We start from the raw sequence: 57,671 nt of genomic DNA on the forward strand, positions 1-57,671 counted from the left end.
GGGGCGGCTCGGCTCTGGCTGCCCGGACCGTCGGCGTGTATGCGTACGTATGGGGATACGTATCTTCCTCCTTGTCCCAGGCAGGGGCCGACGGGTGCACTACCTGTAACAGCGGAGATCGAAGGTGGGTCCCATGCATGTACACAGGCCACTGAGCCCGTGCCGTGATGCGTCTGACGGTCTGGCCTCCCTCCCTCCACGGCCACGAGGAGGGCCGGCTCCGGAACTGTGGCGCGCGGACTTCACCGGTGGACCGTTCCTGGTTCTCTGCCGCAGCGGGCGCTGCTCCGGATGCAGACACTCATGAATTCCACCAGGCGCGCAGAGCATGAGGCCATCGTCTCGCTGGCACACCTGCTGAGCAGGCGGGCGGCTGCCGCTCGCGCCGAATTGACCAAACGCCTGAACGGGCTCTTGAGCGAGACACCCGGTGACGGGGGCTCCTGGCCGCTCGACCGTGACGTGCGTGCCCCGTCCCGGGCCAGGCGGCTGGTCCGCGAGCAGTTGGCACGATGGGAGCTGAACGAGCTCGCAGACACCACCGAACTCCTGGTCAGCGAACTGGTCACTAACGCCCTCGCGCACGGTTGCGGTCCAATCCGACTGTGCATGTCCCTGTCTTGTCAGAATCGGACGCTGCGCTGCACGATCGTCGACGCCTGTCCCGCCCTTCCACGTCTGTCCCTTACCCAGCAGGACGAGGAGCACGGACGCGGTCTGTTTCTGCTTGATCGACTTGCCGCGCGCTGGGGCTCACGACGGACAGCCGTCGGCAAGACGGTTTGGTTCGAAGTGCGCACAAGCATCAGTACCTCACCGCCCGCACACGCCGGTGGCAAACGCGAAGCCGACCGGGGGCAGCGCACGAGTTTGGACCGACTGTCGCGCATCATGGAGCGGATCGTCGCCTCTTGTATGTCAAGAAGTAGCACATGAGAGGTGTTGATGGCATGGCTCGTCTCGCCCGAAGTCCACTTGGCCGCGAAACTCAGACAGCGGCATTGGAGACGCTGTTGGCGTCCGCGATGGTGGGAGAGGGGCGAGCGGCTTTTGTTGTCGGTGAGGCCGGCCTGGGCAAAACGACAATGCTTGAGCATGCATCGGTGATGGCACGGGGCCTGGGCATGCGAACGCTGCACGGGGCGGCGCAAGAGCTTGAACGGCAACGCCCGTTCGCTGCGATCTCGGCCTGCCTGGGGGTCGGTGAGGCCCTGGCCGATATCTTCGGCGCTCGGGCTGCCGGGATCCTGCGTGGCGACGCTCAGCACACGGCGCCGGGTGTGAACCTCGGGTTGGGCGGGGTGGATTTCGCCGCTGTCGAGATGATGCTCGGTTTGATCGACGACCTTTGTGCGCAGGGGCCGTTGGCGGTGATAATCGATGATATTCAGTGGGCCGACGATGCGAGTCTGCAGGTGTTGAACGGCTTGGTGTCGGCGTGGAGTTCGCCGAGAGCTGACGGTTTGGTGGAGCTGGTCGAGGTGCGTCTCGCATCCCTCGCACTGGGGCAGGTGCTCGCCGGACCGACATTCGGCCTCGGGTTCGAGGGTGCCGTCCAGGAAGGCTGACCAGCTCGACGAACTCGTCGCAAGCCATCACGTAACGTCGCTCTCCGCCTTGGCGAGATATTCCTTCAGCCTGTCACGGACGAACGTCCGGCCCCGGTACAGCAGGACCCGCTGGTTTCCGTGGGAGATCTCCAGCAGTGAGCAGACCTCCTGCACTTCGTATCCTTCAACGTCCCGCAGCATGACCACGGCCCGTTGCCGGGTCGGCAACTCCTCCAAGGCCGCAGCGATGACTGCACGGACTTCGGCCGCCAGCGCCGCGCCTTCCGGCATCAGCCAAGACACCGACCCCGCGCCGGTGCACCAGTGTCCGGGGTAGGCATCGTCCGGCCTCTGGGAACGGGTGGGCTCGGCAGTGGGGCCGGAGCCCTCGGGTGCGAGGCTGGTCCAGGGCAGGGTGCGGCTCTCCTTGCGGCCTCGGTCCTTGGCCGTGTTGATCAGAATTCGGTAGACCCAGGACCGAAGCGAAGCACGTCCCTGGAAGCCGTCCAAGCCTCGGATCACGGCAAGCCAGGTGTCCTGGAGGACCTCCTCGGCGGTGGCGTTGGTCGACACGAACGACCGGGCGAGCCGCAGCATGCTCCGTGACCAGGCATCGAGCATGAGCCGGAACGCCGTCTCGTCGCCCGCGCGCAGTTGCTCGACCAATACCTCGTCCGGTGGGAGACTGCTCTTGCCTCCTGGGCGGTCCACTTGAGTCGGCTCGACCGCCCGGCCCCACCGGCCGTAGCGGGCAGGACGCTCCCAAGCCGGGCTTCCCGTCGCGACCGTCATCGGCCCGTCCCCGACATTCGGAGGCCTCGAAGTCGGGGCGGCATCCGGCGTCCCACTGCGAGCGCTGGTTGCCGTTGGCGGGGATGCCGCCGTCCTCTAGCAACTCGGCCAGGTGCAGCGGGTTCCAGGTCATGAGGTTTGTTGCAGTTGGTGAAGTCATGCTCCCGGCCGCCGGAGGCAGGGGCGAGGCAGGAGGGGGCGGCGCCGACCTCGCCGAACCGCCCGGTGTCGGCTTGCGGGATCGTGCAGCCGAGGTGTTGCAGGCTGTGGAGGAGGATGTTCATGGCACAGTGCTTGGCGCCGGTCTCCATGCCGGTGATCAGGCAGCCGCCGCCCCGATCACAGCGGGCGTACTGGCCAAGGTCGTTGAGGAACGACGAGTTGCCGTACAGCCGCTCGATGGCCTGCTTCGTCACCGAGCCGTTGTCGCCCAGACAGATGGGCCTGGCCCGCCGCGGGACGTCGGCGCCCATCGCGCGCTTCTGGAGCTGGAGCCACTCGCTGGCCCAGCACTGCTCGGTCATGTCGGGCCAGACGCCGGTGGCGATGTCGTAGTCGACCGGGTGCGTGTGATCCACCTGGACGCCCTGCTTCTCGATGATGCGGGCGCTCACGTCAATGATCCCTTGGGTGTTGGTGGGCTCGCTATCTTCCTGTGTGCCGTGGCGATCTCCGGTGCGATGCACCTCCAGGAACGGTGGGAAGAATGACGCGATCGCGGCAGGGCATGGACCTGGGAGGGCACCCACCGGCTTTTCGCGCGCGAAGTCGGCACAGTCACCTTGATCCGGCAGATGCGCCTGCGGCCCGCCGCCCGGCGGGCGGAGCTGACCGGCGAACGCGCGCTCTGTACCCCGCTGACTTGCAAGCCGAGTGAGCAGAGCCATTGCTGCCGGCCAGTGGGCAAGACTCATGGCGCGGCTCTGTCGTACCGGCTGTGCCATCAGTGGATGGGTGGTGGTGTCGTGGGTCGGCGAGACCGTGGGGCGGCGAGACCGTCCCGGCCGGGAGGGTGTGGCTGCGGATAGCTGGGCGGCGTTCTGTTCGTGCTGTGGACCGCCAGCCGAGCGCGGCGCATTGCGCGCTCGGCCGCTGGTAGCGGCGTCTGGGTGACCCCCCTGGTGCTCACGCGGCCCAGGGCGCCGGTTCGTCATGGCTCGCCCGACCAAGGAACCGAGCGCCTGCCGGAGGCTGACTGTCAGGACGACGCGTGAAGCGTGTCGAGCGAATTCCATTGCTGATGTGCGCCCTCTGAGCAGCTTTCGGTGCGGACCACGCTGTCAATACGTGTCAAGCACCTGTCCGTACCGACGTTGCGGACCTTTTGGCTCTGGCCGGTGGGATCCGGCTCGAACTTCCACTTCTGCGTGGCGTCAGGAGTAATCCCGAAATCATCGAAACCGCAGCTCGATTCCCTCAGAGATCCCTCGGGCGTCCCGTCCTGGAGGCACGACAAGCTGGGGTACGTTCCGCGGGCGAGACTATAAGTCCCGACATGGTTGTCTCTGTGCTGGAATCCCTGTGTAGCCAAATCGCCCGTCAGAGGCCCCCCCACCCTCCGCGTCGCCGGTCAGAGGCCGGAGGGAGAACACGGTGCTCCCCGCGGGCCCCTCAGCGGTGAGTGCCAGGGAAGGGCCGGTCACAGGCCTTACCGCAAGAAGGTCCGGATCTTCGGGGCCGCCAATCGCAGCATGGGCGGCTGATGGTGTCGTTACAACCGCGAGTGCCGCAACGGGCATCGCGAACCGTGCAATGACCCGGAGGGGGCGCGAGATGGGATGGACAGGAGCTTTGTGGGTGATGGCCACTGGTGCTTTCCCCTTCAGCAACGGGTATGTTGGCTCGGATCCGGCGTGCCGCTCTTCGTGCGCAGGCAGGCATAGGGGGCTCACCCGTAGGTCACGGGGTCCCTTTCGCCTTTCACTACGTTGCTCTGGACTCACCGGGGGATGGCTCAAATCCAAGCTTGCGTCAGGGGCCATTACATCCGTCACCTGACGTAGATTTTCAAAGGACCTGGCGGACTTCGGTGCTGGAGTGGAGCCCGGTCATGCTGGCGGATGCGGGGGTGTCGCCGGCGGCTGTGGCATCAGGCCCCACTCTGGATGCGGATTCCGCCACGGCTCCGCAACACGCCAATGAGCAGGCGCACCGACTGCAATGCTCAGCCTCGCCAGCTTAAGCGCTCACTCGCCAGGTGAAGCGCTCCTTACCTTGTTGGCGGGTTGATTCCGGTCCTTCGTACGATCGGCAGACCCAGGGGCTTGGATGTGGCTGAAAGCGCTCATGCCGTACGCGTGGCTTTGACTGATAGGCCGCTCAGTGCCCCGCGACGACACGGCCACTCATTGGGATGAGCGAACAGAGATCGCTTCGTAAGGACACGTCGGCGTGGTCGTCTGCAGGGACCAGTCAACCGACCGGCGAGGGAGGCTCGGGTGCCCGAGCTCTGGGCGGGGACGGATGCCGGCAAGGCCGCGCACCACTGCACGGTGATCGACACGGACGGAACGAAGGTGCTCTCGCGCCGAGTACCGAACAACGAGGCTGAGCTGCTGGAGCTGATAGGCGACGTCCTTGCACTGGCCGAGGACGACCCGGTGACCTGGGCAGTCGACCTGAACGCGGGCGGAGCCGCCCTGCTGATCGCTCTGCTCACCAGTCACGGTCAACGGCTTCTGAGGGTCATGGAGTGTCCCGTCTCGTCGCGTCGGTTCTGGCGCTGTTGCCGGCGGTGTAGTTCAACCCTCGGGACCCGCCCAGGCCACCCCCGTCGGCCACGTCGACCACCCGCGGCTCGTGTCCGACCTGGGCGTCGCGCTGTGGGCCCGGTTCGAGCGCACCGGAGACCAGGCCGACCTGGACCAGGCCGTGGACCTATATCAGGCCGCCATGCGGGCCACCGCCGCCGATCACCCCAACCGCGCCCGGCACGTGTCCAACCTGGGGATCGCGTTGCAGCGCCGGTACGACTGCACCGGGGATCAGGCCGACCTGGATGCGGCCATCGATAGGGGACGGGACGCAGTGCAGGCCACCCCCGCCGACCACCCCGACCGCGCGAAGTACCTGTCCGGCCTGGGGGGCGCGCTGCAGCGCTGGTTCGAGCGCACCGGCGATCAGGCGGATCTGGATGCGGCGGTGTCCGCCTATACCGGGGCGTGGGAGATGGACTCGGGGGCACCTTCGTTCCGTATTCGGGCAGCCATGGCAGTGGCCGAGCTGGTCGCGGAGTCCGCACCCGGGCGGGCGGCAGATATGGCGGAGGCCGCGGTGCGGCTGCTGCCCGAGGTGCCCCCCGGCCAGCTGGGGCGTGGCGATCAGCAGCGCGCGCTCGGCAACTTCGCCGGCCTGGCCGGGGACGCCGCCGCCCTGGCCCTGGCGGTGGCCAGCCGGAGCGCGCGACCCGGGCGCTGCGACTGCTGGAAGCCGGCCGGGCGGTGCTGCTCAGTCAGGCACTGGATGCCCGCAGCGACCTCACCGACCTGAACCGGCAGCACCCTGATCTGGCTGCCCGGTTCGTCCAACTGCGCGACCAGCTCGACCAGCCCGCCGGCACCTTCGACTCCGCCGACGGAAGCGAGGACATTGACGCCCTCGCGGCGCGGCAGGATCGCGCCGTACGCGACCGGCACCGGCTGGCCCGCGATTTCGCCCAGATCCTGGCCGACATCCGCGCCCTGGCAGGGTTCGACTCCTTCGCCCTCCCACCTACCCCTGGGGAACTCCTCGCCGAGGCCGACCAGGGCCCGATCGTGGTGTTCAACGTCAGCCGATACCGCAGCGATGCCCTACTGCTCACCCAAAGCGGCATCACGCACGTGGAGCTCCCCCAGCTCACTGTCGCGGCCCTGACCGAGCAGGTTGACGCCTTCCACCGGGCGCTGCGCACTGCCACCTCCGGCCCGGACAAAACCGAGCGGCGCCAAGCGCAGGCGGTCATGGCCCAGGTCCTGCAATGGCTGTGGGACGCCGCCGGGCCTGTCCTGGACGCGCTGGGCCACCACCGTCAGTCGTCGGCCGACGCCGACTGGCCGCGGGTGTGGTGGGCGCCGGGCGGACTGCTGGGCCTGCTCCCCTTGCATGCCGCCGGCTACCACACCGACCCCGTCGACGACCCAGGCCGGCGCACCGTCATGGACCGCGTCATCTCCTCCTACACCCCCACCGTCCGCGCTCTGCGCCACGCCCGCCAGCACGCCTCGGTCCCGGACAAGCCCGCCCAGGGGCTGGTCGTCGCAATGCCCACCACCCCCGGCCTGCCTGATCAGGGCTGCCTGCCGCACGTCAGCTCGGAAGTGTCCAAGCTGCACCAGCACCTTCCCAAGCTCACCCTGCTCTTAGAACCCGACTCGTCCGACGACGGTGCCCTCGTGTCCTCGGCTCACACACCGACGAAGGACAACGTTCTGGACCACCTGCCCAGCTGTTCGATCGCGCACTTCGCCTGCCACGGCGCCAGCCACCCCACCGATCCGTCGAAGAGCTGGCTGCTGCTCCACGACCACGCCAGCGACCCGCTCACCGTCGCCAGCCTGGCCCAGGTCCGCCTCGACCAGGCCGAACTGGCCTACCTGTCGGCCTGCCGCACCGCGGCCATCGACACAGCGGACCTCATTGACGAGGCCATCCACCTGACATCCGCATTCCAGCTCGCAGGATTCCCCCACGTCGTGGGCACCTTGTGGGAGATCGACGACCAGATCGCCGTCACCATCGCCGACGCCTTCTACACCCACCTGTGCACCCCCACCGGAGCCCTCGACACCAGCCGGGCGGCCTGGGCCCTGCACCAGGCCGTGCGCGAGGTACGTGACGGCCACGACCTGCCCGGCCGACTCGACCGGACTCACATCCCCTTCCTGTGGGCCGCCTACCTCCACGCCGGCGCCTGACATGGCTCCGGCGACATGTCACAGCGACAGCTACTGGATAAGACCAGCGGTCTCGCACCACAGCTCCGCCTCGACCCCACGCCCCACGAAAGCCTGGTCAAGGCCGTACTGACATGGACCGGCGCCCCGGGCCTGCGGCCGGCGGACTACGAGCAGATCGCACTGCAGCTGATCAGCGCCGCTCGCTCGGTGGCCAACGACGTCCGCCGCGCCGCCCACCAAGTCGGCGACAGCGACCGCGGAGCAGGCGTCCTTTCTGATTTGGCGTACCAGAACATCTGGCTCGGCCAGGCGGGCACCGCCATCGACGTCCTCGACCACGCGCTGTCCCGCACCCAGGACCCCACCGCCCGCTCCCTGCTCCACCTGCGCAAGGCCCGAGCCTTGGCCATGAACGGCGACGCCCGCGCCTGCCGCCGCGACCTCGACGCCGCAGAACACGCCCTCCACTCCGCCACCACCGCACCACCCGCATGGTGCTCCTGGATGAGCCCAGCAGACCTCGCCGTCGACTCCGGCCGCTGCCTCATCGACCTCGGAGAAACCGGCACCGCCCTGCACCAGATCTCTCAGGGAGTAGCCCTCGTGCCCACCGCCCGGGACAAAACCCGCGCAGTCTCCTCACCGAGGAGCCGAAAGCCTGCTGCGTCAGGGCGAGGATCGACCACAGCGCCGCCCTCGCCGGCGAAGCCCTCGTCCTCGCCCAGCGGATCGGCGCCTCCCGCTGCGTCCGCCAGATCAGCGACCTCGCACGCGGCTACGAACCCCACCTGAAGGTGCAGGGTGTTGAGCAGTTCCTCAGCGTCGTCCGGGCAGCGGCATGACACCACCAGGAGGCTCCTCATGAACGACGATCTGGGGCTCGCCCCCACGTCCGGACCACTGACCGCCGGGCTGCCCACGGCCCGAGCGGCGACGCCCGCAGATGCGGCAGGCATCATCCGGCTACGCTCCGAGTACGTTCTGTCCGAGCCGATGGGCGAGGAGTGGATCCTGCGGTGCACCGCCGAGCTGGCTCCACGGCTAGCGCCGGGGGGGGTGACGCACGGGCCTTCGTCATCGACGCCCCGGGCGGCTCGATGGCCGCGTGCACGTGGTCGCCACACGCCCGGATGCCCGGCGCCGCGGCTACGCCAGAGCCGTTGTCCGCGTACTACTCGACGAGCTCCGCACCGAGCACGTCACCCTGTTCGAACTCCACGCCAGCCAGGAAGCGGCGCCTCTGTACCGCGAGTTCGGCTTCGCCGACAGTCCAGCCCTGATGAGGATGACGCACCTGGAGGAGCCGGACGGTCGACTCCGCTGGCCGACGGACATAAGGGTGGCTCCGCAGACGGGGGATGCCGCGGAGCCACCCTCTCAGCGTACTGTCCGTCTGCTCCTTCCACAGAGCCTTGCGCCGGACGACTATCCCCTAAGCAGGGCTTCGGCGTAGTCGGCGGGCGTCCGTTTCGTGACCACTTGCAGTGAAGGGAGTGCGAGCGGACGGTTCCTGTCTCAGAGGGATTCGATCACGAGATGCCGTTTCGTAACTGGTTGATCATGTCCACCGATGCCGCCTGAGAGAGCGCTTCGGCCTGTAGCTGATGGTAGGCCGTCAGTATGGGCAGCACCGAGGTACTTTCTCGCTCAAGATGACCCCGGTGTGCGGACTCGGCGTAAGACATGAGCTGGCGATCCGACAGCGTGAGCAGGTGCAGCGGTTGATCGAACGGCCGACGCTCCCCCATGTCGAACGGTGCGACCTGGAGCACGGTGTTCGGCAGCTCGGCGAAGTCAACCAATCGCGCCAACTGGGCATCCATGACGGCGGGTCCGCCGATGGGCCGGCGGAGGCAGCTCTCATCCAGCACCATGAAGACCAGCGGCGGGGTCGTACGAACCAGTTTCGCCTGCCGTTCCGCGACGAGCGACACCCGTTCGTCCGCCTGCTCGGGGGCTGAGCGATCACATCCGTGTGAGCACTGCCCCTCCGCGGCAACATCCTCGCGTGTCCGGCCCGCCACCAATGCGGCCACCGTACCCAGCCGAAGGGCTTCCTGCGCCGACGGCGGCAACTGCCGTGCGTCCCGCCACCAATTCACGCACGCAGCATCGACGATCCAGAACACCTACCTTTCGGATCAACATACGTCAGGTGACCGATGTGTTTGCCTCCAGGCGTTCTTAGGCTCGGTGATTCCCGCGGGTGAGGGCGGCGAACGGCACCCATGTCCTGTGCACTCGCCTTCGGGAAGTCCCTCGCGCCGCAGGAGGCTGGGGGATGCTGCCGGTAGCAGGCTGCCGGATCCGGGGAAAAGTGTCCGCAAACCGAAGGAGATCCAAACAATGAGGTTCCGCAACGTGGCTGTCTCCAGCCGCTTCATACCCCGCCGTCGGGCCATCGCACTGGTCGCGGTGCCCCTTGCGGCATGCGCCGTCACGCTGTCACCGTCGGCCGCAAACGCGGATTCGACTGCCCCTGTCGTCGCCCTGGCGCCTTCGGCGTATCCGGACCTTGCAGCCGCGCATTATGACTTGCGACCCAGCGGCGACGACGGCAGTGCGCGTGAGGGGGTGTACCTCGCAAATGCGACCAGCACTGACTACCAGAAGGTCAATCACAAAGACGAGGCCACCATACGGGCAGCTCAGGAGTTCAGGCAGGTCTCCCACGGTGACGGGACCGTAAGTTTCCAGCAAGAATCAGCGGATGGAAGCGGGCCCAAATGCCTCGCACTCTACGGGGAAGGCGGCGAGGGGACGGCTGGCCCCTTTGAATCTCCGTGGCTTTACTCGGCGCCCTGTACGGGGGGAGCTAATCAGGGCTTTAAGCTTGAGCCAACGGGAGACGGCCTCGTGAAGATCTTCAATGTGGGCTTCAACCAGTGCCTGAGAGTCGAGGCCAATCCCGATCCGACCGCGTCCCGTTTCGGCGGGATCTATAGCGGCACCTGCCGTGACGAAGCAGGCTTCAAGTGGGATTTGAAGCAGACCGGAGCTTGACCGGTAGGGAACGGCATTTCAACGAGATGGTCCCCGAGTTCCGCGTTCGTCCCCAGCCCCTGGTGCGACTGAGAGGACGCTGTTGGTTAATTCGGGGCCTCGCGTGACGTCGGCCTTCAAGACCCGGTTGTGGTCTTGAAGGCCGACGTTGTCGTTTGGGGTGGGTGCGGGTGTCGATGCAGCCGAGCGGGCCGAGTTAGGTCCCGGCGGAGACGGTGCGGGTGGCGCGGGCCGCGTTCCCCAAGGGCAGCTTGGCGATCCGGGTCAGGGACGTGTTGGGGCCGTTGTTTCGCGACGAGGAGTTCGCGGACCTGTTCCCGGTGCGGGGGAAGCCTGCCTGGTCACCGGGGCGGTTGGCGCTTGTGCTGGTGTTGCAGTTCGTGGAGGGGCTGACCGACCGGCAGGCGGCGGAGGCGGTGCGGGCGAGGATCGACTTCAAGTACGCGCTTGGGCTGGAGTTGAGTGATCCGGGGTTCGATTTCTCGGTGCTGTCGGAGTTCCGGGACCGGCTGGCGGAGGCGGATGCGGGGCGGCGGGTGCTGGACGGCATCCTGACGGTGGCCGGGGAGAAGGGGCTGCTCAAGACGACGGGCCGGGCGAGGACCGACTCCACCCACGTGCTGACGGCGGCCCGGGATGTTGTCTGGCTTGAGCGGGTCGCAGAGACATTACGGTCGGCGTTGAACGCGCTGGCTCAGGCTGCCCCCGACTGGCTGGTCGAGGTCGCCGAGCCGGACTGGTTCAAGCACTACGCCACCAGGGCCGAGGACTCCCGGTTCCCCAGGGCCCGCACCACGCGGGACGAGATGGGGCTGCGGATCGGCCGGGACGGGACACGGCTGCTTCAGGCCGTCTGGTCCCGGCAGGCGCCGCAAGAGCTGCGGGCGCTTGGGCAGGTGGAGCACCTGCGCCAGATGTGGGTGCAGAACTTCCACCAGGTTGAGGGCGAGGTGAGGCGGCGGGACCCCAAAGACCGACCGCCGGGCGCAACCTGCCTGGTCAACCCCTATGACATTGAGGCGCGCAACAGCGTCAAGCGGGACACCGCCTGGGCCGGATACAAGGTCCACCTCACCGAGTCCTGCGAGCCGGACGCCCCGAACCTGATCACGAACGTGGCCACCACTGACGCGACGGTGCCCGACGTGTCGATGACCGAGCCCGTGCATGCCCGGCTCGCCGAGGCGGGCCGTCTGCCCGGCGAGCACATGGTCGACGCCGGATACGTCGACGCGCATGTGCTCGTTCACGCCCGCCGCGAGTACGGCCTCACGCTCACCGGCCCGGCCGCCCCGGCCATCAGCCCCCAGACCGCCGCGGGCGGCGGATTCACCGGTGACGATTTCACCATCGACTGGGAAAGCGAGCGGGTCACCTGCCCCGGAGGCAGGACCACGACACGCTGGAATCCCGACCACTCACCCGAGGGCACCCCCGTGATCCGGGTCCGCTTCAACAAGAGCGGCTGCCGGCCCTGCCCGGTCCGCGAGCAGTGCACCACCTCCAGCGTCGGCCGGCGGCTGACCCTGCGGCCCCGCGAAGAACACGAAGCGCTCCGCCAGGCCCGCGCCGGCCAGGACACCGATACATGGAAGGAGCGCTACAAAACCCGCGCCGGCGTCGAGGGCACCATCTCCCAGGCCCTCCAGCGTTGCGGCTGCGGTGGAGGAGCTGGCGACTGCTCACGACCGCAGCGAGTCCGAGCGGTCCGACGTCACCAGCTCGCAGAACAGTGCGGGCGATGACGGCGACAACCGCGACCTGAACCTCCCGAAGGAGTAAGGGGAACCCATGGAGCACCGGCTCGTCACTCACATCGAGAAGGCTCTCGGCTGGGACGGGCCACGCGGCCGTCTCACGGACCCGGAGCTACCCGCACGGCCGTTGACCCCACACAAGCTGCTGAACCTGATCAAGCGCCGCCATTTAGCCAATCCGCAGCTGCGCTGCTACGCCCAGGGCGACGAAATACACCCGTCCACGTTCCTGTCCACCAACGTCAACCGGCGCAGGCAGGCCGTGAGCCAGGCCGACATGGCGGCCCTCGGACGGATCCTCAACGAGGGCGGCACCGTTGTCCTGGACCATGTGGACTTCTTCGACCCGACACTGGAAGTCGCCTGCCGAGCCCTGGGCTGGTGGTCGGGCGAACTGACCTCCGCGAACGCATACCTCGCGGTCGGCGAAACCGACGGTTTCCATCTGCACTGGGATGATCACGAGGTCATCGCTGTACAGATCTCGGGCGAAAAGTCATGGGAGGTGCGCGGCCCGTCTAGGCCGGCGCCGATGTACCGCGACGCGGAACGCAACCGCACGCCCTCAGAGGAAGTGCTGTGGAAGGGCACCATGCAGGCCGGAGACCTCATGCACATCCCCCGCGGCTTCTGGCACACCGCCACCCGCCTCGGCTCCGGCAGCAGTGGTCACTCGCTGCACGTAACGTTCGGGTTCACCAGACGAACCGGCGTCACGTGGGCGAACTTCCTCGCCGACGCAGCCCGCGCCGATGAGGCATTCCGCCAAAATCTGGAGAGTGCGGAAGGAGCCGCGCACAACGTGCTGGCGGACAAGCTCAGCGCCCTGGCCGCCGGTTACAGTCCCGAGCGCTACCTGGACGAACTGAGGTCCAGTACCCCGCCCGCACGCCACCTGCCGCACGTGGCCGCCCTCGGCCGGCCGGATGGAGTCGCGGCCGTCACCGAGTTCGCACCCTCCATCGTCCGATCCGGTGACAGGGTCCAAGTCTGCGGCGGCGCCAAGCGACTGACCTTCCACGAGCGCGCAGAACCGAGCCTCCGAACGCTCCTGTCGTGCCACCCGGTCTACCTCGACGGCGCAACCGACGACATCACCACTCTGGCCGACCTGCTGATCACGGAGGGGCTGTGCGAACCGCTGACGGAAGAATCGTCCTCGGGCTACACCGATCTGGTCACGCCCGTGACCTACTCGAAGCAGCCGCCGACCTCGGCATAGGACGCATCGACACCGCATCCAACTATCTTCGCCATCGCTCCCACGAGGTCCTGAAGACAACGGCTGGTGACCTGCTGGCGAACTTCTCGGTGTCCACCAAGGTTGGATTCTTCCCCGAGGGCCACAGCCTCGATCCCGCCCGGCTACAGATCGCCGTCGAGCAGGTAGCCAAGGACCTCGGGCGCGAGCCTGATCTGGTGTTCCTCCACAACCCGGAGCACTCGGCATCCGACACCGGGAGGCTCGGGCCGGCGTGCGCAGCCCTTGCCCACACTGCGCGAGCGGGGCTCTGCGGTTCCTGGGGCGTCTCGACCTGGGATCCGGCAGTTGCCTGGGCCGGCATTGCCGGGTGTCTGATCGCACGTGAAGGCCGGCAAGAGCTCCGGGTATTGCGGGTCCGAGGTCACAGTTACGGCCGCGGCCGACGGCCGGTCCGTGATGCGGCAGTTGATGCTTCGATCATGACCCAGATGTCGCCACACGTGGTGCCGGCTCCCTGGCGTCAGCTTTGTCGCGACAGGCATCGGCTACGGAAACACCAGGGCCCTGGACGTCTGCCTAGCCACCGCCACGCTCCAGCCGGCCATCACCGGCAAAACGGTACCCACCCTTGCGTATTCATCGGACAATCTGCCGCATGGTCTTGTCATCTCCCGTACGCCTGTGGCTCCTCCCCAACGCCGCTCTCCTGACCGCACTCTCCGTCTGGGGCATCGTCCGCTATCCGCATCTGCCGAGCCGGATACCGCAGCACATCGGCACCGATGGGGTGGACGCCTGGACGAACCGGTCTATCGGTAGCGCCTTCGTCCTCGTATTCGTGCACATCGGCGTAACTGTTCTGCTGACCGCCTGCGCGGAGCTGACACTGCGGGTTACTCCCAGCGCCGAACTCCCGGACAGCGTTGCGCCCTTCGGCAACGGGCTCGTGAGGTCGTCGCTCAACCGGCCTCGCACACGCGCCTCTGCCCTCTGGACCGCCCGGGCGTTGTTGACACTCAACGCCTGCGTGGGCATGTCGTTCCTGATCGGCTGCGCAGTCTTGTGGCGTTCGGCGCCGGAGCCAGAGGTATCCGGCTGGCTGTTCACCGCGATGATCGCGCCGATCCTCGCCGGGACTGCTCTGACGGTGGCATCCACCGTTCGCGACCGCCGAGCACCTGCACACTGAGCTTCAAATGGTTTCCGCCCTGACCATCCAATGCGAAAGTTCACTCCCCTCACCTCAGTCCGTCCCGGGACAACAGCCTGTCGGCGCAGTGACCCCTCATGCACGCAGGCCCAAAGACCAGTTGACGTTGAACGGCACAGTGCTCCCGTAGGTCATGCGGCACCAACGTGTATTGGCCAAGTGCGTGCGATGAGACGGGTGTTACCAACAGTGCCAACGATCCGCAGCTGGCGGCAAGGCACCCGGATGCGTCCCGCTGTGCAACGTGCGTGTGATCGCTGCAGCGATCACACGCACCGAAAGGGATGGTCGGGGGCTGAGAGAGACACGGCATGAGCTGCATCCCTCACGCTCGGTACAGCTTCCGACATCGAATGCATTCGATCACGCATGCGAACCGCTATGGCTTTAGCGAATTTTTGATACTTGAGTGGCAAAAGTGGCTGATATCGACTCAAGAGTTCCACCTTGTCGAGGAATTCGAGATTCCGTTCGATCTCCCGCTGTACGGTCATTTCTGTCCGTGACCGCTGATCACGGTGAGCAATAAAACGGAATCATCGAATCAGCTACAAGGGAGTTACACATGCTCAGACGCACAAGTGTCGCCATCGCTGCTGTGACCGCACTCGCCGTGAGCGGTGTCGCCGTCCAGGGAGCCATGGCCACACCCACCGCGCCGCGCACACATTCCGCGGAGGCATTAGCCGGCGTCGGTACTGCGAAGGATGGTCGCGCCCTGTTCGAAGGCCTTGCCTTCGCACAGGGGCGGGTGGCAGAAGAACTGGGCAAGAGCGGCAAGTTCGTAGACATCGCCACCCTCCGCACGAAGAACAGCACCCCAGAGCAGCGGAAGGCCGCCGCGTCGCTTCTCGACACCATTCAGAAGCAGCACCCGCAGTTCTTCAGCAGCTTCTCCACCAAGCTCCGCTCCGGAGACCCGCGGAAGGTGGAGAGCGCCGCCACCGAGGCCGCTGGCATTCTGAAGTCCCTCGCGACGAAGAGTTCCGCCGCCGTCGCTGAGGCCGGCACAGGTGCCGGAATGTGCGCCACTGTGGTGCTCGCAATCAACGTGCTCATCGCGATCAACCTGGGCGGTGTGGGCAACGTGTCGGTCGCCTTGAATGTGCAGGCGTGGAAGGCCGCGGTGACCACGGTCCACTTCTGGACCGCGCCTCCGAACGGTTCCAGCTCCCTGTCCAGAGACCAGGAAATCGCCCTGTTGACGAAGACTCTGGCTGCCTGAGCCAGTCCCGCCAAGGGGTCCTCCCTGCTCGTCAGGGAGGACCCCGGCTCGCTCCGGATTTCGCCCTGCCACCGTTCTTCGCGTCACAACGCCCTGAAGTTGGGACCCCGAGACTCCCATGCGCATCACAAAGAGAATTCACATCACAACGGCCGGCGAAGCGCCTCATTCGGCCGCAGTGCCACGGTCATGGGTATCGACTATTGCCGCCCTATGGGTAGTCGTGTCCTTGTACGTGGCACAGAGCTTCGTTCCCCACAATGTACTTTCCCTGCCCGCGCAGGACACTGCCCGCACTGTGGCGACAGTGGCAGCCCCTCAAGGATGGGCTTTCTTCACCAAGTCCGCCAAGGACCCCGTGTATGAGCCCTATCACTCATTCGGAGATTCCTGGAAGTCGGTCTCTCTGACTCCGCATGCCAAGGCGTCGAATGCTTTTGGCTTTGATCGCGCCTCGCGCTCCCAGGGCATTGAAGTCGCTCTGATGCTGCACCAGAAAAATGTCAAATGGACCTCTTGCGAGAATTCAAGCACCATTCACGACTGTCTTGAACTCGGAGCAAAGAAGGCAATGAAGGCCACCAACCCTTCACCTTCGCCCACCCTGTGCGGCAACGCGGCTGTGGTGGAGGAACGCCCGGTCCCTTGGGCCTGGCGTGACCTGTCCCCTGAGCGCCACACGCCCGAACGAGTTGCTGTCTGGAGTGTGAAGTGCCCATGAGCAAGGAGTACCGAGTCGCGCTGCCGTGGACCAACGTCTATGGGCTTGCTCGAACGCTCGTCGCGCTGGGAACAGCAGGAACTCTGGCAGCCTCGAGCTCCGAAACGCTGTTCCGGCCCGTGGCCACAGTCGGTGAATACCCACTCTGTAACTCCACAATGGCTGCGAGCGTCTTCTGCCTCTCGCCGCACAACGCCACCCACCTGTCCTGGATCAAGTGGGCATGCGTCATCATCCTGCTCATCACTGCTTCAGGATTCCTCCCCCGATACACCGCCCTGCCGCACGCCTACATCAACTACAGCGTGTTCTCCGGGATAGCCATCTCCGACGGCGGCGACCAAATCGCCTTGATCCTGTCCATGCTGTTCGTACTCCCAGCCTTGGGGGATACTCGCCGGTGGCACTGGCAGCCGCCACCCAGGAAACCTCCCATCACGCGCACCACGAGAGTACTTGCACTTGTTGGCATCAGCGGCCTGATGATGCTGCGACTGCAGATGGTCGTCGTCTACCTGCAGGCCGTCATAGCCAAGCTTCCCCACACGGAATGGCAGGACGGCACTGCCATGTGGTACTGGGGAAGCAATCTGGACTTCGGGCCGGCCCCATGGCTCGATTGGCTGGTCGCCCCCATCATTGCCACCCCCATCGGCGTGGCGCTGATGACCTGGGTTCCCTTGTGTATCGAGGGATTCCTGGCAGTCTCACTTCTGCTGCCGCAGCGGCTCCGATGGTGGGCGATGGGCGCAGGAATAGCATTTCACCTGTCTATCGCTCTCATGATGGGACTGTGGAGCTTCGCCCTGGCAATGACAGGCGGCATCCTCGTTCTCTGCCTCCCTCTGGGGGCAACAATGCGAGTCCGTACCCACACTCGCCCGGAGAGCGAAGAGCCCCAACTCCCGGCAGCCGCTAAGGAACCCGTGCCGCCGCTGCAGCACCGCTGACGCGAATTGCCACAAGCGAAGCCCCGCGGCGGTACCAGCTCATGCCCGTTCCCCAGTCGGCTGGCTGAGGAGGCCCGGAGACGATTGGTCTGTGAGCAATCTTCGAGACGTCAAGAAGCCCGAGAGCCTCGGCCTTGCGTCGGTCCGGCATGAAACCAGTCGCCAGGGATAAGCATGGCCCGGCCGCCGAAGCGGACCGGGCCATGCTTGCGCCCCGTTCGATGGGGCTCATGATCCTTCATGCACGAGATTGGTAGCTGTCCGAGACCAGGGCCAGCAGGTCGTGCTCCTCGAGCCCAATGCCCTGAGCAAGCCCGACGAGCTGACGGCATGTCTCCACCACAAGGGCACGATCACCGGGCGATCGGCCGCTGACGACTGCGCCCCGGCCGCGGCGCAGTTCGATGAGGTTCTCCTGCTGGAGCAGCTGGTAGCCGCGCAGAACGGTGTGCATGTTGACGTTCAGGGTGCCGGCCAGCGCTCGGGCGGCCGGCAGCCGTTCTCCTTTGTGGAGCTTGCCTTCAGCCAGCGCCCGGCGTACCGAGGCGGCGATCTGCTCTGCCAGAGGAACTGACGAGCCGTGATCGATGGTCACCAGCATGTCATTGGCTTCCTGATTTCTGCGGCAGGTAGGAGTTGAGCAGCGCAGCGGCCGATTCGGCGTCGTCGATGGTGATGACGAACTGCGTGCCGTTGGCGAGTGAGAGCCACAGGGCATCCCCGCCACGAAGGGAGATTGCGCTGAGGCCCGGGTTCCACCGGTAGCCCCAGCCGCCCACTTCAGTGGCGCGCGTCCACTGTGCTGTCGCTTGCTTGATCCGGTGCAGGGGGAACCGGCGCCGCAGGACGGGCAGTAGTGCCGACGCCACCATGACGCCCCGCTGGTCGACGGTGACCCTGATCGCTCCCGTCACCAGGAAGGCAGCGGCTACGGTCAGCAGCCATAGGCAGAGGGTGCGGTATTCCGGATTGATGAGGGCGATGGTCAGGAGGCCGATAGCCAGCACGGTGCCGGTGGCCAGCATCCATCCGCAGAAGAGGGACCGGCACCAGACGACTACTCGCCCGGTATCGCTGCGGTCTACCGGTTGGTCCTTCACGAACGCCTCCGGCTGAGCACCCAGCCTATGGCGGCGGCAACCCCACCAACTCCGACTGCGATGGCGAACTGGTACGGGGGGAGCGATGTTGCCTGGCTTCCGGAAGACCGCGTGTTCGCCTGCATGTCTGCGATGAACCCGTACGCGGTGGCAGCGGCCAGAGCCCAGCAGAGGACAACGAGGGACCGTTGCCCGCCTGTCCTGTTCTTGATGGAGAAGGCAGCTACGAGCAGACCGACGAGCTCGACTACGAAGATCAGGCAGTACTTTGCGAGCGCTGAGCCAGGTGAGCTGAAGCCGTTCGCGGTGCCGTCGGCGGTGAAGTGGGTGGCTATCTTGCTGGGCAGCGCGTCATGAAGCACTGCGAACGCTAAGGCGACTGCGGCTGCCCCCGCCACGAAGGGGGCAGCCACTAAGAGGGTTCGCCTGGCGGCTCCCACCTCGGTTTCGCGCTGTACGGGCATGGCGTACGTCTCCATTCGTCGTATTGTGCGCATCAGTCTAGAACAATGCGCCACTTCCTTCAATACTCTCCACCGGAGAAGTCTGCTCGTCACGCCCCTGCGGAACCGGTCACTCCCGCGGCTGATCAAGCCACCCCCTTCCCCATTGCTCGATTGCCCGCGTAGGGAGTTGTAGCGTCAATCCGCCCTCCCAGAACCGCCGTTGGTCAGCCAACGCGGAGGGAAATGCGCCCAACGGAATGATGTCTAAATCGCACCCTGACATCGCTCTTTCGGCACTGATGAGGCAGCCATGCCCTGCTCGTCAACGCAATACGAGCCAGACCACTGGAAGGCCAAATGAAAATTAAGCGTGTCGCAGTCGCCATCGCCACCTGCACCGCTCTCGGAATAGCCGGAACAACGACTGCAAGCGCCTTTGCCGTCGCCTCAACTCCTTCGTTAAGCAGCCAGAGGAACGCGTTAGTGGATCACACTGAAGACGGCCGCGCCATTTTCACCGGCCTCTTCCTCAAACAGGGGAGGTACTCGGAACAGCTCGCTAGGAGTGCGGCTGCGACGACTGGGATCGACACTGGAAAGCACCAAAAGTTTGATTCGAAGCAGGTCGACAGACTGCTCAACAGCATCGCAAGGAATAACCCAAACTTCTTCACCGACTTCTCCCGAAAGGCTCACTCCGGGAATCCGCGCCTGGTGAGGCAAGCGATCGGGGAGGCACACGACCAACTGGGCACCGTTCGCAAGCAGTCAATGGATGACACCGGGAAAGGCACCGGATCCTGCCTTGTACTGGCAGTCTATGCCGCAGTGGTGAAGTGGAAGGTTATGTACTGGGCTCCCCAGTCCAGTGCTGCTGCTGACCCACTGGAAAACGACCAAGCTGTAGCGGAATTGACGCAACGTCTCGCCGCTGCCTGACGCCTGATTTCGCTTCCTATCTCTAGGCGTTTTGTCCGAGTACAGGAAGCATTCCGACTCAGTGACAGCTGGTTCTGAGGACCTGCTTGTTCCGCCATAGCGCAACCGTCCGCGGCGCGCTGTCCGGCCGGACGGAGACTGGACAGCGCGGCCCGGCGCTTGTCGCGGCGCCTGGCGGGAAATTCTGCTAGGTGTGGCCTCCGTTGCGAGCGCACCCGGCGGGCACAGGGCCAACAGCGTCCTTAGCGGTTGGCGACGAGGGCCTCGGTGCGGATCGTCTCCTCGTACTGCCCGGCCGAATAGTGCCTCAGCAGCGCCCGCGCAGGTCTTCCTCATTGGGTGACGGGCTCCCCTTCACAGCTGACATCCCTGCGAGGACCGCGAGATTCGCCCTGGTGGGACATGCCCGATAGGGGAGGGCGGGTGAGTGAGATACCCCAGCCCCCCGTTTTGACGATGACGGCCGTCAGCACCATCGAGGTCACCGACCAGCACGACGAGGACAGCCCAGACTCGTGGGCGGTGATCGAGACCGCCGAGCAGGGGCAGCTGCTGGCCCTTCCCGGTCAGATGGCCGACGCTGACCGAGGGCACCTCGCTGCCGTCCGGACAGCCCGGCCCCGGACGCCTGGCGCTCACCGACGACGAGATCGCCACCTACCGCGCCCGCGATGCCAACCTGTCTGCCGCCAGCCGGTGACCAACGGTCAGGCAGCGCAGGTCACCAACTGGTGGCAGGTCCGCCGCCAGCAGGTCGTCCCGGCTGGTGACGCATACCTTCGCCAGCTGGCCGGAACGGGTCAGCTACGAAAGCAACACCGGGATCTGTGCGTTCTGCTGGAATAGTCCTGAACCAGGTGAGCGTGCCGAGCGAGCCGTGTGCCAGGCGTCCTCTCCGCGCAGGCGGAGGTGAACCGGCCACGCGGTAGGCCGCCGCGGTCTGCGGGTTGTCCTCTCCGCGCAGGCGGAGGTGAACCGGCGAAACCGTCATCGTCACCGCCGCCGAACTCGTCCTCTCCGCGCAGGCGGAGGTGAACCGGTGTCTCGCGCACCGTGTCGCGGGGCGCCCGGGTCCGTGCTCTCCGCGCGAGCGGAGGTGGGCCGACCCGATCGCAGGACGGCGATCACCGACTGGTGTGCTCTCCGCGCGAGCGAAGGTGGGCCGGCAGACATCCTCCGGGCAGTCACCGAGCACGAGTGCTCTCCGCGCGGGCGGAGGTGAACCGTCACGTGACGTTGCAGCCGCCCCAGTTCCGGCGTGCTCTCCGCGCAGGCGGAGGTGAACCGGCCGGGGCGTCACCATCGCCCCCCTCCGAAGTCGTCCTCTCCGCGCAGGCGGAGGTGAACCGGCCATCCGCCCCCACGCCGCCGAGCTTTTCAAGTCCTCTCCGCGCAGGCGGAGGTGCGCGGTCACGTGGGTCGGTCAGTGCCTGCGAGAGGCCGTGCGACCCCGAAGGCCGGCCCCGGCCCTCCCCGGTGCTCTCCGTACGAGCGGAGGTGGGCCGTTCACCGAGTGGATCGGGCTGTACGCCCGCGAGTGCTCTCCGCGTAGGCGGAGGTGGGACGCAGGGCCAGGACGCGTGGGCGCGGGCGTATGTGTGCTCTCCGCGCAGGCTGAGGTGGGCTGATTCATGGCGTGGCCGTCAAGTTGGAGTTGAGGGGCTCTCCACGCAAGGGGCAGATGGACGACGCCGATTGCTTCGAAGCAAAGCAACATAGCGCGGGATCGCCGGTTAGCCAAACCGGCGGTCTCGCGGATCATTAGTAGTCCACCGCCAGTACTTGACCACCCGTCGAAGGGAACCGCCGAGACGGCCATCAATGCAACTTGCTCCACGCCCTTCAGCGCTCTATACAGCCGCGTACACCGTAAGGAACAGGTAACTTGCACCTCCCGATCCCATGAGGCACATATCTGCACCCCAGGTCGATCGCGCCGAAAAAACCAGAGCGCCACATTTCCCTGGGGCAACCCGGAAAAGAGGTCGACCCGCATTGGGTTAGCCCACTCATCGACGTCGACCTCAGCGCACAACGAGAGCCGCACTCTTATGGCAGTTTTAAACCGTATTTGCTGCGCGTAAGCAATACCATTTTTTACACCGGAGAATCTGAAGTGCACGAACTTACTAACGAGACGCAAGGCGCCCGGTATAGCCCTACGAGCATCCGCGCCACGTGGGACGGAACGGGGAGTGTGAAGGACGCTTCCAGGGCATTGGGGTTCTCGCGGGCGAAGGGGTACGACCTGGTACGTCGCGGGGAGTTCCCGTGCCGTGTGCTGCGTATCGGCCGTAGCACACGTGTCGTCACCGCGTCCCTGCTCCGCGTGCTCGAAAGCGGAGAGCCGGAGTACAGCGGCGGCCACACCGGACACTGCACGTCGTAGTGACCCGCCACACATGACCTTCCGCGGGAACAAGCCGACGTGGCTTGCTTCACGAGAACGGGTTCTCGCGAGCAGAAAGCCCTACAGCACCAAGAGCGGCGCGGTCGAGAAGGCCGTGGCCGAACACATCCGGGACGCCTTCAGCAAGCCCGGGAACACCTTCCCCAAAAAGGCGCGGGCAGGAATGTCCCCAGACACGACATCCCCCTGAACCGCCTGTACCACGACGCCAAGCCCAGGTCCGACAACCGCGCGGAGGCCATCAAGGCGTGCAAGGCACATTGAGGAACCGGCTACAGCCAGGGAGGCAAGGTGGAGTGCGACGAGTACCCCTTCGCCGCCACCTATAAGTCGGCGTGTGGGCAAGGACGGCCAGGGTGCATGCGACCACTGGCGCGGGGATCCCGCAAGCGCTCATCCCGGTGCGAACGTTCGGATGGCTTAGGCCACTTCGCGGGGCCCGATGCCAGGCCGGACCAGGTTGAACACTTCTCGGGCGGCGTAGCGTTTGAGACAGCGGATGATCTCGCGCCGGGTCTTGCCCTCCGCGATGCGCCGCTCGTAGTAGTTGCGGGTGCGCGCATCGAACCGGAGCCGTGACTGCACGATCCGATAGAGGGCAGCGTTGGCCTGCCGGTCGCCACCGCGGTTGAGCCGGTGGCGACGCTGACGACCGGAGGAGTGCTCGACGGGGCTGACCCCGCAAAGCGCCGCGAACGCCGCTTCGCTCCGCAGGCGTTCTGGGTTGTCCCCCATCGTGATCAGCAAGGTGGCGGCACTATCCGGGCCGATCCCCACCGGGACAAGCAGCTGTGGAAAGTGCCGCTGCACCAGCCCAGCCAGGCGCCGCTCCAGGTCACGAATCTGCTCGGTCAGCTGATCGATCCGCTGGGCCAACAGACACAGGGCGATACGGGTGGCCTGCTCCACGGCATCCTTCTCCCCGTCGTCACCCTCACGAATTTCGAATTGCCCGCAAGTGCGGACCAAGGCCGGAGTCTTTAGACCGGCCAGTTGCTCGCGCAGATCCGGATCGGCGGTGACCAGGACCGCCTTGAGCTGATTGATTGCCTGTGTGCGGGCTTTGACAGCGGAGTCTTTGGCCAGTTTGAACAGACGGGCGCACTGCACCGGCCCGTCCCCAGTCTTAGCCTGGGAGCGAGCGCGGCCACTGAGCACCGCCCGGGCCGCCTCCTGCGCATCCACCGGATCCGACTTGCCTCGCTGTCGACGAACCGAGCGATCAGGCCGATTCACCTCGAAGACCTCGACCCGGCGAGCCCGCAAGTAGCGGGAGAGGGCAGCTCCGTAGCTGCCGGACCCTTCCACCCCGGCACTGTGGACCGTACCCAGCTGGCTGGCCCACTCCCAGAGTTCGCGATAGCCCACCACCGTCGCGGGAAAGGATGCGGAGTCCATGACCGCCCCTAGAGTGGAGAGCACGACGGCCACATGAACATCCCGGTGCGTATCCACACCAAGGACCACCTCGTTCACAACATACGGACGGTTGCTCGTACTTGGGACACTCGCCATGGCGCACCTCCTGCTGCGGGAGCCTGCCGGCTCTCGCCACCAGGCCGTAGAGGCGGTCAGCAGTGAGACAGTGCCCAGTTCACGGCACGACCCTCCCCGGGACACGCCTCAACAGCCCGGCAGCAGTACACCCCGCACTGGTGATCGACGAAGGACAGACCGGACACCAGGTCCGATTTCTCACGAGTCAGAGCCCAGCGCGCGGGTACATCAACCGGTATACCCATCCCTGTCCCCTAACGGACCTTACGGCCAGCCGAAGCCATGACCGTCCATACCGTTCGCACGTTGGACTCCCTGCCCGTCCGCTATCCGATGGCGTGTTCCTCGGCGCAAACCTTGTGGGACGGTTTCGCGTCGTCGTCGAGAAGGCTGGCGGGTTTCCCGCAGTGCCAGCAAGGCTGCGGTTCGGGCAGGAAGCGGGCGGGGTCACTCCAATCGACTATCCGTTGTCTCGGCAGCAGGTTCGACGGCGACGGCTGGGGACGCACTCGGTCCTGCGAGGTGCGCTGCTTCGGGATGGCCGGGAGGGCGTTGGTCTCGATGGTGATGCCAAGCTCGACGCTGTCGATGCCACGGCGCTGCAGGGGCGCACTGGGAGTCCAGGTCTGATCGCCGAATTGGCAGGTGCTGTTGGCATCGTTTCCGGAGAAGTGCAGGTCGTGATCCGCCGGGGTTGGTTCGGGCTCGTCGGATGTGACCCCGTCTTGGTAGTCGGACCATGTGGCGTCGTCGTCGACGGGGACCCACATGAAGCTTCCGGTCCGGTGGTCTTTGCGGCTGGGCAGGAAGATGGGCACGACGCTGCCGGTGGCGGCGCCGATGATGGTGCGGCCGACGGTGACGCCGAGCCGATCGCCTCGGTCGCCGGTGTAGCCGCTCACGATTCCGTCGGAGGCGCGTGGGGTCTCCCAGAACAGGTGGCGTTTGCCGCATCCGGTCTTCGACTTGCCGGTCGGGCACGGTCGCACGGCTGCCGCGGTGCAGAGCCAGTCGGCGAGGACGCGGAATCCTCCGATGAGGGGGAGGTCGGCGGCGTTGTCGATCTCGCGCCAGGTAACGTCGCGGATCAGCATCCACTGGGCCCGGTCGACGAGGTGGAAGGTGTCGTCGTGGGTGATCCAGTTGGATACGAGCCCTGCCTCGGACTGGGCTTTGGTACGGCGCAGGACCGTGCTGGGGCTTGCGTTGTATAACTGGGCTTCGCAGCCGAGGTTGACACCACCGTGGCCGTAGATGGTGACGTCGGGGCGGGCGGCCCGGCTCTTCGTGGCCTTCTCCACCGTCGTCCTCAGACCCGCGCTCTGGCAGGTGCGGTCGAGGAACTCCTTCATCGCCTTGTGCCGGTCGCTTTCCTCCTGCGTCATCTCGTGTGCGGTGGGCAGGTGCGCGGCTCGTAATCGCAAGACACCGTCGGGGCCGCGGTGCCGGCGAACGTACATGTGTGGGCTCTTGACGCCGGACATCTCGGCCTTGCATTTACGGTCGAGGGCCTTCTCCGCGCAGATGAGGAGGTCTCGTCTTCTGGTAGCGACCGACTGGAGCAGTTCCTCGATCAGGTCGGTCACGTTGATGGCGCTGTTCGAAAGTCCAAGGTCCGGCTTATCGAGTTCGAGGACACACTTCAGTTCGGAGTGCCACACGCCGTTCGCCACACATCCCCCTGCCTGGCTGCCAGTTGGGCTTTCACGGTAGAACGCACCACTGACAATTCCCCCTGACCTGCGCATTCATGCCAGGCCAGACGACGTCGGCTTGGAGTACCGGAGCGTCAGGAAGGCACTGATTCCAGAACGAGTTACCGACCGAGGTGATGGAGCCGGGGCCCAACTGGCCGACGATGGTCGCGCCGTACGAGGCGATGGCCCGCGCCGGCGGCGCCAGCCGGGAGGCGTACGGGTGCCATTGTGTCACTCACGTCACTCGTCATTCCGCCGCCCACCAGAGCCCCGGTACGGCAGCAGGGCCCGTCCCGCGCGTCGCGGTCCGGACCCTGCCCGTGCGGTGCCGCCCTGCGGCGGCGGTGCGTCAGCTCTGTGCGGTGTCGTCGCCCGTCTGCCCGGCGCCCTCAGCTGCGCCTGCCTTCTCGCGCATCTTGCGCACCAGCTCCGCCTTCTGGGCGGCTGCACCCTGGCGGTCGAGGTTGCGGTGCGGACCGTTGTTCTGCCGTTCGGCGCGGGACAGCCTCTTGCGCTGGCCGCCGCCCATGCCCACGGGGTTGTTGATGTTCTTGCTCACGGTCACGGGTCCTCCCGGTAATGATGTGAAGTGATCTACGGATTCATCGGTGGGGGACGGGCGGCGACGTCGAAGGACGTCAGCAGGGGCCCGTCACGCTCTCACTCGTAAATCGGCGTCTGGAAGAACATGACAAGGACGTTACCCGGTTCCGTCGGCCCCGCACACAACCTTTTCGCCGGCCCGGCGTCGGCCGGCCTTCGGCGAGCGCCCGGGGTCAGCCGTTTCCTTCCGGGAATCTCAGCACCGCCCCGCCGTCACGGGACAACCTTTAGCCCGCCGCGCTAGAAGCCCCGCCAGAGCATTCCGGCGGGGCATCTCGTCTCACAGATGCCCCTATATCGGGGGCCTTCGGTGAGGTAGACCGTGTCGCGCCACGAGGGCCGTAACAGCGCAGGTCACGCCCCGGTTGAGGGCAGCCTTCGGCACCGAGCGACGTGGAGCGCCACGCTCAGCTCGGAAGGCGTGGCAGGGCCTTCGGGGCCGGAGCCTGAGGCCCTGGCGGGGTCCTAGACCACTTCGCGGAAGGTGCTCTCGGGCCGGACCAGGTGGAAGAACTCACGGGCCACGTAGCGTTTGAGGCAACGGACGATCTCACGTCGGTTCCGGATTGTCTCCCATCGCAATCATCAAAGTCGCGGCGCTGTCCGGCCCAATGCCCACCGGTGCCAGCAACTGCGGGAAGTGGTGTTCCACGAGCCGGGACAGGCGCTGGTCGAGTACGCGGATCTGTCCGGTCAGCTGCTCGATGCGCTGGGCCAGCAGACACAGCGTGATGCGGGTGGCCTGGAGCACGTCCTGCCCCGGGCCGTCGTCCTCCTCGATGCCACCGAATCGCGCACAGGTGCGGAACAGCACGGAGTTGCTCAGCCCTGCCAACTCGTCCCGCAGCACGGGATCTGCGGTGACCACGATGGCCTTGAGCTGGTTGATCGCCTGGGTGCGGGCCTTGACCGCGGAGTCCTTGGCGAGTTTGAACATCCGGGCACTCTGCACCGGCCCGTCGCCGGTCTTGTCCTGCACGCGGGCCCGGCCGTTTAGCACCGCGCGCGCCGCCTCCTGCGCATCCAGCGGGTCCGACTTCCCGTTCCTGCGGCGGGCCGCACGGTCGGGCCGGTTCACGTCGATCACCTCGATGTGATGGGCCAGGAGGTAGCGGCACAGGCCCGCGCCGTAGCTTCCGGTCCCCTCTACCCCGGCCCGGGACACCGGGCCGAACTGGCAGGCCCATTCAAGGAGCTGGCGGTAGCCGGCCGTCGTGGCGGGAAAGGCCGCGGTGCCGAGCACCGCTCCGAGCGAGGAGAGTGCGGCGGCGACATGCAGATCCCGGTGGGTGTCCACACCGAGGACGATTTCCCCCGCCCTTGACGGGAGCGGGCGCGTTGCTGGGGCGGTGAGCGTGCTGGTCATGGGCATTGGCCTCCCGACTGAACGGCATCTCAAGGAGCCGGCACGACGCCGGGTGGGCGGTCGGAACTGTGACTGCGCTGGTGGAACGGCAGGGCCCCTATCGGGACACGCCCCACCGGCTCGGTGCCGGCACGCACCGTCCCACACCGGGATCGACACATCTGTAACAAGACACCCCGGTCCGCTCTCACGCGAGTCAGATCCCAGCCCGAGACAGCACCCACCAATCCAGCACGACAACCACCGCGGGGCGCGTTCCCAAGTCCCAGGTTTCGCAAGAAAAATGGCGTTGAGGCACACAGGTGACCGTCCGATCCGGCACGGGGGGCCAGGACCAGCGCCTGCGTTGACCGCCTGCCCGTACCGACACACGGACCTTTCGACATGTCACCACCCTCAGCTGACGTCTCGGTCGCATCGCACCCCCTCAACCCCCAGGGCGGCGCCGTTCAGGCGGTCTGTCCGGGTTCGTGGCTCATATGCTTCTTTGAACCAGCGGACAGGTTCGACCCCCTGGTGACGTTCTCCGCGTCGCTGCCCAGCGGGTTGAGCTCCGTTGGCGGCATTGCTCCAGTGGCTTCACGTAGCTGAGCGTGGACGAACGGAAGGCGGCCATTGGTCAGCACGGAGCGGCTCGCTGTCCGGGGCGTTCCAGCTCACCAGCTCCCTGCTCCTGCTCGCCGCCGCCAGCTCCTCCTTCCCGGCAGGGCCCGGCCTACTCAAGGCCTTGGCCGGAACGGCCGGTGCACCCGGGGTACTGTCGCCGGTCCTCGGCCGGACAGACGACTGTTTATGCGCGATCTGAACGTGGCGTGGCGGTGCCGTCTGGGGTCGTTTCGGTTCTGGTGTACAGGACCTCGCGGCCCTGCTCCGCGGCGCGGATGAGCCCTTCGCTGACGAAGGCGAGGAAGCGGGCGGCATTCTCGAGGCGAGTGGCGGCCGGGGTGCCGCGGCCGAGGATGCCGACGCCCTGCCGTGCGGTCTCGATGAACTGGTCGTTGGCCCGGGCGCTGCGGATCATCGACCGGTACCAGAGGTCGTCGTCGACGACGTATCGCTCGCGGCGGCGCTCGTCGCGTTCCCGCCGGGCGAGGTCCAGGCTCTCGAGGAACGTGATCGCTTTGGAGATGGACGCCGGGCTGACCTGGAGGCGCTGGGCGAGTTCGGAGGCGGTGAGGCTGCCGGTGTCGGTGGTGTAGAGGCAGCCCAGCACCCGGGCCATCATCTTGGGCAGGCCCGAGGTCATCAAGACGGTGGTGAGGGTCTCCTGGTAGTCGCGCACGGCCTCGGCGTCGCGTCCGTACGGTTGCGGGAGCGCCTGCGGCCCCAAGGGCGCGGCCTGCCTGCGCTGGTGGGTGCGCTGCTGGGTGGCGCGGTGGGCCAAGTCGGCGCGGTAGCCGGTGGGGCCGCCGTTCCGCGTCACCTCACGCGTGATCGTGGAGGTCGGACGGTCGAGACGGCGGGCGATCTCGGCGTAGGCGAGGCCGTCGGCCAGCCCCACCGCGATCTGCTGGCGCTCCTGCTGGGTGAGCCTGCCTCCCGGCATCACGACCCCTTTCATGCCCCACGGGTGCTCCATGGCGCTGCTCGGTGTTCTTTGACGCCTCCACCATAGCGTTCATCTTCAATGCATTGCAACGATCAGCCGTTCCATCGTTGCATTAAGCGAGAGGGTGTTGCAATGATTATCGCGCTCCTACCTGCATAGATGCTGTTGCTATGCAAAACCTTCGTTGCATAGATCTGGAAAGCAACGTAGCTTTTCCATCGTTCGGAAAGAGCGAGCCACAAGCACAAGGGAGAGCACGATGCAGAAGTTCGACACCCCCGCCCCGATCTCCGCCGTCCTGGACATCCCCGCGGGACGCGTCCAGTTCATCGCCGCAGACCGGGCCGACACCGCGGTCGAGGTCCTGCCTGCGAACGCCTCGAAGGGCCGCGACGTGAAGGCAGCGGAGCAGGCCACGGTCGAATACGCCGACGGAGTCCTGCGGATCGGGAATTCGGCGAAGAACCAGTACTTCAGCCCCTCCGGATCCATCGAGGTGACGGTCAAACTGCCCGCCGGTTCCCGGGTCGAGGCCAAGGCGGCCAGCGCCGAACTCCGGACCGTCGGCCGCCTCGGCGACGTCGCTTTCGAAGGCGCCTACAGTCAGATCAAGCTGGACGAGGCTGCGAGCGTGCGTCTCACTGCGGTCGACGGCGACGTCGAGGTCGGCCGGCTGGGCGGGGCCGCGGAGATCAGCACCGCAAGGGGCGACATCCGGATCACCGAGGCCACGGGCGGCAGGGTCGTGCTCCGTACCCAGTCCGGCGACATCACGGTCGGCGCCGCTGCCGGCGTGTCGGCTGCCCTGGACGCCGGCACCGGCTACGGCCGCATCAGCAACGCCCTCAAGAACGATGGCACCGCCGATCTCGACATCCGCGCCACCACCTCCCACGGCGACATCACCGCCCGCAGCCTCTGACCCGCTCCCTCCAAGAAGCACCCTCAACGCCCCCGGCCATCGGGGCGAACGCGAACTCGCGAACGCCATGGACGCCGCGCCGGGAGGTGTCCCGCACGGCGAACGCAGCACGGCCATCGCCCGGGACGCGCCCGGCGGCAGCCACACCTCATCGCGACACCCACCCACACACCCCACAAGGAGCACACAGCCATGTCTCTCAACCTCACCGGTCAGCACAGCGGCTTCTCCGAAACAGGGCTCCGCAGACTGCGCGACGTGCTGGCACGGCACGTGGAGTCCGGGAAGATTCCCGGGCTCGTCGCCCTGGTCAGCCGGGGCGGTGAGACGCATGTCGAAGCGGTCGGGACGATGCGCCATGAGGGTGGCGCGCCGATGCGCCGGGACACGATCTTCCGGATGGCGTCCACGTCCAAGCCGGTCGCGATGGCGCCGGTGATGGTCCTGCTCGACGAGTGCAGGCTGCGGCTGGACGACCCAGTGGACCAGTGGCTGCCCGAACTCGCCGACCGGCAGGTGCTGAAGCGGATCGACGGCCCGCTGGACGACACCGTGCCGGCACAGCGGCCGATCACCGTACGGGACCTACTGACGTCCACGTTCGGGCTCGGCATAGATCTGACGGCGCTGGGCTCTCCGATCATGACCGCCATTTTCGAGCGGGGCATCTACACCCAGGGAGCGGAACCGGCGCCCGAGCCGGACGAGTGGATGCGCCGCCTCGGCACGCTTCCGCTGATGCACCAGCCCGGAGAGCACTGGCAGTACCACATCAGCCACGATGTACTCGGCGTGCTCGTCGCTAGGGTCACGAGCCAGCCGTTCGAGACGTTCCTGCGCGAACGCGTCCTCGATCCGCTGGGGATGAAGGACACCGGTTTCCACGTGCCCGCCGACAAGATCGACCGGCTGCCGCCCAGCTACGCCCCCAACCCGCAGACCGGAGAGTTCACCGTGTGGGACGAGGCGGTGGGCGGACAGTACAGCGCGCCTCCGGCGTTCCAGGCGGGCGGCGGCGGTCTTGTCTCCACCGTCGACGACTACCACGCCTACTTCCGGATGCTGCTGAACCACGGGCTGCACGGCAATCAACGGATCCTTTCCCGGCCCTCCGTCGAGCTGATGACCACCAACCGCCTCACGCCCGAGCAGGAGACTGCCCGAACCGCTCTGGCCCGCAACGCCGTCCAGGTGTCGTTCGGCCAAGGGCAGCACGGCGGCTGGGGTTTCGGGATGGCGGTGCGCACCTACCGCGGCGACTACGCGCCCATCGGCCAGTTCGGCTGGGACGGCGGCACCGGCACCTCGACCTACGCCGACCCGGACAACCAGCTCACCGGAATCCTGCTCACCCAGGTCGGGCTGTCCACTCCGGATCCGGCGCGGCTCATCCACGACTTCTGGACCACGCTCTACCAGGCAATCGACGACTGACACCGAGCCCACACCCCCGTGCGCCGGCCCTTGCCCCACGACACCCGACAGTCAGGTCCCTGACGCCGAACCGTCGACGTGCCCACAAGGTTCGGCCGGGGCCCTGTTAGCCAAAGCCGGATCAGCAGGATCGCGCCCTCCGCCCGTTCCATCGCATCCCACCACCACAGATCCAAAGGAGCACAGCCATGTCCCTCACCCTCACCAGGCAGGATCGCCCGGAGCTGCAGAAGGCCATCGAGGAGATCGTTGATTCAGGTTTCGCCGGGGTGCAACTGCGCGTGAACGATGAGCGGGGCGAGTGGGTCGGCAGCGCCGGGGTGCGCAAGCTGGGCGAGAGCGCCAAGCCGCCGACCGACGGGCGGTTCCGGATCGGCAGCACGACCAAGACCTTCACCGCGACCGTGGTGCTGCAACTGGTGGCCGAGGGCAAGATCGGGCTGGACAGCCCGGCGGATGACTACCTGCCCGGGTTCGGGCTGGACCGGCGGATCACGGTGCGGATGCTGCTGCAGCACACCAGCGGGCTGTTCAACTACACCGGCGAGTACTACGACGATGGGACGGTCGCGCCGGGGATCCCCTGGCAGGGCCAGGAGTACGTGGACAACCAATTCCACACCTATCAGCCGGAGGAGCTGGTACGGCTGGCGTTGTCCAAGCCGGCGCGGTTTGAGCCGGGGACGGACTGGAGCTACTCCAACACCAACTACGTGCTGGCCAAGTTGCTGATCGAGGAGGTCACCGGCCGCTCGTTGGCCGAGGTGATACAGCGGCTGATCCTGCAGCCGCTGGGAATGTCGGACACCGTGGTGCCGGGTGCCTCGCCGGAAATCCCCGAGCCGCACGCTCACGGCTACTACCGGTACGAGCACGCCGGCCAGTGGAAGGTGGTCGACGTCACCCGCTTCAACGTCTCCTGGATCTCCGCCGCCGGTGACATGATCTCGACCACCGAGGATCTCCACACGTTCTTCTCCGCCCTGATGAGCGGCAAGCTCCTGCCGGACTCGCTGCTGGCCGAGATGCGCACGCCGCACCCCAAGCTCGGCTACGGCCTGGGGTTGTTCGTGGAGGAGACGGACGGCGGCGGCACCATCTTCAACCACAACGGCGGCTTCTTTGGTTGGGCAGCGCTGATGTACAGCACGCCCGACGGCAGTAAGACCCTGACCGCCTCCCTGACCACCGGGGACGCCGAGCTCGACTTCGCCGCCACGGCCGAGGCGTTCCAGAAGGCGCACCAAAGGCTCGTCAACGAGGTGTTCTGCGGCGGGCAGGCCAAATCGGCTGACGAGGCGGCCGATCCGACTCAGCCGACGGGCTGAGCACCTCGGACCCGTACGCCTTGAAGGTGGACTCCTAGCGGCCGTGCATCAGGCAGAGCGCGAACCGGGCCACATGCGCGGACGCCGGGCCGCGCTCTCACAGAGCCAGCCGACGGGGGTTCCTCACCTCTGCCCCTATGACGGGGGTCATGACTGTGTGGGCCTGACCAGGTGGAACACCTCGCGGGCGGCGCACCTGGCCAAAACGCCGCTTGCAAATCAGTCGCAAATCGCGATATCAGTGAAACCCGAAGAGGCACGGGAATGCATCGTTGCAGGTCAGAGGGTATTTCCAGGTCAGCAAGTCAGCACAAAGCCAGCATCGGCGGCGCTACGCCGGGAAACAGGCCGACTCCCGGGGGTCATGCGGCACGCCGTGGTCCAGACCTCCACAGCGCCCGGAGTCGAGACCCGATGCCAGCCGTCGCACCACAGCACAACCTCCCCCGAAGATGCAAACATCCCCCTGAATTGCCGAGTTGGGTGCCCTCTTCGTTGAGTCACTTCCAGTGCCCTGCCACATCGGGCACCGAGGGAGCGATACCGGGGGTTCTGGGACGCTCGGACACTCCCGCCCGCAGGAGACGACCTGCGCACCAGCGCCGTGCCCCCCTGCTTACGCCGGGAAGGGCTACCGCCGCCTCACCCGACGGCCGGCTGTTCGCCACCGTGCAGCAATCCGAGCCCAGCTACCAGATCAAGGTATGGGGCAACCGCAGCCGGACCCAGCTGGCGTCCCACTGACGGGGCCCGTCAACGAGATCGTCGAGATCGCGTTCGCCGTAACTCCGTTTCCAGGGAGCCCGAGTACATAGCAAGGGCGTCGACGCGGGTGAAGCAGCGGCGCTCGGGTGGCCATAGGCAGATGATGTTGCCGCAGGCGGCGTCAGGGGAGGTATGGGCCTGACTGCACACCCCTTCCAGCGCCGTGCGGAGCCGATCATGCTGGCCCGGTGCGGCGAGGAACTCGGAGATGACGAAGAGGGACATGGCCCGGGGTCGCCTTCAAGAGTGGCGGGCGGGGCCACTGCCCGCGCCGGAGACTGTGATCGCGGTGGCGATCTCCTCGATGTCGGCAGGGGTCAGGTCCAGCGAGCCCGCGCCGATCCAGCCGTCCACCTGGGCGGCCTTGCGCGCGCCCACGATCGCTCCGGTGATGCCGGGCCAGGCGAGCACCCAGGCGATGGCCACCTCGGCCACGGTGCGCCCATGGCGTTCAGCGATCGGCCGCAGCGCCTCGGCGAGCTGGAGGTTGGCGGTCAGGCCGGTCGTGAAGTCGTGGTGGGCGGTCCGCCAATCCTCGGCGGGCAGGCCCGCCACGCGCTCGGCGGAGAAGGCCCCGGTGAGCAGGCCGGATTGCAGCGGCGAGTAGACGATCACGCCGGTCTCGTGTGCGCGTGCCCAGGCAATCTCAGCGGCGGACGACCGGTTGATCGCCGAGAACGGCGGCTGGATGACGTCGACATGGGCGATCTGCTCGGCCGCCTGGAGCAGGTCGGGCGTGTGATTGGAGAGCCCGATCGCCCGTACCTTGCCTTCGGCCTTCAGGTCGGCCATGACCTGCCAGTACTCCTCCAGCGGCGTGGCGTTGGGCGACACCGCTCCGAAGCCGCCACCGGCGTACTCCAGCGATTCGCCGGTGTCGGGATAGTGCACCTGGTACAGGTCGATGTGGTCGACGCCCAGCCGCCGCAGCGAGTCATCGAGCTCGCGGCGGACGCTGGCCGGCTTCATGATCCGCCGAGGCGCGGCCGACGGATTGTCCGGGTCCCAGACCAGGCCGACCTTGGTGAAGATGTACGGGCGATCGGCCTGCGGCAGGCCGGCGATGGCCTTGCCGACCAGTTCCTCCGAATGGCCCAGGCCGTACACCGCGGCGGTGTCGATCCAGTTGACGCCCGCGTCCAGCGCGTGGCGGATCGCGGCGACCGACTCGGCGTCGTCCGTGGCGCCCCAGCTGAAGGTCCAGCCCGAGCCCGACACGGCCCAGGAGCCGAAGCCCAACCGGGTAATCTCCATGCCGGTACGGCCAAGCGTGACAGTCATAAGTGATGCGCTCCCGTGAATCGGTATGCCGGAACCGTTCCGGCGGATTCAACTCTCGGCGTTCCACGCGAGGTCAGGCAGTGCCCGGCGCTGCCTAGGCACGTCATGACCAGGCACACCTAAAACCAGAAAATAATGGAACATATGATCTTCGACCGACGCGCCGAGCTGGGTGGATTCCTCCGATCGCGCCGCGCCCGGCTTCGCCCCGAGGAGTTCGGCCTGACCTCCTACGGACGGCAGCGCCGGGTCCCCGGGTTGCGCCGCGAGGAGCTGGCGCAGCTGGCCGGGGTCAGCGTCGACCACTACGTACGCCTGGAGCAGGGCCGAAGCCTGCGGTTCTCGGGGGAGGTCCTGGACGCGGTGGCCAAGGCCCTGCGCCTGAACCCGGCCGAACGGGAGCATCTGCACCTGCTGGCGCGCCCCGCCCCGGCGGCCGCCGAGGAACCCACCGGCGGCCCGCCACTGCGCCCGGGCATACACAGCCTGCTCTCCGCGATCAGCGACGCCCCTGCCTACGTGGTCGACCACAGGACCGACGTGCGGGCCTGGAACCGGCCGGCCGCTGCGCTCATCACCGACTTCGGCGAACTTCCCACCGCAGAGCGCAACATGGCCAGGCTGGTTTTCCTCGACGACGGCGTGCGCGACCTGTATGTCGACTGGTGGGCGCGGGCTCGCGACGTGGTGGCCTTCCTCCGGCTGGACATTGCGCGCCCGCCCGGCCCTCCTGCCGCCCAGGCCCTGATCGAGGAACTGTCGGCCGTAAGCCCCGAGTTCGGCCAGATCTGGGCGGAGCACGACATCAAGGCCCGGGAGCACGGTAGTTACCGGTACCGGCATCCCCTGGTGGGCGAGCTCGAATTGACCTACGAGACCCTCCGGCTGCCCGGCCACCCCGACCTCGCCCTGATCGTCCACACGGCCGAGGAGGGATCGCCCTCCCAGGAAGCACTCCGCATCCTGACCCGCTAATCCCCGTATTTCGGTACCCATGCCGAGGGCGATACGGATGTCTTGGCAAGGGGTAAAGCTTACGACTTGGTGCGCGATAACACTGGCCGTATCTGAGAAACGAGGTGGTAGCGCTTGGCGGCCTGGTGTTTGGATGCTCGGCGTGACTTCTGTGGATCTCGATGATCGCCGTGAGCGGGCGCTGTTGGACCAACTTGAGCGGTACTACGACGCGGTGCCGCGCCATGGTGCTCGCGTGGAAGATTTCGGGCCGCTGACCTTGTTCGTCCAGGAAGGGCAAGGGTGGCCGTTCTACGCACGTCCGGCTCGGGGATGGTCGGGTGCGGTGAGTGTCGCCGACGTGGCCCGAGTGCGTGTCCGGCAGCGTGAGCTCGAAATCCCGGAGAGTTTCGAGTGGGTAGCCGAGACCACGCCTGCGCTGCGTGCCGCGGTCGAGGAGTCAGGGCTCGTGGTTCACGAGCACCCCTTGATGGTGCTCGCCCCGGGCTCGTCGGCGCCCGCTGTGGACGAGATGTCCGAGGACCTGTCGGTGAGGACCTTGGGCCCGGACAATCCGGCGTTGCCAAGCGCGCTGGCTGTGCCGCATCTCGCCTTCGCGGAGCCCGGAACCCGTATCGGCTCGGCGGGCGCGGCGGAATTGGCAGAAACGGTGCGGGACCGATCCGGCGACGGGTCGGTGGATCGCGTGGTTGCACGCATCCGGGCAGGTCTGACTGTGGTTGCCGCAGCGGTGGAGGACGGGACGGCGCTGTGCGCGGGCCAGCATCAGCCAGTCGGGGCGATCAGTGAGATCGTCGGTGTCGGGACGCTGCCCACCGCTCGCCGTCGTGGCCTTGGGCTCGCGGTCACTGCGTCGCTTGTGGCCGACGCGCGATCACGAGGCGTGGAAACCGTCTTCTTGTCTGCAGGCGACGAGGACGTCGCCCGGCTCTATGCCCGACTCGGCTTCCGGCGTATCGCGACCGCATTGATCGGTGGGCCTGGCGAGTAGCGAGTCCGCTACCAGAGGCGCTGTCAGCTGTGACGTGACAACGGCCGCGCGGGTTGAGCGGATTGTGACATCCGCCTGGGCCCGTGCGGCCTTGTCCCATCCTGCCTGCTGCGGCCTGTCCCGCGCCCATCTCGTCGGTTTGGTCGAGGAGTTCGCTGCGACTCCGCGCGGCACGACCGGCGTGGTGGGCAACGGCGGCGGGCACTCGGTGCCGGTCCGCAGCACCGGCTGGTGTTCACCGACCGTGTGCTGGTCACGTTGGTCGTTCTGCGCTTTCAGCTCCCGCACGTGGCCCTCGCCGAGCTTTATGGAGTGGACCGGACCACCGTCACCCGTGCGGTGCACGAGATCAGGCCGTTGCTGGCCACCCGCGGCTTCGCCGTCCCCGATCGGCCTGGGGTGCGGCTTCGGACGTTGGCGGACGTGTTCGGCTACGCCGCCGCGGAGGGCGTCCGGCTGCGGATCGACGGGACCGAGGTTCAGGTCCGACGACCAGCCGCGCACCGACCCGGGCGCCGGGTCTTCGTGTCCGGCAAGCGCAGACAAAACACGGTCAAGACGAACACGATCAGCGACGGCCAGGGCCGGACCCTGTGGTCAGGTGCCGACCGTCCCGGCCGGATGCACGACCAGACCGCCCTGCGCACCGACGGCATCGCCGAACACCTCCGCCTCCATCCGGACGTCACAGTCGAGGTCGACGAGGGCTACCGAGGTCTCGCCAACGAGTTCCCCCATCAGGTCAGCGCGCCGCCACGCAAGCCTATGGAGGACGTTCCCGAAGGCAAGAAACTCGCATGGCGCGAGGCTCGACGGCGACAATCCTCGCGGCGGATCTGCGTGGAGCACGCGAACGCCGAGCACAAGCAGTGGCGACCGCTCCAGCGGTACATCGGCCGACGCGAGCACTATGCCGAGACCCACCAAACCGTCGCCGGCTTGGTCTCCGACCGCGCCGCCCGTCGGGCCACAGTCCGACGGGCGAGTACAGAGATCGTGCTCGCCCGGCAGACTGCCGGCTGATCACCCACCAGCCGAACCACCAGGCCCCACGCCCGAATCTCCATCGCGCACCAAGCCGTAAGTCCGCTTCCACAGCCGATCGGTACGGCCGAAGCAGGCCGTGTGAACGGCGTCCGCTGTATCCACCAGCGCCTCGGTCCGGCCGACCCCGTACGGATGCGCTCTCGGCACCGTGGCCGTGGCCGAAGCGCCTGCCGCATCGGCCACGGCCGGTCCGGTGCCATGGCCGATGCCGACGGCTCTCCGTGGCGCTCTGGTACGACGTGGATGACCGTTACCGGCCGGACCGTGGCCACTCCCGTGGCACAGGCCGGACAGCACGGTGCCCCCCAACGCACCCCCGTCGAAGTCGGGGGTGCGTTAATGTGCTCTGAAAGCACGCGCTGGGCGAAGTACAGGGCGCCTGGAGGGTAGACGCCGACTTTCGCCGCCGGTGCCGTGCCGGACTCAGAGGTCGGGGTTCTTGCCCTCGGCCGTCTGCTTGATCCGATCGATTTGAAGCCTGGCGAAATCGGCGTAGGGCTGGCCTTCCCGAAGGCCCTCGCTCGCCACACGGATCAGGGTTCCTCCGAGGCGCATAAAGATCTCGGTGTTCCGTCCGGTGAAGGCATCGGTCTCATCCGCGCCCGCCGAGACCTTCAGCGGCTTCGCCCCGGCGCCGGATTTACGGCGCTCCTTGGCCGCCAGGCTCTTCATCGCGAACTTCGCATCGTCCGGGGTGCGGAAGGCGTAGATGGTGAAGATAACCTGGCCCTCGCCCGCTGCCTGATCGATGTGCGACGTGCCGAGGGCTGTGAAGCCGCCGCACTTCGTCCCCGTGTCGTCCTGGCAGGTCTTCACGGACTCGGTATGTTCAGGGATGCTGACGCCGAATCCCTCCCAGTCCTGAGGGGCACTGCCCGTGTCCACCAGGGCCCTGCGAACCTGGTCCTCGGTCAGCACGACCGGCACCTCCGGCTGCCCGCCACCACCGGTAACAGCACCCGCGCCGTCGCCGCCATCGGTGGCCTCCGGGCTCCCGCCGTCGGCACCTCCGCACGCCGTGAGCGCCGCTACCATCGCAGCCCCGACCACAATCCCCCGTGCCACCCTGAACACCGTCAACCCCTCTGCCCAACAGATCATTTGGCATGCACCCAACCGCATGGATGCGTCGACTGCCAAGTCCCCCGGCCGGGACGGTCACCGCGGCACGCCGTGCAGTACCACTCAAGTTGGTCCAACAGCGCCCGCTCACGGCGATCATCGAGATCCACAGAAGTGTCACGCCGAGCATCCAAACACCAGGCCGCACTGCCCGTAACCCGGTACCAATGGAAGCCGAAGAGGCAGGGCCGCCCCGCGAGGCCCGGGCCGCAGGACACCGGGGCGGAGCTGGCCCGGCTGCGGACCGAGAACACCCAGCTGCTCACAGCCGAGAAGGAGTGGTCGCTCGCGCGCGAGATCCTGCGCCGGGCAGCGGCCTGTTTCGCGAAGGAGATGAAGCGAAGACCTGCCGCTGGGACTATCAAGGGACTGAAAGCGGAGCCCAAGACACCCACCGCAGGCCGTCATGACCACCGATGCAAGAAACCCCGCCGGAGGAAGGCGAATTCGGAGGGGGCTTCGTCGTGTCACCAGATCTCACACGATTCGCGCAGACCCCATAGACGCCTCCGCATCACAAGGCTCCGAGCTGGACTTACGCACCCCGCCCTGGACTCGCTGGACGCGCTCGGAAGGTTCCTACGACATATGCCATGTGGTACCCAGAGCGGCGCCCAGTACGAGTACGGGGGCGTCGTCGGGGCCGTCGATCCGGTGTTGCAGGGTCTTCTCACTCACCGGGCCAAGCTACCGACTCTCTGACAAGATCCTGACACCCGGGTCAGGAAGAGCCGCCGGAGCATGGCCGCCGACCACAATCGAAGCGAGGTTTGCGCAGGTCAGAGCCTCTCTGTGGAGACTACGTGGACGATCGCGTGACCCGCCTCGTCGTAGCTCACCGTGATGCGCTGGTGCGGATGCGGTGCCTTGCTCGTGATCGGGGCCGGGGTCTTCTGGGCCGGAGAAGCGGCGTTGCGGGGTGGGCACGGCCAGCTCACTCACGCCTTGAGTTCCGCGAGCAGGGCCAGGCGGCGTTCCAGGCCATGGATCTGCTCGGTAAGCTGCTCGATTCGCTGGGCCAGCAGACACAGGGTAATGCGGGTGGCCTGCAGCACCGCCTCTTCACCGCCCTTGTGCCTACGTCCGCAATCTGCGGCTCGACCGGATCCGTGCGGACATCCTCGCCTCCGCCGACCCCGTCGGCACGATCACCTACCGGTGGGGCGTCTCCCCTTGGCCGCTTCGCGAGCGCGTATCGCGACCGCTTCGCCGAACTCCCCTCCGACACCGCAGCCCGAAGGTAACCCCAGCCTCCTGCGGAACGCAGGAAACCCGTGGGCGACGCCTCCCTCCCTCTTACGCAAGCCCTCCGTCAGTTGACGGATGTAACACCGCGCCGGGCCCCGTACTTTGACACCGCCGCAGCAGGGGCCACAGCCAGGGATGGGGCGCTTCCTCCCCTGTCCGGGCGGCGTTGCCACGGCAAGAGGGCCGGGTACCGAACCCGCCTCACAGGCAAGAACTGCCCAAGGAGAACCGAATAACCATGATCACCGAGCCGACCCCCCACGGGTCAGTGCGGCGGACGATGGCCGCATTTGCCGCGGTCGCCTTCGCCACCCTCGCCACGTCAGTCTCTCCACTCACGACCGGAACGGCTCACGCGGAAACCCCCGCCATGACCGGCCTGTCCCTGTCGCCGCGCCTGCCCCAGGGCGACGGTCTTGCGCCGTCCTTGGACCTGGCGAAGGACTCGCCGGACTACGGGACCGAAATGGTCATCAACAAGTCGCCGATAGCGAATTGGAGCATCCTTCCCAACAGGGACGGGAGTTTCCTGATCCGCAACGACAAGACGCAGAAGTGCGTCGACTTCAACACCGACAACGGCCACCTCGTCGAGCCGCGCTACTGCGACCAGAAAAACACCAAGCAGAATTGGTATCTGCAGCCCTCGGGCGGTGGTGACGGCTACTACCTGATCCGGAACGTCAACACCGATCAGTGCATGGATGTGTTCGGGGGAAGCAGCAACAACGGCACCACCGTGGGTATCCACGGCTGCAACGGTGACAGCAATCAGGAATGGATCATCGGCCCGACGCCCAGCCCGGATTACACCGGCCCCACCCTCTCGGACCTGGCCACCGCGTACGCCCTGAAGCAGTGCAGCAACAGCGTCGGCGCCGTCAAGTCGTGCGATTACGAGGTCACCGGCGACAGCGTGGCTTCCGTGGGGAACCTGAAGCGGGTCAGCTCCAACGTGTGGAACAACAGCACCGACCCCGGGGACCGGACCATCACCTGGACGCAGACCACGTCCCAGACCAATACGGTGGGCACCTCCCTCACCGTCACCAGCGAGGTCGGGGTCAACGTCGAAATCGTCACGGCCAAGGTCAGTACCGCGCTCTCCGCACGCTACGAGCACTCCTGGACCCAGACCGACGCCGTGAGCGACGCGAACAAGATATCTGTGAAGCCGGGCAACTACAGCTGGGCGATGCGAGGCCAGCTGATGAAGACAGTGACGGGTAAGTGGACGTTCACCAATGATCTCGGTGACACCTGGTCCGGCGACGGCACCGCCACGGTCCCCGCCAAGGACGGCACCGACAGCCTCAGCAGCAACCTGGTGCTGTGCACGAGCGACAGCCCCGCTCAGGAGTGCGTCAACAACCGGTGACCGGTGCAGGCACTCCCCTCGTGATCCGAGTGCACTCCGCCCTGTGATCTGACGGCACGCCGTCGGACCGTTCCCCGGCCTCCGCGAACGGAGCCGGGGAACGGTCCGTCGAGCGCCGAGGGGTCAGTCCTGCGAAGGTGACCGCCCGGACTTCTGCCGACGGGTCACCTCCGCGGCGATTTCGACCCGTGAGGTCATCGCCAGCTTTCTGAGGATGCTGGACACATGGGTGCTGACGGTGCTTCGGGCGATGGACAGCCGAGCCGCGATCTCGGGATTGGAACACCCTTCGGCCACATGCGCCGCAACCAGGCGTTCGGTATGGGTGAGTGCTTCCCAGCCGTCGCGACATCCGGTTCGGGTCCTGTGTGAGCCCCGGCGAACGGCGACCGCACGCAGCCGGGACGTCGCCTGGGCCACGTCCCAGACCGCGCCCATCTGCGCGAACGTGTCCAGCGCCTGATCGAGCAGGACGCGGGCGTCGTCCAGCCGCCCTCCACGGGCCAGCAGTTCCGCCGCATCGGTAAGTGCGTGTGCCTCATTGAGTGGCCGCGGAGCGTTGCGGTAGCAGCGGACCGCCTCCATGAGCAGATCCGGGTCCCCGCTCAGCAGACCTTGACAGCGGTAGGCGTCACCGAGGTGGTAGAGGCCGCCGCTGTGGTCGGCGCGCCGTTGCGCGGCGGCGGCGTATCGCTGTGCGTTCGTATGGTCCCCCTGGGCCAGCGCGAGGCGGACCAGATCAGGTGTCAGAAAGCTGAGGATCAGCTGGCCCGGCAGATGGCCGACGCCGCTGTCGAACGCCTCGACAAGTCGCGAGTAGGCGCGCTGGGCGTCGCCCTGCGCTTCGTCCAGAAGGACGCCGGCGCACAACGGCAGATACTCGTAGAAGGCAGCGACCGTCGAGTTGTCGTCCTCGGACAGCAGAGCGGTCAGATGCGCTTCGGCGAGGGGACGACTGCCTCTGTGCACGGCGATCAACGCCGCCAGCGCCCGCAGCGCCCGGCTCAGCGCGTCCTGGCCACCGCAGTCGAGACCTGATGCGATCTCCGCCAGCGCATCGTCCCAGCGCCCCGTGTGAAACGCGAGGAGCGCGCAGGACAGGTGGTACCAGGGCAGAAACATCCCTCCGGTGTGCTCCGCCGGGATGCGAATGGCGGCGAGGGTCCGCTGGGCGTCGTGCCCGAGATCGAGATCGACGTAGTAGTTCACCAGGGCGAGTTGCAGCCCCATCCACTGCGCCGGGTGCATCGTGTCCGGCGTGAGGCGGGACGCCTGCCGTGCGAGTTCCACCGCTTCGGCGTCCGGCGTTTCGAGGAATCGTTTGGCTGCCAGTACGTGCAGGGCGCCGGCCAGGGCGTGACTGTCGCCGGCCTTGTCGGCGGCCCGCCGGGCACGAGAGGCGACCGCGCCGGCTTCGGTGAGGTCGCCCAGCGCGAAAAGACATACCGCGCCGAACGCCTGGAGCCGGACCGCCTCGATCGCCGGTACGTCCGGGCTCCGGCATCCGGCCCGCGCCTCCGCCAGTGCCAGGTCGGGCCGGCCACGGGCGAACGCGGCCTGGATGACGATCCAGCGCATCAGACTTTCCCACCCTGGGTCAGGCGCCTTGGCCAGGGCGCAGCGGGCACTTTCCTCCGCCTCGGCGAGGAGACCGCAGGAAAGCTGCGCAAGGGCGTGGTGCAGACGGAGGTTGGCGTACCCGGCATCCATGGGGTCGCCGAGTTCCAGCGCCGTGGTGAGCAGCCGCAGCGCCATGGCGGGTGCCCGCGTGGTGAGCCGTGCCGCGGATCCTTCCAGCCACGTGATCAGGAAGTCCGGGCTCGGCAGCCCGTTGAGGAGGTGCTCGGCAACGCGTTCGGGAGCTGCCCCGGCCTCGGCCAGACACTGCGCTGCTCTCATGTGCAGCATGGCCCGGACCGACCCCGGCACGGCGTCGTACAAGGCGTGCCGGATGAGCTCGTGCCGGAAGCGCAGGCGTTGGCCGGTGTCCCTCAGCACCCCGGATGCCTCGGCCTCCGCCATGACGGCCAGCAGGTCGCGTAGGGGAAGGTCCACCACCGCTGCGAGTTCGGCGGTGGTGCAGCCGGCGCCCAGTACGGAGGCGACGCGCAGCATCTGCAGCACGTCATCACGCAGGTAGCGAAGCCGGTGCGTCACCAGCGCGGTCAGCGACGGCAGCGAACAGCCGGCGGCGATGTCCGCCGTGGCCTCACCGGTCTCGATGGCGTGCTCGCGTCTCAGCGCGGCGATCAACTCGGTGAGGTACAACGGGTTGCCGGCGGCTCCCTCGGCCATGCGGCGCAGTCGCGGACCGGCCGGCCGGCCGCACAGGTCCGCCAGCAGAGCCACCACGGCCTTCGTATCGAGGGGAGCCAGCTCCAGCAGGATGCGGTTTCCGGCGATCGGGCTCCGTGACAGCTGGTCGACTTCCCCGACTCCGGACACGGGCCGGTGAGCACCCACCACCAGAAGCGGCAACTGATGCACCGAACACACCAGTTTGTGCAGCACAGCCACGCTTGCCGAGTCCGCCCACTGGAGGTCGTCGAGGAACAGCGCCAGCGGCCCCTGTGCGCACAAGTCCTCGACCAGCCCGATCATCGCCTCGATCGTCGCGGCGTACGCCCCGGCCGTCTCACCCTTGGCACCCGGCAGACCGTAACGGGCATCGCCACGCAGCACCTCGGCGACCCGGGCCCGCCGGGCATCCGAAGGAGATTCCTCCAGCCGCAAGCAGCTGGAAATGAAGGCGAACGGACATGCCTGCTCCCGCTCCTGGGCACTCCCCCGCAGCACCCGCAGGCTCCTGCGCTCTGCGGCCGCCGCAGCCTGCTCCAGCACCGCGGTCTTCCCGAGACCGGCCTCACCCACGACGAACGCGGCCTGCCCCTCGCCCGCGAGCGTGGACTCCACCAGCCTGGACAGCTCCGCCAACTCAGCCGCACGCCCGACAAGACAACCTTCGAATGAAGCCACCACTTCGCCCCCAAGCCATGCAATATCAGGTGTTTCATAACACATGCCTTGGTTATGCGTAGCGAGTGACCGCCACTCGGACAAATGCCGCTCGTCGATCAAGGCAGCCGTGGAAGCCGGGTACATGCGGAACCCGGGTACATGCGGTCCAGTACACGACCGTCGCCATGTCGCCCCGCCCGTCGGCCGGCGAACTGACATGACGACAGGTCCAACACATTGCCGACGTCGTATGAAGCAACTCCGGTCGACGTCCTCGACCCCGCATACGTCATCGATGAGGACGACGACGGGGTGTGATAGCCGTCCGCCCTGCCGGGCGCCGCCGCCCTCGTCGTGCCCGCCGCTCTCGATCTCGTCGACCTGCACACGCACGGCCAGGTTCTACCAGTACGCCCCGGTTGGGGCGGCGGACACCGTCGCGAGTGCCTGCCAGATGTCATTGGTGCAGTCGACGCCGTGCGGAGTCTCCTCAAGCAGAGGACACTGCAGGCGAGTTCGAGCAGACCGTGATGCAAGGTCGGCGCGTTTCTCGTAGCGAGTCCGGAAGGCCACCGGATGCCGAGCGCGATCGCAAGGCGGAGGAGGGAGTCGACGCGGAGGGGGTGGGGTCTCCCCTGCTCGAGCGAAGTCGAGAGCTTGGGGAAGAGTGACGAAAACATGGATGGGTCCCCCCGTAGCTTTTTGCGTCAGGAACAGGTACGGGCCGGTGGCCCCTGAGAGGTTCCGGTCCCAGGGAACGACTGACCTTCGTGTGCGCCACAGAAGCCGTGAGGTTCGGCGCGCGTGCCCTTTCGCGAACGGAGTAAGGATGCGCGCCGGGTACCCCCATGCGATAAAGGGAATATGGCGGATGCGCTGAAGAACGCCGATGTCGAAGTCAAGATCAGCATGTTTGGCGAGGCGGCCGATTCCGCGTGCCGGACGCTCGGGCTGGAAGCCGACGACGGCAAGAGCCTCACGATTTACTTCTGGGACAAACCGTGGACGGGCGGCAACGACATCCGTCTTCCCCTGTCGGAGGCGGGAGTTGTCATCCGGCTACGGAAGGCCGCGAAGGGCGATGCGGACGACCTGACCGTGAAACTACGGCCGTGCGTCCTGGACGCACTGCCTGCCGACTGGCAGGCAAGTCGTGACGGGAAGGACTGGGAGTTCAAGATCGAGGAGGACTGGACCGGCCGCAACCGCGCCTGGGCAGCCTCGCTGAAGGTGGAAGACGACTTCGACCGGCCCACCACCGAAGACGGGGACGGGGACAGGGACTCGCGTCGGCCCCGGCTGACCCGGGACCAACAAGAGCTGCTGGCGAGCGTCGAGATCACCGACGACGACCTGGATGACCTCGTGCCACTTGGCCCGGTCCAGGCCATCAAGTGGAAGCCCTCCCGTCGCGACCTGATCCACCCGCTCACCGCGGAATTCTGGAGCGTCGGCCCTGACCTGCGTCTCTTGGAGCTGTCGCTCCGGGCGCATCCCGCGGAAGCCTCCAGCGCACAGGACCTGCTGGAACGGACCCTCCTCGACCTGGGCCTCCAGCCTCCCTCGCCTCAGACGTCCAAGACCCGCAGCGTCCTCACCGCCCTCGCCCGCGCGCACCTGGAGGTGTGATATGTCCGAGAATGATGCAGCCACCACTCCTGCCCGCCGAGGCTGCGGCACGATGCCGGTGCACCATCTACTGATGGCCGAGGACCCGGCATACGCCGCGAACCGGGTCCAGATCGAGAACCAAGCCTTCGCCTACGAGACCGGCACCGAGGCAACGGAACGTGTCGGCTTGACCCGCATCCCGGTCGTGGTGCACGTGGTGTTCCACACCGCCGCACAGAACATCGGCGAGGACCAGGTCACCAGCCAGATCGACGTGCTGAACCAGGACTTCCGGGCTCTCAATCCGGACATCGACAAGGTTCCGGAGGTCTGGAAACCGCTCGTGGCCGACAGCCGCATCGAGTTCCACCTCGCCACGCACGATCCGCAAGGACAGCCCACTGACGGCATCACCCGCACACAGACGCAGGCCACGAAATTCAACATACGGACCAACGCCGTCAAACACTCGTCGAGCGGCGGCCACGACGCATGGCCTGACGACCGCTACCTCAACCTCTGGGTATGTCCGCGCATCTTCGACCCCAACGACCCCAACGAGATACTCGGCTATGCCCAGTTCCCGGGTGGTCCCGCGGAGACGGACGGGGTGGTCATCGGCCACCAGTTCTTCGGTACGACCGGCACCGCCTCCGCTCCCTTCAACGGTGGGCGCACGACTACCCACGAGGTGGGCCACTGGCTCAACCTGCTGCACATCTGGGGCGACGACGACAACGGCTGCAACGGCAGCGACCTCGTCATGGACACCCCGAACTCCGGCGGTCCCAACTTCCGAGCCCCGAACTTCCCTCGGCTGTCATGCAGCAATGGGCCGGACGGCGACATGTTCGTCAACTACATGGACTACACGGACGACAAGTCCATGTTCATGTTCACTCGGGGCCAGGTAGCCCGTATGGAGGCCACCCTCGACAGCGCCCGGTCGTCCTTCAACGGTGCCTGACGGGTGAGCAGTTCAGACCAGTCAGCAGCCCGTCTCATTACTGAGGAAAGGGTGCTCGCCAGGGCCGACACACCCAAGGGAACCGAGGTCAGGCAGCATTTGCACGGTTCTGAGTGCCAGCCCCTGGCAGCGCGGCTCGAACGAGAGCAACGGAACCATGTGTGGCAACGCCCCCTGGAATCTGCCCGCCTCCGGCAGAGCCTCGTCGTGGCACTCGCTCTCACACAGCTTTCACCGACTGGGCGGACTCCCCCGACACGAGGCTCTGACCTGGCGATATGAGCCTGCCCTGGAGTCTGCCGGATGCTCCTGGACGGTCGCTACGACCTATGCCAGGTGGTACCCAGAGCGGCGCCCAGTACGAGTACGGGGGCGTCGTCCGGGCCGTCGACCCGGTGTTGCAGGGTCTTCTCACTCACCGGGCCAAGCTACCGACTCTCTGACAAGATCCTGACACCCGGGTCAGGAAGAGCCGCCGGACCGTGACCGCCGACCGCGCCCGAAGCGGGACGGATCGACTGAAGCATGGTCGGTGTGGACTCGATGTCGTGCCGGGCCCATCAGCACGCGGCCGGCGCCCGCGAGGCCAGGCCGCCGTCTCCGAGCCCCAGGCGGTACATATGGGTGCTGTCGGGGATATGAGTCTCGTTCTTCCCCAGGTCCGCGCCGTGAGTGGGCCATGCGACGTCCTCACACAGCAAGTTGTGCGCAGAGCACATCACGGGCGCCCGCAAGTCACTCGCGTCGGCTCCGTAAAGTGTGGGCCATGTCGGCGGAATCCCCCCTGATCAAGAGCATGCGCACCGCTGTTGCGGCGTCGCCCGATGACGTACCCCTACGGTTGCACCTCGCCGAGTTGCTGCTGGGCTCGGGGCATGGTGACGCCGCGGTGGGGGAGGTTGCTGCGGCGTTGCAGCACGCGCCCGGCGACGTCCAGGCACGCGAGTTGATGGTCCGGGCCCTGGCACATACTCCGGCAAGCACCCCCGGCGAAGCCGCGCTTCCCCCGCCGCCACAAGCTCCGGTGCCCGCCCAGCCTCCCGCCCCCGCCACCGTGCCGCCGCAGGACTCGGTGCTCGGGCCGCCTCCCGCCCCCGCTTCGAGCCCGGGCTTCGACTGGAAGGCGGCCCAGGATCAGGTCGGTGATGCCGTGCCGCCCCGGTTCGTTGAGGCACCGCTCGCCGTCGACGGCGGCGGCGACCCCGGAGACGCCGCTGCCTGGGACGTGGAACGCCCGGGGTCCGTCCGCCTCGCTGACGTGGGCGGCATGCAGGAGGTCAAGGAGCGGCTGGAGGCTGCCTTTCTGGCGCCGTTGCGCAATCCGGAGCTGCGCCGTCTCTACGGCAAGAGTCTGCGAGGGGGGCTGCTGCTGTACGGGCCGCCCGGCTGCGGTAAGACCTTCATCGCGCGGGCCGTCGCCGGTGAGCTCGGGGCGAACTTCCTGTCCGTGTCGGTCAACGATGTGCTCGACATGTGGATCGGCAACTCCGAGCGCAACATGCACGAGCTCTTTCAGACCGCCCGTCGGCAGGCCCCGTGCGTGGTCTTCCTGGACGAATTGGATGCGCTCGGTGGGAAGCGCAGCCGCACCCAGAGCAGCGGTATGCGCAACACGGTCAACCAATTGCTGACCGAGCTGGACGGAGTCGAAGCGGCGGCGAACGAGGGCGTGTTCGTATTGGCCGCCACCAACGTGCCCTGGGACGTGGACATCGCTCTGCGCCGTCCCGGCCGGCTGGACCGGACCTTGCTGGTGCTGCCGCCCGACGGGCCGGCCCGGGAGGCGATCCTCCGCTATCACCTGCGTGAGCGGCCCATCGAGAACGTCGACCTCGGCAAGCTCGTCAAGGCCACCGACGGCCTGTCCGGCGCCGATCTGGCCCATGTGTGCGAGGCCGCGGCCGAGCACGCGCTGCTGGACTCGGCCCGTACCGGGACCGTACGCCTGATCGGGATGAAGGACCTGCTGGCCGCGGCGGGACAGATCGCGCCCTCGACGGAGCCGTGGTTCGCGTCTGCCCGCAACGTGGCGATGTACGCGAATGACGGCGGGATGTACGACGACCTGGTGGCCTATCTGAAGAAGAAGCGGAAACTGTGACCACACTGCACCCAGCTGTCGAACAGGCCCTGGCTCTCGTCGATTTCAAACGCTACGACCAGGCCCGTGCCTTGTTGTCGCAGCACCTCGTCGAAGACCCCGGCGACACACGCGCCTGGATCGAGCTCGGCTACTGCCACCTGAAAATGCAGCAGCCGGAACAAGCCCTGGAGGCGGCCGACGAGGCCCTCAAAATCGCCCCCGAGGACTTCTACGTACTCATCCTGCGCGCCAAGGCACTGACCAGCGGGCCCAACAGCTCATGGCGCGCGGCCGAGCCCGTGCTGCGCGAAGCGGTGCGAGCCGACCCGCAGCACTGGTACGGCTACACGATGCTCGCCGACGCCGTGTGCCGCATGTCGATGGTCCGTTACTTCCAGGCGAACGGCTCCAGGAAGCCCGAGCCCCACGAGGTCGACCTTGTCTACCGCGAGGCGGCCGACCTGGCCTCGGAGGCGCTGCGGCTGGGCCCCGAAGAGGTTTACGCCCACGAAATCGCCCACCAGATCGCCACCTTCTCGGGCGACATCGCCCGCGCCGACCAGCTCGAACGCGCCATCCTCCGACTCGACCCCACCCACACCGAAGCCCTGGCCGCGCAGACCCGCAGGGCCGCCGAGGCCCCGGGCGTCAAGGCCCCCCGCGCCGCCGACCTCTACGCCACCGGGCTGGCCTCCGCACCGGACTCCACCGAGCTGCAGCGCGGTCTCGACCAGGCCACGTACCGCATGCTGCGCGGCGTGCGGTGGCTTGCTCTGCTCTGCGTCTGCCTCTCCGGGGCGGGGATGGACCTGTTCGCCGTCGAGGGCGAGGTGCAGCGGGAGTTGCCGCTGCCACTCGGCCAGCGCCTGTGGGACCTCGTGCCGATGACCGCCATCTGGCTCGTCGGCGCCCTCCTGCGCTTCCGGCGGCGGCGCGCCGGCGTCCGGCTCAACGTGCAGTCACTGATACGCCGCCGCCGGTGGGCCCGCATCGTGGTGACCCAGGCCGCCTGGGCCATGCTGTGCGCCCTGCTGATCACCCAAGTCCCGTGGGAAGAGCGGACGTTGCCGCAGGCGCTGCTCTGGGCAGGAATCGCGCCGACATTCGCCACGATCTGGTTCGACCGGAACAAGACCCGGTGAAGAACGGCCCGAGCCGTATGGGGCAGAGCCCCCGGCGGGGACGCGAGGGACACGACAGCCGGTGCGGGACGAATCCTGGGGGTGCGGGTCATGTTGCGTCACCAGAACTGAGCGCGGGGCCGGTGCGCGTCGTCATGTCGTGCCTTGCCGGGGTGGCTGCCTATTCGGTCCTCCAGCTGAGAGGAGTTTGACTCAATGGGGTGGTGGTGTGCCGCAGGGGTGATCGCAGGCACCCCGTGAGGTCGTCCGCGCACATTCCAACCACGCCTGGCGAATGGCACGTTGGCGCCACTTCGGTGTACGAGTTCGCCCCGCCGGAATCGATCACCGAGCCGTGTCGCCGGCGCCGCGCCACACGTGGGTAACAAGCGGCGGTCGGGGTGCGATTCGCCCCGTGTCACGCCCCTAGGATGAACGGCGTACGGCCAACACGACTTGACGGTGGCGGACGGACAGAACAACGGGGGAGACAATGACCAGCCCGACCCAGGCCCCAGAACGGGCCAAGGCCCATCAGCCCCACCCCTACATCGGGGGGCGCAATGCCGCGCTGCGCGCGCTCACCGCGTGGCGGATGGAGCGGCCGGGCGCGCCTCGGGTCGTCATCCTGACCGGAAGCCCTGGCACCGGGTGTTCGCGGCTGCTCACGGGGTTCCTGATGCTCTGCGACCCGGAGCATCGCAAGGGGATCGAGCTGGCTGCGCTCGATCCGGCGACCGTTCCTCCGGACTTGCCCGCACCCGCGGTGCCGAGCGTCGCCGGGCTGACGGCAGCGCAGACCCTGTGGCTGCTCGCCGATCACTACGGGTTGTCCGCGACCCGCACCGCCGACATCTTCCCCGAACTCGGTCAACTCCCGTTGTCCGGGCGGCCGGTGACGATCGTGGTGCCGGATGTGGATCGGGCCGGCCCGGTGCGGGGGACGGGTGAGCCCGCGCATGTGGTGCGGGACGTGCTGAAACCCCTCGCCGCCGTCGAGTCCATACGCCTTCTCGCCGACGTGCCCCGGGAGTTCGCCGTCGAGCTCGCCGAGGGCCTGCCGCCCGGCGTGGCCCAGATCATCGACCTCGACGCACCCGAGTGGGCCGACCCGGAAGGGCTTGTGCGGCAGGCAGAGGCGCTGCTCAATCCGCAATTCGGCGCCCCGGAACTGCCCTTCACGACCGACCCTGACGCTCGACGCGCGCTCGCCGAGGTGATCGCCCGGCACGCGGGAGACGGCGCGGGCAGCCGTCTGACCGTGCATCTCGCAGTGCAGTCGATCCTGATGCACCCGGAGGGGTTCGACCCGGAGGATGCGAGCCAACTGCCCGGCAGCGTCGGCGAAGTGCTCGATCTGCACGCCCAGCGACTTGACACCCATCCCCGCGCCCTGCGGCAGATCCTCGCGCCCCTTGCCCTTGCCGAGGGCGACGGCCTGCCCGTGCATCTGCTGACCCCGCTCGCCTCCGCCGTCGCCGAGCGGGACATGAGCGAGGACATGGCGCGGGGCATGCTGCTCGTCGCCCCCTTCATCCGCCCCGTCGAGAGGGCCGGCGAAGGCATCCCCGAGGACGGGCGGACGCTCCTGGGATTGCAGCACCCGGGCATCGGCGAGGCCGTTCGGGCAGGCATTCCGGATGTTCCGGGCGCTCAGGCGCGTATCGCCATGGAGTTGCTGGAGGCCGTACCCCATCAGGACTGGGCGAAGGCAGGAGCGTACGTTCGCGATCACATCGCGGGACACACCCTGGGGGCCGGTTTGCTCCCCCGGCTCCTCACCGACCCCGGCCTGTTCGCCCACGCCGAGCCGGTGCGGTTGCGCGCCGCGGTGGAGGCCGTACCGCCGGAGCAGTTGGGCGCACCGGCGCGCACCTATCTGCGTACGGCCCCGCTGCTCACCCGCACCCAGGCACCCGCCACCCTTCGAGCGGCGCTCCTGGAGACCGCATTCGTCGAAGACGGACTGCCGGAGTACGCGGCGGTGTTGCGCCGCACGGTACCCGAGCTTCCCTGGCACACCCTGTGGAGCGTACCGGTCGCCGGGGTCGACGCCGTGACCGTCGGCAAACTGCCCCCCTCCGCGGCCGCGTCGGACAGCGCCGCGGAGGCTCCTGCGAAGCAGGGGCCTCCGGAGTCGGCCCCGCTCGCCGTCGCCGTAAGCGCGGTGCCTCGAGGCACCCCGGGTTCCAGCCCGTTGAAGGCCGACGACCCCAAGGCCCCCGCCGTGCTGGTGCAGGACCTCGCCACGGGCTCCGTCATCGATGCCGACCCGACCCAGATAGTGCGCTTCTCGGATGACGAGCGCGCCACGGGGCCGCTCGGGTTCAGCCGCGGCGCCGACTATGTACGCGTCTGGCGTCGCGGCGAGCAGAAGGGCGACGAGAAGATCGTCACGGCCTTGATCTCCGCCACGCCCTTCACGGGAACCGACCTCTCCCCCGACGGCATCCTCCTCGTTGCCACGGAAAGCGGTGTGAAGGCGCTGCAGATCCGCCCGGCGCAGCCCTGTGCCACGACCGCACGGCGCTCCGGACCCGCCCCCCAGGCAGCCGAGCCCGAGCCCGCACGGGCCCCCGAGCCCGAACCGGAAGCCGCACTGGCTCCACAAGCCCCCGGGCCCGATGCCCTCCCGACCGCCTGACACCCGCCCACCGCAGACCGTTAGGCTCAAAGGCCCGAAGCCCCGAAGCCTCTCGAAGGCGCCCGCATCAGACCGCCTGCTCTCAGGCCCACTCGGACGAGGGCCGCGGAGCTCGCCCGGCACCGACCCCGGCCGCACCGGCCCCGTCCGCCCGAAGACTCGAAGGGAGTTCCCGTGATCAGCCAGGAGCAGGCGCTCGCGACCGCCGAGGGGTGGCTCAACCCCGAGGGACAGGAGCGCCGTGAGGTGCGGATGCAGGAGTTCGATCTGGGCTGGGTGGTGTGGGCCGCGGCCCCGCCGATCGAGCGTGACCCGGTCACCGGCAAGCGCCGGCCGCCGGCCACGATCGGCCACTCCTGCGGTGTCGTCGACCGCCGCACCGGCGAGCTGAGCACCTGGCCGTCCGTGCCGGTCGAGGAGGTCGTGCGGATGTATCAGGAGAAGCACGGCGGCGGCCAGGAGGCCGCGCCGCCCGCGCAGCCGCCGGTCACCGGCCCCGGCAACACCACGGTCATCACCTACGTCGACCCGCGCACCGGCGAGGAGACAAGCCTCGTCAAGAACTCCGCCCCCGGTCTGCCGCACTCCGAATACCAGGCCATGGTGGAGATCCAGGACCTCGGCGTCCCCGCGCAGAACGTGGTCGCGATCCACACCGACCTCAGCTCCAGCCTGCTCCCCGGCGGGTACCCGGGCCGGCTGATCGGCCGTGTCTACCCCAACGCCCGGTTCTCCTGCACACATGAGTACGGCCTGCGGGGCGAGGAGCGCGCCGAGGCCATCGCCGGGCTGATCCAGCACGTCGAGACGATGCACCAGATCGCGGGACAGCAGCCGCCGCCACGGCCTCACCGCGCGCCGGTGCCGACCGACGTCGAGCCGGCCGAGCCGCTCCGCGATGTCGCCCTGGGCCGCGAGCTGACGGAGGCCTTCGACACTGACGACGTACGTCGCTACGACGCCGACGACGTGGCGGGCACCCCGCTCCCCGAGGCCGCCAAGGCCACGCTGACATGGGCCGGGCTTCCCGACATCCCGTTCTTCTTCACGGCCGACAACCCGGAGACGGAGCTTCCGGCCGGCCTGTTCGGCAATGCCGCCGCGCATCTGCGCGAGGTCGGCTCCCAGGCGAGCGCCGACACCCTCGCGTTCCTGGAGGGTCACATCAGGATCGGCACCGACGGGGTCGCTCTGATCACCGTCCAGTGCACGGGGTCCGATCTGGAGGGTGAGCCGGTCGGCCAGCTCTGGGCCGTCACTCCGGAAAGCGGCGCGGGCCGCCGCGTCAACGCCTCGGTGTCCGCCTTCGCCCGCTCCCTCGCGCTCCTGCACACCACGCGCGAGGAGATGATCGCGCTCGACCCGATCATGGCGGGCAGGGCCGTCGCCGACCTCCAGGAGCAACTGGTCGCCATCGACGCATCGGCCCTGGACGACCCGAGGAACTGGTGGTCGGTGATCGTCGAGCAGATGTGGCACGGGTTGTTCTGATCGGCCCCCATCGCCGTGGAGGCGCGGCGCGTTGCCGACAACGCGTCGCGCCTCTTCGCGCACGTACGAGTAGACGTCTTTGGAGGTTGAGAAGTGAGTAGTGCCGACACGATTGGTCTCTGGCAAGGGATTCAGCGAAATCTCAAGAACGCCAGCTTCTCAGTGAACGATATCTACAGGGAGTCCGACGCCTCGGTCAGGGTTCGGCTCGTCACCTTCGCCACCGAGGAGCGGAGCCACATCCTCCGCATTGGTGAGACCTTCCCCGTGGGCGACGAGACATGGCAGCTCACCGACTTGACGGGTTGGCCGAGCGAGGACGACTGGGTCGTGATGCTGCGCCGCGTCGCGACTGGCCCAGCCTGAGAGCATGTGCGTGAAGTTGGTACAGGCGTACGCGGACGAGGACGGCCGCGACAGTCGGGACGGGGAGGCAGTACCGGGACATGAGCGCGCGCTACGAAGTGGACGGATACACCGCCGAGTTGGACGACGACTTCCGGGTGGTCTACCGCAATCCACGGGGCAAGAAGCTTCAACAGGTACCGGACCGGCTCGCGGACACCGAAGGCGTACGCCGGCTGTACCGGCTGCGGCGGGCGCTCACGAAACACCGGAGGGACGCGCGCGTGCAGGCCGAAGCCTGGGCCACCGCGGGCACTCGCGTGCCCCTGGCCCTCGCCGAGTCCGACGCCGTGTGGCGCGAGGCACTCGATGACGCCGGCGTCGACCTGGCGGCAGACCTGCCCGCATCGGATGCCGACGAGGACGAGGCGGCGCTGATCGCGCGGACGTACGTCCACCCCGACGGCCACACCATGACGCTCCTCATGAAGGCCGCCCCCTTCGCACGCCACTGGGACGCGCTGCTGGCGTCGCAGGAGGAATGGGAGCTGACGGACACGTTCGCGACCGGCATTCGGGCTCCGGGGGACGCCGGGGACAGTGAACTCCCCTTCCCCGAGCGGCTGATGGTGGCGTACCCCGGCCAGGAGCAGGAGGCCCTGGAGACGGCCTACGCCTTCGGTTGGAGCCTCTGGGGCAGCCCAAGTCTCTACAAGTCCATCCTGGACAACGACTTGGAGAACCTGGCCGCGACGGCACCCAGGTTCCTCCCCGCCTTCCTCGACGAAATCGCCGACATGTGTCTGGAGGAGGGCGGAAAGCGCAAGGAGTACGCCACCGGGTACTTCACGCGCGCCAGGAACGCCGAACGTGAGCACCACACCAAGCCCGACGAGCGATGGCTCGATGCCCGATACGCCACCTTCGCGGACCATGGAGCGCTGGCCAGCGGGGCGGTACGCGCACGTGCCAAGGAACTGGCTCCACGAGGCGCGGTGGTCTCGCCGGACCAACTCCGACGATTCCGCGACATACTCGTACGGCGTGTACACACGCCCCACGACCTGTATCCGGGCATGGCCGCGGATCTGCGCAAGGTGGCTCGGGCGGCGGGAGCGAGTCCCGAGTCCGAAGTGGCCGCACTGCTCGGGGACATCGTGCCGAAGATCGGACTGTGCGCGGGCGACGTGAACAAGTTCTGGGTCGACGCCCTGAGGGGGAAGGCCCTGGAGCTACTGGTCGAGCGACGCCCGGAAACGGTGCACGACGTACTGCGGCTGATCCCCGACGACGCGAACGGCGCGGAGGACTGGCTGTCGCTGCTCCGACGCAGCGGCGCACTGGCCCTGTTGACGGGCGAGCGGCCGGGGCTCCCCGCCGGTGAGGCCGCCCGTCTGCTGCACGACTGGCTGGCGAGCGAACCGACGTGGCGTGCGCGGAGTGACGAGCTGTACGACCTGGCGGTGCGCCTGGCCCCGCGCCTGGCGGCCGACGCCGTCCCGGTGCGCCTGCCCTATCCCGATCCCGCGTCCGACCGCAGGCGGGCCCTCATCCCGCTGGACCTGGCGGACGAACTCCTTCAGCACGGGGTCCCGTTGGCGGACCCTCCGCCGGAACTGGGCAGTCCGGGCGCCGCCCAGATGCTCGTCCACCGGCGCCCGCACCTGACCTGGCTGCTCGCAGACCCGCGCTTCGCCCGCGAGCTGCGCGGCGGGCTCGACAGCGAACTCGAGCTGGAGGGGCTACCGGAGGCAGGGATCTCGTATCACCATCACTACCGCCCGCACCACGCCACCGAACTCGGAAGCTGGCAGAGCACCCCCGGCATCTGCCGCACGCCTCTGGGCCGTGAGGTGCTGCGCGTCTGGCTGGACCGCCAACGCGCACGTCTGCGCGCAGGCCTCGACCTGAACGGTCTCGTGCGCGTGCTCGCCCCCTTCGTGCACGTCGGCGGGGCCGTCGACGAGCTGCTCAAGGACGAGGCGGCGGCGCGGGAGTTCGCGGCGGTGGACGTGGTCGCACTGGTCCTGGCCGACCTTCCCATCCAGGCCGATCGTCCGGCGGTCGAAGGGCTGATGGCCACGATGCGCCCCGCGGACCTGATCGGCACGAGGCCCATGCCCGACCTGCGTACACGGATCGACGAGACCCTGCCCGACCTGTCCGAGGTACAGGTAGCCCAGGCATGGAAGGCACTCCAGACGGGGGTCAACTGCCAGGAAGGGCTGAGGCGCGTCGTCGCGCGCCTCTCCGACTGATCGGCGTCACGAGCTGATCGGCGTCACGAGTTGTGGAGTACGTACGACCGGGCGGGCTGCTCACCGCCCGCCTCGTCGACTTCGACTCAGCGCTCCCAGGACCCGAAAAGCCATCGTCATGCCGCTCCTCGTCCCCACCGCTCCCGAAGTCCGTCACGGTAATGGGGCGGTGCGGTCGAAGGGGGATCGGGGGTCATGCGGGGAACTGCTTCATGCCGGAGAATCCGTGAGACGTGATTCCCGCCGGACTGCTAGCGTTCCGGGGGTTGAGGACATGAACGGGCTACCTTCTCGCTCTTCGGGAGAGGAACTGGCCACCTCGCTCTCCTCGCCGGAGGATTACTCGCAAGCGTGGATGGCAGGTAGCGTCGAATGGGCATAACAGAGGCCGCAGAAGCCCGTGTTGATGATTCGAGCAGCATCTTGGTCGCGCCGTCTGCGGTGCAGGACCAGGAGTGGGTCAGGGACTTCTTCGGGACGACCATCACGCCCGAGGACCTGGCCTCCGCTTCGCCCGACCTCGTACAAAAGACGGTCTACCTGTGCGGCGACATATCCGGTATCAGCGACCGTCAACTGCAGCCCGCCGCCCGGGTGTTCGTCATCCGGGAGCTTGCACACGGCTACTCCGACGAGGGCGTCGGCGCGCCGTGGCCCCTTCTCGACCTCGGCCGAGTCCCCCTCCGCGTACACGGTGTCGGTGTGTACTACCGACGCTTCTTCGGACCCGGCCTCGACGAATTCGACCGCATCCGTGCGGAGCACACGTTCCAGTCCCTGACAGAGTCCACCAAGCCGGGAACGGC

43 protein-coding genes and 7 pseudogenes (1 of these 50 running past the window's edge) are annotated in these 57,671 nt (G+C 67.4%); 34 read left to right on the forward strand and 16 right to left on the reverse strand.

The window, feature by feature from the left end:
• The first annotated feature begins 303 nt into the window (after positions 1-303).
• The gene (locus tag TU31_RS37265; RefSeq protein WP_158894700.1) at positions 304-936 is read left to right on the forward strand and encodes an ATP-binding protein; all 633 of its coding nucleotides are present in this window, start codon (positions 304-306) and stop codon (positions 934-936) included.
• Positions 937-950: 14 nt separating this feature from the next.
• Complete coding sequence (locus tag TU31_RS26410) at positions 951-1,568, forward strand: ATP-binding protein (protein ID WP_158894703.1); 618 nt, start codon at positions 951-953, stop codon at positions 1,566-1,568.
• Between the two features lie 27 nt (positions 1,569-1,595).
• Here TU31_RS26410 and TU31_RS26415 read toward each other — a convergent pair whose 3' ends face one another.
• A complete protein-coding gene (locus TU31_RS26415; protein ID WP_078885982.1) occupies positions 1,596-2,342 on the reverse strand; it encodes an RNA polymerase sigma factor in 747 nt (248 codons plus the stop codon).
• Positions 2,339-2,956, reverse strand: a complete 618-nt coding sequence (locus TU31_RS26420) for a hypothetical protein (protein ID WP_063770831.1) — start codon at positions 2,954-2,956, stop codon at positions 2,339-2,341. Before TU31_RS26420 ends, TU31_RS26415 begins: the two co-directional genes overlap by 4 nt.
• 1,824 nt (positions 2,957-4,780) lie before the next feature.
• On the opposite strand from TU31_RS26420, the pseudogene TU31_RS39930 reads away from it, so the two are divergent.
• The 5 genes and pseudogenes from TU31_RS39930 to TU31_RS39935 all read left to right on the forward strand — a co-directional run.
• Positions 4,781-5,029 (forward strand): annotated as a pseudogene (locus TU31_RS39930) (IS110 family transposase); the annotation flags it as partial.
• A gap of 112 nt (positions 5,030-5,141) precedes the next feature.
• Positions 5,142-5,831, forward strand: coding sequence for a tetratricopeptide repeat-containing protein (locus TU31_RS38795; RefSeq protein WP_052719064.1), 690 nt, complete (start codon positions 5,142-5,144; stop codon positions 5,829-5,831).
• Positions 5,783-7,237: a CHAT domain-containing protein gene (locus TU31_RS26425; protein ID WP_052719065.1), complete on the forward strand. Its 1,455-nt coding sequence runs from the start codon at positions 5,783-5,785 to the stop codon at positions 7,235-7,237. Before TU31_RS38795 ends, TU31_RS26425 begins: the two co-directional genes overlap by 49 nt.
• Before the next feature lie 15 nt (positions 7,238-7,252).
• Positions 7,253-8,011 (forward strand): NsdA family TPR-like regulatory protein, encoded by a 759-nt coding sequence (locus TU31_RS38800; RefSeq protein ID WP_158894709.1) that lies wholly within the window; start codon positions 7,253-7,255, stop codon positions 8,009-8,011.
• A gap of 319 nt (positions 8,012-8,330) precedes the next feature.
• Positions 8,331-8,672 (forward strand): GNAT family N-acetyltransferase, encoded by a 342-nt coding sequence (locus TU31_RS39935; protein WP_245698853.1) that lies wholly within the window; start codon positions 8,331-8,333, stop codon positions 8,670-8,672.
• Between the two features lie 76 nt (positions 8,673-8,748).
• On the opposite strand, the pseudogene TU31_RS26445 reads toward TU31_RS39935, so the two are convergent.
• A pseudogene (locus TU31_RS26445) lies at positions 8,749-9,264 on the reverse strand (DUF5753 domain-containing protein); the annotation flags it as partial.
• Between the two features lie 301 nt (positions 9,265-9,565).
• Here TU31_RS26445 and TU31_RS38805 point away from each other — a divergent pair.
• The 8 genes and pseudogenes from TU31_RS38805 (at position 9,566) to TU31_RS26470 (ending at position 17,289) form a co-directional block, all read left to right on the forward strand.
• A complete protein-coding gene (locus TU31_RS38805) occupies positions 9,566-10,222 on the forward strand; it encodes an RICIN domain-containing protein (protein ID WP_158894712.1) in 657 nt (218 codons plus the stop codon).
• Positions 10,223-10,437: 215 nt separating this feature from the next.
• Positions 10,438-11,880 (forward strand): annotated as a pseudogene (locus TU31_RS26450) (IS1182 family transposase); the annotation flags it as partial.
• Positions 11,881-12,013: 133 nt separating this feature from the next.
• Positions 12,014-13,201: a JmjC domain-containing protein gene (locus tag TU31_RS26455; RefSeq protein ID WP_042159002.1), complete on the forward strand. Its 1,188-nt coding sequence runs from the start codon at positions 12,014-12,016 to the stop codon at positions 13,199-13,201.
• Positions 13,111-13,893 (forward strand): aldo/keto reductase, encoded by a 783-nt coding sequence (locus TU31_RS40475; protein ID WP_078885985.1) that lies wholly within the window; start codon positions 13,111-13,113, stop codon positions 13,891-13,893. The genes TU31_RS26455 and TU31_RS40475 overlap by 91 nt, the downstream gene beginning before the upstream one ends.
• Positions 13,839-14,372: a DUF1648 domain-containing protein gene (locus tag TU31_RS26460; protein ID WP_042159003.1), complete on the forward strand. Its 534-nt coding sequence runs from the start codon at positions 13,839-13,841 to the stop codon at positions 14,370-14,372. The genes TU31_RS40475 and TU31_RS26460 overlap by 55 nt, the downstream gene beginning before the upstream one ends.
• Positions 14,373-14,991: 619 nt before the next feature.
• Entirely contained in the window at positions 14,992-15,618 is a 627-nt protein-coding gene (locus TU31_RS26465) for a sporulation delaying protein family toxin (protein WP_158894715.1), read from the forward strand.
• Between the two features lie 235 nt (positions 15,619-15,853).
• Complete coding sequence (locus TU31_RS37290; protein ID WP_245698757.1) at positions 15,854-16,339, forward strand: SdpA family antimicrobial peptide system protein; 486 nt, start codon at positions 15,854-15,856, stop codon at positions 16,337-16,339.
• Positions 16,336-17,289 carry a sporulation-delaying protein SdpB family protein gene (locus TU31_RS26470; RefSeq protein WP_078886041.1) on the forward strand — a complete coding sequence of 318 codons (954 nt, stop codon included), beginning with the start codon at positions 16,336-16,338 and terminating at the stop codon, positions 17,287-17,289. The genes TU31_RS37290 and TU31_RS26470 overlap by 4 nt, the downstream gene beginning before the upstream one ends.
• Before the next feature lie 238 nt (positions 17,290-17,527).
• Here TU31_RS26470 and TU31_RS26475 read toward each other — a convergent pair whose 3' ends face one another.
• The 3 genes from TU31_RS26475 to TU31_RS26485 all read right to left on the reverse strand — a co-directional run bounded on the left by TU31_RS26475 (position 17,528) and on the right by TU31_RS26485 (position 18,868).
• On the reverse strand, positions 17,528-17,890 hold the full coding sequence (locus TU31_RS26475; RefSeq protein WP_042159005.1) for a GntR family transcriptional regulator: 363 nt from the start codon (positions 17,888-17,890) through the stop codon (positions 17,528-17,530).
• A gap of 1 nt (position 17,891) precedes the next feature.
• Entirely contained in the window at positions 17,892-18,314 is a 423-nt protein-coding gene (locus TU31_RS26480; protein ID WP_042159006.1) for a hypothetical protein, read from the reverse strand.
• A gap of 71 nt (positions 18,315-18,385) precedes the next feature.
• Entirely contained in the window at positions 18,386-18,868 is a 483-nt protein-coding gene (locus tag TU31_RS26485; protein WP_042159007.1) for a DUF1648 domain-containing protein, read from the reverse strand.
• Between the two features lie 324 nt (positions 18,869-19,192).
• Between TU31_RS26485 and TU31_RS38810 the strand changes: the two genes are divergently transcribed.
• Both TU31_RS38810 and TU31_RS37295 read left to right on the forward strand, forming a co-directional pair.
• The gene (locus TU31_RS38810) at positions 19,193-19,774 is read left to right on the forward strand and encodes a sporulation delaying protein family toxin (protein ID WP_158894718.1); all 582 of its coding nucleotides are present in this window, start codon (positions 19,193-19,195) and stop codon (positions 19,772-19,774) included.
• 2,197 nt (positions 19,775-21,971) lie between these two features.
• Positions 21,972-22,163, forward strand: a complete 192-nt coding sequence (locus tag TU31_RS37295) for a helix-turn-helix transcriptional regulator (protein WP_245698759.1) — start codon at positions 21,972-21,974, stop codon at positions 22,161-22,163.
• A 441-nt stretch (positions 22,164-22,604) separates the two neighbouring features.
• On the opposite strand, the gene TU31_RS26495 is transcribed toward TU31_RS37295, so the two are convergent.
• From TU31_RS26495 to TU31_RS26515, 5 genes are all read right to left on the reverse strand, one after another.
• Positions 22,605-23,699, reverse strand: coding sequence for an IS110 family RNA-guided transposase (locus tag TU31_RS26495; protein ID WP_042159010.1), 1,095 nt, complete (start codon positions 23,697-23,699; stop codon positions 22,605-22,607).
• Between the two features lie 308 nt (positions 23,700-24,007).
• Complete coding sequence (locus tag TU31_RS26500; protein ID WP_042159012.1) at positions 24,008-25,354, reverse strand: competence protein CoiA family protein; 1,347 nt, start codon at positions 25,352-25,354, stop codon at positions 24,008-24,010.
• Between the two features lie 373 nt (positions 25,355-25,727).
• Positions 25,728-25,943 carry a DUF6243 family protein gene (locus TU31_RS26505; protein ID WP_181018669.1) on the reverse strand — a complete coding sequence of 72 codons (216 nt, stop codon included), beginning with the start codon at positions 25,941-25,943 and terminating at the stop codon, positions 25,728-25,730.
• A 588-nt stretch (positions 25,944-26,531) separates the two neighbouring features.
• The gene (locus tag TU31_RS26510; protein WP_245698762.1) at positions 26,532-27,347 is read right to left on the reverse strand and encodes an IS110 family transposase; all 816 of its coding nucleotides are present in this window, start codon (positions 27,345-27,347) and stop codon (positions 26,532-26,534) included.
• A gap of 790 nt (positions 27,348-28,137) precedes the next feature.
• Positions 28,138-28,893 (reverse strand): GbsR/MarR family transcriptional regulator, encoded by a 756-nt coding sequence (locus tag TU31_RS26515; RefSeq protein ID WP_042159015.1) that lies wholly within the window; start codon positions 28,891-28,893, stop codon positions 28,138-28,140.
• A 262-nt stretch (positions 28,894-29,155) separates the two neighbouring features.
• On the opposite strand from TU31_RS26515, the gene TU31_RS26520 reads away from it, so the two are divergent.
• The 3 genes from TU31_RS26520 to TU31_RS26530 all read left to right on the forward strand — a co-directional run bounded on the left by TU31_RS26520 (position 29,156) and on the right by TU31_RS26530 (position 32,580).
• On the forward strand, positions 29,156-29,818 hold the full coding sequence (locus TU31_RS26520) for a DUF4097 family beta strand repeat-containing protein (RefSeq protein WP_042159016.1): 663 nt from the start codon (positions 29,156-29,158) through the stop codon (positions 29,816-29,818).
• Between the two features lie 192 nt (positions 29,819-30,010).
• On the forward strand, positions 30,011-31,252 hold the full coding sequence (locus TU31_RS26525) for a serine hydrolase domain-containing protein (RefSeq protein WP_042159017.1): 1,242 nt from the start codon (positions 30,011-30,013) through the stop codon (positions 31,250-31,252).
• Between the two features lie 188 nt (positions 31,253-31,440).
• Positions 31,441-32,580: a serine hydrolase domain-containing protein gene (locus tag TU31_RS26530; RefSeq protein ID WP_042159018.1), complete on the forward strand. Its 1,140-nt coding sequence runs from the start codon at positions 31,441-31,443 to the stop codon at positions 32,578-32,580.
• 1,005 nt (positions 32,581-33,585) lie between these two features.
• Here the strand turns inward: TU31_RS26530 and TU31_RS26535 are convergent.
• Positions 33,586-34,626 carry an aldo/keto reductase gene (locus TU31_RS26535; protein WP_042159019.1) on the reverse strand — a complete coding sequence of 347 codons (1,041 nt, stop codon included), beginning with the start codon at positions 34,624-34,626 and terminating at the stop codon, positions 33,586-33,588.
• A 144-nt stretch (positions 34,627-34,770) separates the two neighbouring features.
• Between TU31_RS26535 and TU31_RS26540 the strand changes: the two genes are divergently transcribed.
• The 3 genes and pseudogenes from TU31_RS26540 (at position 34,771) to TU31_RS26550 (ending at position 37,615) form a co-directional block, all read left to right on the forward strand.
• The gene (locus TU31_RS26540) at positions 34,771-35,601 is read left to right on the forward strand and encodes a helix-turn-helix transcriptional regulator (protein ID WP_042159020.1); all 831 of its coding nucleotides are present in this window, start codon (positions 34,771-34,773) and stop codon (positions 35,599-35,601) included.
• A 133-nt stretch (positions 35,602-35,734) separates the two neighbouring features.
• Positions 35,735-36,592: a GNAT family N-acetyltransferase gene (locus tag TU31_RS26545; RefSeq protein ID WP_042159021.1), complete on the forward strand. Its 858-nt coding sequence runs from the start codon at positions 35,735-35,737 to the stop codon at positions 36,590-36,592.
• Positions 36,593-36,656: 64 nt separating this feature from the next.
• A pseudogene (locus TU31_RS26550) lies at positions 36,657-37,615 on the forward strand (transposase).
• 447 nt (positions 37,616-38,062) lie between these two features.
• On the opposite strand, the gene TU31_RS26555 reads toward TU31_RS26550, so the two are convergent.
• Positions 38,063-38,557 (reverse strand): hypothetical protein, encoded by a 495-nt coding sequence (locus TU31_RS26555; protein ID WP_158894721.1) that lies wholly within the window; start codon positions 38,555-38,557, stop codon positions 38,063-38,065.
• A gap of 789 nt (positions 38,558-39,346) precedes the next feature.
• Positions 39,347-39,439 (reverse strand): annotated as a pseudogene (locus tag TU31_RS37305) (3-oxoadipate enol-lactone hydrolase); the annotation flags it as partial.
• 940 nt (positions 39,440-40,379) lie between these two features.
• On the opposite strand from TU31_RS37305, the gene TU31_RS26560 reads away from it, so the two are divergent.
• Positions 40,380-41,387, forward strand: a complete 1,008-nt coding sequence (locus TU31_RS26560) for an RICIN domain-containing protein (RefSeq protein ID WP_042159027.1) — start codon at positions 40,380-40,382, stop codon at positions 41,385-41,387.
• A gap of 123 nt (positions 41,388-41,510) precedes the next feature.
• Here TU31_RS26560 and TU31_RS26565 read toward each other — a convergent pair whose 3' ends face one another.
• Positions 41,511-44,564 (reverse strand): LuxR family transcriptional regulator, encoded by a 3,054-nt coding sequence (locus TU31_RS26565; protein ID WP_078885990.1) that lies wholly within the window; start codon positions 44,562-44,564, stop codon positions 41,511-41,513.
• A 645-nt stretch (positions 44,565-45,209) separates the two neighbouring features.
• Between TU31_RS26565 and TU31_RS26570 the strand changes: the two genes are divergently transcribed.
• On the forward strand, positions 45,210-45,974 hold the full coding sequence (locus TU31_RS26570; protein ID WP_042159031.1) for a hypothetical protein: 765 nt from the start codon (positions 45,210-45,212) through the stop codon (positions 45,972-45,974).
• 1 nt (position 45,975) lies between these two features.
• The gene (locus TU31_RS26575; RefSeq protein WP_042159033.1) at positions 45,976-46,923 is read left to right on the forward strand and encodes a zinc metalloprotease; all 948 of its coding nucleotides are present in this window, start codon (positions 45,976-45,978) and stop codon (positions 46,921-46,923) included.
• A gap of 329 nt (positions 46,924-47,252) precedes the next feature.
• On the opposite strand, the pseudogene TU31_RS37310 reads toward TU31_RS26575, so the two are convergent.
• Positions 47,253-47,342: pseudogene (locus TU31_RS37310) on the reverse strand (3-oxoadipate enol-lactone hydrolase); the annotation flags it as partial.
• Positions 47,343-47,427: 85 nt separating this feature from the next.
• On the opposite strand from TU31_RS37310, the pseudogene TU31_RS38180 reads away from it, so the two are divergent.
• From TU31_RS38180 to TU31_RS26610, 8 genes and pseudogenes are all read left to right on the forward strand, one after another.
• Positions 47,428-47,535 (forward strand): annotated as a pseudogene (locus tag TU31_RS38180) (IS5/IS1182 family transposase); the annotation flags it as partial.
• Positions 47,536-47,689: 154 nt separating this feature from the next.
• Complete coding sequence (locus TU31_RS26580) at positions 47,690-49,024, forward strand: ATP-binding protein (RefSeq protein ID WP_042159035.1); 1,335 nt, start codon at positions 47,690-47,692, stop codon at positions 49,022-49,024.
• On the forward strand, positions 49,021-50,148 hold the full coding sequence (locus TU31_RS26585) for a tetratricopeptide repeat protein (protein ID WP_042159037.1): 1,128 nt from the start codon (positions 49,021-49,023) through the stop codon (positions 50,146-50,148). The genes TU31_RS26580 and TU31_RS26585 overlap by 4 nt, the downstream gene beginning before the upstream one ends.
• A 472-nt stretch (positions 50,149-50,620) precedes the next feature.
• Positions 50,621-52,771, forward strand: coding sequence for a serine/threonine-protein kinase (locus TU31_RS26590; RefSeq protein ID WP_063770832.1), 2,151 nt, complete (start codon positions 50,621-50,623; stop codon positions 52,769-52,771).
• 174 nt (positions 52,772-52,945) lie between these two features.
• Positions 52,946-54,262, forward strand: a complete 1,317-nt coding sequence (locus TU31_RS26595; protein ID WP_042159039.1) for an SUKH-4 family immunity protein — start codon at positions 52,946-52,948, stop codon at positions 54,260-54,262.
• A gap of 93 nt (positions 54,263-54,355) precedes the next feature.
• Positions 54,356-54,628 (forward strand): DUF6406 domain-containing protein, encoded by a 273-nt coding sequence (locus TU31_RS26600; RefSeq protein ID WP_158894724.1) that lies wholly within the window; start codon positions 54,356-54,358, stop codon positions 54,626-54,628.
• A gap of 80 nt (positions 54,629-54,708) precedes the next feature.
• Complete coding sequence (locus TU31_RS26605) at positions 54,709-56,865, forward strand: serine/threonine-protein kinase (protein WP_042159042.1); 2,157 nt, start codon at positions 54,709-54,711, stop codon at positions 56,863-56,865.
• 372 nt (positions 56,866-57,237) lie between these two features.
• A protein-coding gene (locus TU31_RS26610) for a hypothetical protein (RefSeq protein WP_042159044.1) crosses the window boundary here: on the forward strand, positions 57,238-57,671 show its 5' portion. It continues 808 nt past the right edge of the window; only the first 434 of its 1,242 coding nucleotides appear in the window; the start codon lies at positions 57,238-57,240; its stop codon lies beyond the right edge, outside the window.

This window comes from Streptomyces lydicamycinicus (assembly GCF_000829715.2).
Taxonomy (GTDB): Bacteria; Actinomycetota; Actinomycetes; order Streptomycetales; family Streptomycetaceae; genus Streptomyces; species Streptomyces lydicamycinicus.

Coding starts and splice junctions, on each gene's coding strand:
- TU31_RS26415 (WP_078885982.1), bottom strand. CDS start 2,342: ATGACGGTCGCGACGGGAAGCCCGGCTTGGGAGCGTCCTGCCCGCTAC.
- TU31_RS26560 (WP_042159027.1), top strand. CDS start 40,380: ATGACCGGCCTGTCCCTGTCGCCGCGCCTGCCCCAGGGCGACGGTCTT.
- TU31_RS38800 (WP_158894709.1), top strand. CDS start 7,253: ATGTCACAGCGACAGCTACTGGATAAGACCAGCGGTCTCGCACCACAG.
- TU31_RS26410 (WP_158894703.1), top strand. CDS start 951: ATGGCTCGTCTCGCCCGAAGTCCACTTGGCCGCGAAACTCAGACAGCG.
- TU31_RS26480 (WP_042159006.1), bottom strand. CDS start 18,314: ATGCTGGCCACCGGCACCGTGCTGGCTATCGGCCTCCTGACCATCGCC.
- TU31_RS26565 (WP_078885990.1), bottom strand. CDS start 44,564: ATGTCAGTTCGCCGGCCGACGGGCGGGGCGACATGGCGACGGTCGTGT.
- TU31_RS26455 (WP_042159002.1), top strand. CDS start 12,014: ATGGAGCACCGGCTCGTCACTCACATCGAGAAGGCTCTCGGCTGGGAC.
- TU31_RS26535 (WP_042159019.1), bottom strand. CDS start 34,626: ATGACTGTCACGCTTGGCCGTACCGGCATGGAGATTACCCGGTTGGGC.
- TU31_RS26530 (WP_042159018.1), top strand. CDS start 31,441: ATGTCCCTCACCCTCACCAGGCAGGATCGCCCGGAGCTGCAGAAGGCC.
- TU31_RS26510 (WP_245698762.1), bottom strand. CDS start 27,347: ATGACCAGCACGCTCACCGCCCCAGCAACGCGCCCGCTCCCGTCAAGG.
- TU31_RS26570 (WP_042159031.1), top strand. CDS start 45,210: ATGGCGGATGCGCTGAAGAACGCCGATGTCGAAGTCAAGATCAGCATG.
- TU31_RS38810 (WP_158894718.1), top strand. CDS start 19,193: ATGAAAATTAAGCGTGTCGCAGTCGCCATCGCCACCTGCACCGCTCTC.
- TU31_RS37265 (WP_158894700.1), top strand. CDS start 304: ATGAATTCCACCAGGCGCGCAGAGCATGAGGCCATCGTCTCGCTGGCA.
- TU31_RS26575 (WP_042159033.1), top strand. CDS start 45,976: ATGTCCGAGAATGATGCAGCCACCACTCCTGCCCGCCGAGGCTGCGGC.
- TU31_RS26485 (WP_042159007.1), bottom strand. CDS start 18,868: ATGGAGACGTACGCCATGCCCGTACAGCGCGAAACCGAGGTGGGAGCC.
- TU31_RS26545 (WP_042159021.1), top strand. CDS start 35,735: ATGCTCGGCGTGACTTCTGTGGATCTCGATGATCGCCGTGAGCGGGCG.
- TU31_RS26525 (WP_042159017.1), top strand. CDS start 30,011: ATGTCTCTCAACCTCACCGGTCAGCACAGCGGCTTCTCCGAAACAGGG.
- TU31_RS26470 (WP_078886041.1), top strand. CDS start 16,336: ATGAGCAAGGAGTACCGAGTCGCGCTGCCGTGGACCAACGTCTATGGG.
- TU31_RS38805 (WP_158894712.1), top strand. CDS start 9,566: ATGAGGTTCCGCAACGTGGCTGTCTCCAGCCGCTTCATACCCCGCCGT.
- TU31_RS26495 (WP_042159010.1), bottom strand. CDS start 23,699: ATGGCGAGTGTCCCAAGTACGAGCAACCGTCCGTATGTTGTGAACGAG.
- TU31_RS26475 (WP_042159005.1), bottom strand. CDS start 17,890: ATGCTGGTGACCATCGATCACGGCTCGTCAGTTCCTCTGGCAGAGCAG.
- TU31_RS26460 (WP_042159003.1), top strand. CDS start 13,839: ATGGTCTTGTCATCTCCCGTACGCCTGTGGCTCCTCCCCAACGCCGCT.
- TU31_RS26515 (WP_042159015.1), bottom strand. CDS start 28,893: ATGCCGGGAGGCAGGCTCACCCAGCAGGAGCGCCAGCAGATCGCGGTG.
- TU31_RS26520 (WP_042159016.1), top strand. CDS start 29,156: ATGCAGAAGTTCGACACCCCCGCCCCGATCTCCGCCGTCCTGGACATC.
- TU31_RS26580 (WP_042159035.1), top strand. CDS start 47,690: ATGTCGGCGGAATCCCCCCTGATCAAGAGCATGCGCACCGCTGTTGCG.
- TU31_RS26590 (WP_063770832.1), top strand. CDS start 50,621: ATGACCAGCCCGACCCAGGCCCCAGAACGGGCCAAGGCCCATCAGCCC.
- TU31_RS26540 (WP_042159020.1), top strand. CDS start 34,771: ATGATCTTCGACCGACGCGCCGAGCTGGGTGGATTCCTCCGATCGCGC.
- TU31_RS26605 (WP_042159042.1), top strand. CDS start 54,709: ATGAGCGCGCGCTACGAAGTGGACGGATACACCGCCGAGTTGGACGAC.